The 57671-nt window shown below is 70.8% G+C and carries 50 protein-coding genes (2 of these 50 only partly in view); 16 read left to right on the forward strand and 34 right to left on the reverse strand.

The window, feature by feature from the left end:
- Together QM517_RS08750 and QM517_RS08755 are read right to left on the reverse strand one after the other, a co-directional pair.
- On the reverse strand, positions 1–1105 hold the 5' portion of the coding sequence (locus tag QM517_RS08750; RefSeq protein WP_308208899.1) for a FecCD family ABC transporter permease. It extends 11 nt beyond the left edge of the window; only the first 1105 of its 1116 coding nucleotides appear in the window; it begins with the start codon at positions 1103–1105; its stop codon lies off the left edge, out of view.
- Positions 1102–2196, reverse strand: a complete 1095-nt coding sequence (locus QM517_RS08755; RefSeq protein ID WP_283286685.1) for a heme/hemin ABC transporter substrate-binding protein — start codon at positions 2194–2196, stop codon at positions 1102–1104. The genes QM517_RS08750 and QM517_RS08755 overlap by 4 nt, the downstream gene beginning before the upstream one ends.
- 152 nt (positions 2197–2348) lie before the next feature.
- Here QM517_RS08755 and QM517_RS08760 point away from each other — a divergent pair, with 152 nt between their 5' ends.
- A complete protein-coding gene (locus QM517_RS08760; protein ID WP_283286687.1) occupies positions 2349–4166 on the forward strand; it encodes a hypothetical protein in 1818 nt (605 codons plus the stop codon).
- Positions 4167–4231: 65 nt separating this feature from the next.
- Positions 4232–5236 (forward strand): hypothetical protein, encoded by a 1005-nt coding sequence (locus tag QM517_RS08765; RefSeq protein WP_283286689.1) that lies wholly within the window; start codon positions 4232–4234, stop codon positions 5234–5236.
- On the opposite strand, the gene QM517_RS08770 is transcribed toward QM517_RS08765, so the two are convergent.
- The 5 genes from QM517_RS08770 to QM517_RS08790 all read right to left on the reverse strand — a co-directional run bounded on the left by QM517_RS08770 (position 5224) and on the right by QM517_RS08790 (position 9309).
- Entirely contained in the window at positions 5224–5877 is a 654-nt protein-coding gene (locus QM517_RS08770) for a biliverdin-producing heme oxygenase (RefSeq protein WP_283286692.1), read from the reverse strand. The genes QM517_RS08765 and QM517_RS08770 overlap by 13 nt on opposite strands.
- A 51-nt stretch (positions 5878–5928) precedes the next feature.
- Entirely contained in the window at positions 5929–6228 is a 300-nt protein-coding gene (locus tag QM517_RS08775; protein ID WP_283286694.1) for a DUF2470 domain-containing protein, read from the reverse strand.
- A 56-nt stretch (positions 6229–6284) separates the two neighbouring features.
- The gene (locus QM517_RS08780; protein WP_283286695.1) at positions 6285–7244 is read right to left on the reverse strand and encodes a DNA-methyltransferase; all 960 of its coding nucleotides are present in this window, start codon (positions 7242–7244) and stop codon (positions 6285–6287) included.
- Positions 7241–8290: a lipoate--protein ligase family protein gene (locus tag QM517_RS08785; RefSeq protein WP_077049717.1), complete on the reverse strand. Its 1050-nt coding sequence runs from the start codon at positions 8288–8290 to the stop codon at positions 7241–7243. The genes QM517_RS08780 and QM517_RS08785 overlap by 4 nt, the downstream gene beginning before the upstream one ends.
- A gap of 170 nt (positions 8291–8460) precedes the next feature.
- A complete protein-coding gene (locus tag QM517_RS08790) occupies positions 8461–9309 on the reverse strand; it encodes an alpha/beta fold hydrolase (protein WP_283286698.1) in 849 nt (282 codons plus the stop codon).
- Positions 9310–9397: 88 nt separating this feature from the next.
- Here QM517_RS08790 and QM517_RS08795 point away from each other — a divergent pair, with 88 nt between their 5' ends.
- On the forward strand, positions 9398–9859 hold the full coding sequence (locus QM517_RS08795) for a MarR family winged helix-turn-helix transcriptional regulator (protein ID WP_283286700.1): 462 nt from the start codon (positions 9398–9400) through the stop codon (positions 9857–9859).
- Positions 9856–11268: an MFS transporter gene (locus QM517_RS08800; RefSeq protein ID WP_283286703.1), complete on the forward strand. Its 1413-nt coding sequence runs from the start codon at positions 9856–9858 to the stop codon at positions 11266–11268. Before QM517_RS08795 ends, QM517_RS08800 begins: the two co-directional genes overlap by 4 nt.
- A gap of 14 nt (positions 11269–11282) precedes the next feature.
- Here the strand turns inward: QM517_RS08800 and QM517_RS18645 are convergent, their stop codons facing one another.
- Entirely contained in the window at positions 11283–12716 is a 1434-nt protein-coding gene (locus QM517_RS18645) for a helix-turn-helix transcriptional regulator (protein ID WP_283286705.1), read from the reverse strand.
- A 107-nt stretch (positions 12717–12823) separates the two neighbouring features.
- Between QM517_RS18645 and QM517_RS08810 the strand changes: the two genes are divergently transcribed.
- Entirely contained in the window at positions 12824–14437 is a 1614-nt protein-coding gene (locus QM517_RS08810) for an MFS transporter (protein WP_283286707.1), read from the forward strand.
- A 97-nt stretch (positions 14438–14534) separates the two neighbouring features.
- Here the strand turns inward: QM517_RS08810 and QM517_RS08815 are convergent, their stop codons facing one another.
- From QM517_RS08815 to QM517_RS08835, 5 genes are all read right to left on the reverse strand, one after another.
- The gene (locus tag QM517_RS08815) at positions 14535–15788 is read right to left on the reverse strand and encodes an alpha-hydroxy acid oxidase (protein WP_077049395.1); all 1254 of its coding nucleotides are present in this window, start codon (positions 15786–15788) and stop codon (positions 14535–14537) included.
- 32 nt (positions 15789–15820) lie between these two features.
- Positions 15821–17272, reverse strand: coding sequence for a rhamnulokinase (locus QM517_RS08820; RefSeq protein ID WP_283286709.1), 1452 nt, complete (start codon positions 17270–17272; stop codon positions 15821–15823).
- Positions 17269–19305, reverse strand: coding sequence for a bifunctional aldolase/short-chain dehydrogenase (locus QM517_RS08825; protein WP_283286712.1), 2037 nt, complete (start codon positions 19303–19305; stop codon positions 17269–17271). Before QM517_RS08825 ends, QM517_RS08820 begins: the two co-directional genes overlap by 4 nt.
- A gap of 121 nt (positions 19306–19426) precedes the next feature.
- Positions 19427–20593 (reverse strand): L-rhamnose isomerase, encoded by a 1167-nt coding sequence (gene rhaI / locus QM517_RS08830; RefSeq protein ID WP_283286715.1) that lies wholly within the window; start codon positions 20591–20593, stop codon positions 19427–19429.
- Positions 20590–21018: an L-rhamnose mutarotase gene (locus QM517_RS08835; RefSeq protein ID WP_283286717.1), complete on the reverse strand. Its 429-nt coding sequence runs from the start codon at positions 21016–21018 to the stop codon at positions 20590–20592. The genes rhaI and QM517_RS08835 overlap by 4 nt, the downstream gene beginning before the upstream one ends.
- Before the next feature lie 84 nt (positions 21019–21102).
- Between QM517_RS08835 and QM517_RS08840 the strand changes: the two genes are divergently transcribed.
- On the forward strand, positions 21103–22101 hold the full coding sequence (locus tag QM517_RS08840; protein WP_283286721.1) for a LacI family DNA-binding transcriptional regulator: 999 nt from the start codon (positions 21103–21105) through the stop codon (positions 22099–22101).
- Positions 22102–22286: 185 nt separating this feature from the next.
- Here QM517_RS08840 and rhaS read toward each other — a convergent pair whose 3' ends face one another.
- The 4 genes from rhaS to QM517_RS08860 are packed head-to-tail and all read right to left on the reverse strand — an operon-like array spanning position 22287 to position 27052.
- Positions 22287–23336 carry a rhamnose ABC transporter substrate-binding protein gene (gene rhaS, locus QM517_RS08845; RefSeq protein WP_283286723.1) on the reverse strand — a complete coding sequence of 350 codons (1050 nt, stop codon included), beginning with the start codon at positions 23334–23336 and terminating at the stop codon, positions 22287–22289.
- 38 nt (positions 23337–23374) lie between these two features.
- Entirely contained in the window at positions 23375–24439 is a 1065-nt protein-coding gene (locus QM517_RS08850) for an ABC transporter permease (RefSeq protein ID WP_283286724.1), read from the reverse strand.
- Positions 24436–25470, reverse strand: a complete 1035-nt coding sequence (locus tag QM517_RS08855) for an ABC transporter permease (protein ID WP_278102780.1) — start codon at positions 25468–25470, stop codon at positions 24436–24438. The genes QM517_RS08850 and QM517_RS08855 overlap by 4 nt, the downstream gene beginning before the upstream one ends.
- Positions 25471–25519: 49 nt before the next feature.
- Positions 25520–27052 carry a sugar ABC transporter ATP-binding protein gene (locus QM517_RS08860; protein WP_283286725.1) on the reverse strand — a complete coding sequence of 511 codons (1533 nt, stop codon included), beginning with the start codon at positions 27050–27052 and terminating at the stop codon, positions 25520–25522.
- A 140-nt stretch (positions 27053–27192) separates the two neighbouring features.
- On the opposite strand from QM517_RS08860, the gene QM517_RS08865 reads away from it, so the two are divergent.
- Positions 27193–28203, forward strand: coding sequence for a LacI family DNA-binding transcriptional regulator (locus QM517_RS08865; RefSeq protein ID WP_283286728.1), 1011 nt, complete (start codon positions 27193–27195; stop codon positions 28201–28203).
- A gap of 128 nt (positions 28204–28331) precedes the next feature.
- Here QM517_RS08865 and QM517_RS08870 read toward each other — a convergent pair whose 3' ends face one another.
- From QM517_RS08870 to QM517_RS08880, 3 genes are read right to left on the reverse strand one after another with little or no spacing between them, the layout of a single operon-like run.
- Positions 28332–29177: a transglutaminase family protein gene (locus QM517_RS08870; RefSeq protein ID WP_077049728.1), complete on the reverse strand. Its 846-nt coding sequence runs from the start codon at positions 29175–29177 to the stop codon at positions 28332–28334.
- A complete protein-coding gene (locus tag QM517_RS08875) occupies positions 29174–30106 on the reverse strand; it encodes an alpha-E domain-containing protein (RefSeq protein ID WP_077049729.1) in 933 nt (310 codons plus the stop codon). The genes QM517_RS08870 and QM517_RS08875 overlap by 4 nt, the downstream gene beginning before the upstream one ends.
- Positions 30100–31824 carry a circularly permuted type 2 ATP-grasp protein gene (locus QM517_RS08880; RefSeq protein WP_303655463.1) on the reverse strand — a complete coding sequence of 575 codons (1725 nt, stop codon included), beginning with the start codon at positions 31822–31824 and terminating at the stop codon, positions 30100–30102. Before QM517_RS08880 ends, QM517_RS08875 begins: the two co-directional genes overlap by 7 nt.
- Positions 31825–31928: 104 nt before the next feature.
- Between QM517_RS08880 and QM517_RS08885 the strand changes: the two genes are divergently transcribed.
- Positions 31929–33152, forward strand: coding sequence for a carbamoyl-phosphate synthase large subunit (locus QM517_RS08885; RefSeq protein WP_283286733.1), 1224 nt, complete (start codon positions 31929–31931; stop codon positions 33150–33152).
- Between the two features lie 73 nt (positions 33153–33225).
- On the opposite strand, the gene QM517_RS08890 is transcribed toward QM517_RS08885, so the two are convergent.
- The 3 genes from QM517_RS08890 to QM517_RS08900 all read right to left on the reverse strand — a co-directional run bounded on the left by QM517_RS08890 (position 33226) and on the right by QM517_RS08900 (position 36615).
- Complete coding sequence (locus QM517_RS08890) at positions 33226–34401, reverse strand: alcohol dehydrogenase catalytic domain-containing protein (RefSeq protein WP_283286735.1); 1176 nt, start codon at positions 34399–34401, stop codon at positions 33226–33228.
- Positions 34402–34515: 114 nt separating this feature from the next.
- Positions 34516–35673 carry an alpha/beta fold hydrolase gene (locus tag QM517_RS08895; RefSeq protein WP_283286736.1) on the reverse strand — a complete coding sequence of 386 codons (1158 nt, stop codon included), beginning with the start codon at positions 35671–35673 and terminating at the stop codon, positions 34516–34518.
- Between the two features lie 102 nt (positions 35674–35775).
- On the reverse strand, positions 35776–36615 hold the full coding sequence (locus tag QM517_RS08900; RefSeq protein ID WP_283286739.1) for a helix-turn-helix transcriptional regulator: 840 nt from the start codon (positions 36613–36615) through the stop codon (positions 35776–35778).
- Positions 36616–36765: 150 nt separating this feature from the next.
- Between QM517_RS08900 and QM517_RS08905 the strand changes: the two genes are divergently transcribed.
- Complete coding sequence (locus tag QM517_RS08905; RefSeq protein WP_283286742.1) at positions 36766–37698, forward strand: SDR family oxidoreductase; 933 nt, start codon at positions 36766–36768, stop codon at positions 37696–37698.
- 140 nt (positions 37699–37838) lie between these two features.
- Positions 37839–39401: a molybdopterin-dependent oxidoreductase gene (locus QM517_RS08910; RefSeq protein ID WP_283286745.1), complete on the forward strand. Its 1563-nt coding sequence runs from the start codon at positions 37839–37841 to the stop codon at positions 39399–39401.
- A gap of 63 nt (positions 39402–39464) precedes the next feature.
- Here the strand turns inward: QM517_RS08910 and rocD are convergent, their stop codons facing one another.
- From rocD to QM517_RS08930, 4 genes are all read right to left on the reverse strand, one after another.
- Positions 39465–40679 (reverse strand): ornithine--oxo-acid transaminase, encoded by a 1215-nt coding sequence (gene rocD, locus QM517_RS08915; RefSeq protein ID WP_283286747.1) that lies wholly within the window; start codon positions 40677–40679, stop codon positions 39465–39467.
- Positions 40676–41560, reverse strand: coding sequence for a dimethylargininase (gene ddaH, locus QM517_RS08920; RefSeq protein ID WP_283286749.1), 885 nt, complete (start codon positions 41558–41560; stop codon positions 40676–40678). Before ddaH ends, rocD begins: the two co-directional genes overlap by 4 nt.
- Before the next feature lie 284 nt (positions 41561–41844).
- Positions 41845–42579 carry a CPBP family intramembrane glutamic endopeptidase gene (locus QM517_RS18650; RefSeq protein ID WP_283286752.1) on the reverse strand — a complete coding sequence of 245 codons (735 nt, stop codon included), beginning with the start codon at positions 42577–42579 and terminating at the stop codon, positions 41845–41847.
- The gene (locus tag QM517_RS08930; protein ID WP_283286753.1) at positions 42576–43400 is read right to left on the reverse strand and encodes a Clp protease N-terminal domain-containing protein; all 825 of its coding nucleotides are present in this window, start codon (positions 43398–43400) and stop codon (positions 42576–42578) included. Before QM517_RS08930 ends, QM517_RS18650 begins: the two co-directional genes overlap by 4 nt.
- A gap of 263 nt (positions 43401–43663) precedes the next feature.
- Here QM517_RS08930 and QM517_RS08935 point away from each other — a divergent pair, with 263 nt between their 5' ends.
- From QM517_RS08935 to mtnB, 3 genes are read left to right on the forward strand one after another with little or no spacing between them, the layout of a single operon-like run.
- Entirely contained in the window at positions 43664–44833 is a 1170-nt protein-coding gene (locus QM517_RS08935) for a hypothetical protein (RefSeq protein WP_283286756.1), read from the forward strand.
- Positions 44830–45531, forward strand: coding sequence for an acireductone synthase (gene mtnC, locus QM517_RS08940; protein WP_283286757.1), 702 nt, complete (start codon positions 44830–44832; stop codon positions 45529–45531). Before QM517_RS08935 ends, mtnC begins: the two co-directional genes overlap by 4 nt.
- Complete coding sequence (gene mtnB, locus QM517_RS08945; RefSeq protein WP_283286760.1) at positions 45528–46160, forward strand: methylthioribulose 1-phosphate dehydratase; 633 nt, start codon at positions 45528–45530, stop codon at positions 46158–46160. The genes mtnC and mtnB overlap by 4 nt, the downstream gene beginning before the upstream one ends.
- Before the next feature lie 162 nt (positions 46161–46322).
- Here mtnB and mtnK read toward each other — a convergent pair whose 3' ends face one another.
- Genes mtnK through QM517_RS08965 form a run of 4 tightly spaced genes read right to left on the reverse strand, consistent with a single transcriptional unit; the run spans position 46323 to position 51209 of the window.
- Positions 46323–47519 carry an S-methyl-5-thioribose kinase gene (mtnK, locus tag QM517_RS08950; protein ID WP_283286763.1) on the reverse strand — a complete coding sequence of 399 codons (1197 nt, stop codon included), beginning with the start codon at positions 47517–47519 and terminating at the stop codon, positions 46323–46325.
- Positions 47516–48562: an ABC transporter permease gene (locus tag QM517_RS08955; protein ID WP_077049743.1), complete on the reverse strand. Its 1047-nt coding sequence runs from the start codon at positions 48560–48562 to the stop codon at positions 47516–47518. The genes mtnK and QM517_RS08955 overlap by 4 nt, the downstream gene beginning before the upstream one ends.
- Complete coding sequence (locus QM517_RS08960; protein ID WP_077049744.1) at positions 48559–50118, reverse strand: sugar ABC transporter ATP-binding protein; 1560 nt, start codon at positions 50116–50118, stop codon at positions 48559–48561. The genes QM517_RS08955 and QM517_RS08960 overlap by 4 nt, the downstream gene beginning before the upstream one ends.
- Positions 50115–51209 (reverse strand): substrate-binding domain-containing protein, encoded by a 1095-nt coding sequence (locus QM517_RS08965; RefSeq protein WP_283286768.1) that lies wholly within the window; start codon positions 51207–51209, stop codon positions 50115–50117. Before QM517_RS08965 ends, QM517_RS08960 begins: the two co-directional genes overlap by 4 nt.
- A gap of 206 nt (positions 51210–51415) precedes the next feature.
- Here QM517_RS08965 and QM517_RS08970 point away from each other — a divergent pair, with 206 nt between their 5' ends.
- Positions 51416–51997, forward strand: coding sequence for a 1,2-dihydroxy-3-keto-5-methylthiopentene dioxygenase (locus QM517_RS08970; RefSeq protein ID WP_283286770.1), 582 nt, complete (start codon positions 51416–51418; stop codon positions 51995–51997).
- 67 nt (positions 51998–52064) lie between these two features.
- On the opposite strand, the gene arfA is transcribed toward QM517_RS08970, so the two are convergent.
- The 3 genes from arfA to QM517_RS08985 all read right to left on the reverse strand — a co-directional run bounded on the left by arfA (position 52065) and on the right by QM517_RS08985 (position 55570).
- The gene (gene arfA / locus QM517_RS08975; protein ID WP_283286772.1) at positions 52065–53585 is read right to left on the reverse strand and encodes an arabinosylfuranosidase ArfA; all 1521 of its coding nucleotides are present in this window, start codon (positions 53583–53585) and stop codon (positions 52065–52067) included.
- 198 nt (positions 53586–53783) lie between these two features.
- Complete coding sequence (locus QM517_RS08980; RefSeq protein ID WP_077049749.1) at positions 53784–54629, reverse strand: carbohydrate ABC transporter permease; 846 nt, start codon at positions 54627–54629, stop codon at positions 53784–53786.
- On the reverse strand, positions 54629–55570 hold the full coding sequence (locus QM517_RS08985) for a carbohydrate ABC transporter permease (RefSeq protein WP_283286775.1): 942 nt from the start codon (positions 55568–55570) through the stop codon (positions 54629–54631). The genes QM517_RS08980 and QM517_RS08985 overlap by 1 nt, the downstream gene beginning before the upstream one ends.
- Before the next feature lie 240 nt (positions 55571–55810).
- Between QM517_RS08985 and QM517_RS08990 the strand changes: the two genes are divergently transcribed.
- Both QM517_RS08990 and QM517_RS08995 read left to right on the forward strand, forming a co-directional pair.
- Positions 55811–57064: an ABC transporter substrate-binding protein gene (locus QM517_RS08990; RefSeq protein ID WP_283286777.1), complete on the forward strand. Its 1254-nt coding sequence runs from the start codon at positions 55811–55813 to the stop codon at positions 57062–57064.
- A gap of 104 nt (positions 57065–57168) precedes the next feature.
- Positions 57169–57671 carry the start of a family 1 glycosylhydrolase gene (locus QM517_RS08995; protein WP_283286779.1) on the forward strand. It continues 736 nt past the right edge of the window, so the window shows 503 of its 1239 coding nt (coding positions 1–503); the start codon lies at positions 57169–57171; its stop codon lies off the right edge, out of view.

The raw sequence follows: 57671 nt of genomic DNA on the forward strand, positions 1-57671 counted from the left end.
CTCCCGACCGACGACGCGTGCGGCGCAGGAGCCAGAAGAAGAACGGTCCGCCGATGAGGGCGGTGAGCATGCCGATCGGCAGTTCCGAGCCCGACACCGCGGTGCGCGCGGCCAGGTCGGCGGCGAGCAGCAGCACCGCACCCCCGAGCGCACTGGCGGGGAGCAGCAGCCGGTGTCCCGGCCCGAGCACCATGCGCATGAGGTGGGGCACGACGAGTCCGACGAAACCGATGATCCCGCAGAAGGCCACGGCCGCGCACGTGAGCAGGGCGATCACGACGATCGCGACGACGCGGAGCCGCTCCACCCGCACTCCCAGGTGCTCCGCCTGCCGCTCCCCGAGCGCGAGGAGGTCGAGGCTGCCGGCGAAGAAGAGGCACACGGCGATGCCGACGACGGCCAACGGCGCCACGACGGCGAGGTCGTCCCAGCGCGTGCCGTTGAGCGACCCGAGCTGCCAGAAGACGATCTGCTCCCGCTGCTGCGTCGACCCGAGGTACGTGAACAGCGCGATCGCCGCCCCGCCGACCGCGTTGACCGCGATGCCCGTGAGCACGAGGGTGACGACCTCTGTGCGTCCGTCCGACCGCGCGGAGACGTAGACGATCACGGTGGCGGCGAGCCCGCCCGCGAAGGCGAGCGCGGGGAGGGTGAGGGGCCCGAGGAAGCCGAGCCCGAAGACGATGGATGCCGATGCCCCCACCGCCGCGCCCGAGGAGATGCCGATGACGCCCGGCTCGGCCAGCGGATTGCGGAAGACCCCCTGCATGACGACCCCGGCCGTGGCGAGCGTCGCCCCGACGAGGACTGCCATGAGGATCCGGGGCAGACGGATGAGCCACAGCGTCGCCTCGCCGTTGACGTGCTCCATAGCAGCGCCCGGCGCGACGGACAGGAAGCCCACGCCCAGGGCGCGCACCGCGTCGTTCCACGCCCGCGCGAACGCCCCCAGCACCTGATCGGGCGGGATCGACAGCTGCCCACTGCCGGCCGACACGACCGCGAGCACCACGAGCGCGACGGCGAGCGACGAGAACACGGCCGGGACGCGGATCGAGACCCGGGACCGCGGCGCCGCGACCGGCGCGGCCGCGACGGCCGTCACCCCGCGGCCTCGGGCGCGTACACGGCGACGGCGAGCGCGTCGAGCACGTCGGCCGCGGCGGGGCCGAAGCTCAGCACCGTGGTGTCGGACATGTCGACGATGCGGCGATGACGTCCGGCATCCGTCTGGGCGACCGCGGGGAGGTGCTCGACGAGCCCGTCCACCCCGCCGACGGACTCGAGGCCCTTCGTCATCATGATGAGCAGGTCGGGGTTCGCGTCGACGAGGGCCTCGTCGGTGATCGGCCGCATTCCCGTCCAGCCGATCTCTCCGGCCACGTCGACGCCCCCGAGCGCCTCGATCAGGCTGTCGGCGCCGGACTCCTCGCCGAACAGGTAGTACACCCCCGACTGGCCGCGGACGTAGAGGAACATCATGCGCACCTTGCGCGCGGGGTCGGTCGGGGCGACGTCGGCGATCTGCGCGATCTTGGCGTCCACCGCCGCGGTGGTGCGCGCGGCGAGCGCGGCGGCGCGCGAGGGGACACCGAGGGCCGCGCCGACCTGTTCGATGAGCGACCCGATGTTCTCGAGCGAGCGGTGCGAATCGACGACCACGACGGGGATGCCGGCATCCCGCATCTGCAGGATGGTGTCCCACGGTCCGAGGCTCGTGTCGGTCAGGATCACCGTGGGGGCGGCGTCGAGGATCGCCTCGGCGTTGAGGTCGTGGCCGTTCTCGGTGACCGCGGGCAGGTGGGCGGCCTCGGGGAAATCGGTGGAGACGTCGCGCGCCACGACCTGGTCGCCCAGGCCGAGCTCGAAGACGATGCGCGAGAGCGAGCCGTAGATGTCGAGCGTGAGGATGCGCGTGGTGTCGGTGATTGTCACGGCGGTGCCCTGCGAGTCGGTGAGCGTCACGGGCAGCATCTGGGCTCCGTCGGTGACGGGCATCACGGGCGCGGCGGCCGCGACGGCCGTGGAAGGACCCTCCCACGACAGCGGGTCGGCGAGGGGTGTCACCTCGGCCAACGGCGGCGTGGCCGCGGCGGTCTCCCCGTGTCCGGGGGCGGCGGTGCAGGCGCTCAGGCCGAGCGCCACGGTCAGCGCGAGCGCGAGCGCGGCGGGGCCGCGCGTCGTTCGACGGATCATGAGACGAACCTCCAAGTAAGGTGAGCCTACCCTTAACATTGCCTGGAATCCGACTTCATGGTTAGGTAACCCTAACCTGCCTTCCAGCACCTCACCGGGGTGCGCCGCGGCCTGCCCGCGGGACTCGTCGGAGGGCGGAGAAGGGAACAAACGTGGACTCCTCCACGCATAGACACCGGTTCGTCCGCGTCACCGCCGCCAGCCTCGCGGCGGCGGCGCTGGCCCTCGGCGGCGCACTCGTCGCCGCCCCCGCGCACGCCGCCGGGACGACCATCGACGACGCCGTCTTCCGCTGGGGCCTGAACGCCGAGGCGAACGCGGCCGCGTTCGCCCCCGGGACGGTCAACCTGCTGTCGGCCGGAATCGTCACCGCCGACTCCTCGGCCGACCGTGTCACGGCGTCGAGCTGGAAGCAGAGCGACGGCAACACGCGGATCCTGAAGCTTCAGGCCGACGGCAGCTACGCCGCCGCCACCTTCGCGGGTCTGCGCACCGACGCGAACGGCACCACCCTCACCACCGGCAACGGCCTGAACTCGGGGCACATTGCCGAGATCGCCGGCGGCACCGGGACCGTCGACGTGGATGCCGGCACCGCCGAGATCCAGTGGACCGGGTCGTTCACCTCGGCGTTCTACTCGGGCATGACCCGCTCGTGGATCACCGACCCGAAGCTGACCGTCGCGAGCGACGGCACCGGCACCGTCACCGCCACGCTCGGCGGCTACGGCACCTCGATGGACGACCCCGACAAGTTCGAGGCGCTGACCCCGGTGGCGAACGTGGTCATCGCGACCCTCACGGGCGTGGATGTCACACCGACCGGCTTCACCGTGACCCCCGACTACCTCGGTCGCACCGTCACCCTGCCGGCCGGATCGGTCGCCCAGGTGACCACGGGCAGCACCGCCGGCGCGTTCCCGCAGTCGTTCGTCGACTTCCAGATCGCGACCGGCCAGGGCTCGTACTGGTACTCCTCGGGCGGGTCTGCCGACGCCCGGAAGCCCGCGAGCGCGCTCTCGGTCGCCTACACCGCAGCGCCCGTGGCATCCACGCCCACCGTCACCGTGTCGAAGACCACCGGCATCGCCCAGGGCGAGACCGTCACCGTCACCGGAAGCGGGTTCCTGCCGTCGGGCACCGCCACCAACGGGGTGCGCCCGCCCCTGGCCGGACAGTTCAGCGGCACGTACGTCGTGTTCGGCAAGTTCGCCGACACGTGGCAGCCCTCTGCCGGGGCCGCGTCGTCGGCGCGTTCCGTCATCGCGCAGAAGTGGGCGGTCCCCGCCGCGAGCGTGGCCACGATCGGCGGCGCCGGCAGCGGAGCGATCGAGCTGACGGCCGACGGCACGTTCTCGGTCGACCTCGCCCTCACCACCACCGAGGCGCAGAACCTCGCCGCGGGACGCTTCGGCATCTACACGTACGCCGGGAGCGGCACCGTGTACGCCCCGTTCGAGACGTTCACGCCGATCTCGTTCGCCTCGTCCTCCGACGTGATCGTCGAGGTGCCGGCGTGGGTCGACGCCCCGACGGGCTCGTTCGGCTGGGCGTTCGACGGCTCCTCCCCGGCCAGCCTCGGCACGGCGGTGCAGGACGGCGCGAACTTCACGGCATCCGGGACGCTGACGAACATCGTCGTGACCGACACGCGCGCCGGAGGCACCGCCCCGTACACGTGGAGCATCTCGGGGCAGGTCGGCGACTTCGCCTCCCCCGCGGGCGACTCGTTCGCCAGCGACCTGCTCGGCTGGAAGCCCAAGGTGGTGACGGCCGGACAGAGCGTCGCCGCCGGCGCCGAGATCGCGCCGACCCGCCTCGGCGGCACGGGCCTCGGAGCGTCGCGCGTGCTCGCGTCGTCGACCGCGGCAGCCAGCGCCACCATCGGAGCCGACCTGACGCTCGTGATCCCCGGCACGACCCCCGCGGGCGACTACACCGCGAAACTCACCATCACCGCCCTGCAGTGACCCTCACGACGGGGACTCCGGCACGCGCCGGTGTCCCCGTCGTCCGTTCCCGAGAAAGCCCGCCCGTGCTCGCACGCCTCCCCCTTCCCGCCGCCCTCATCGGGACCCTGCTGCTCGGCCTCGCGTTCGCCGGGCCGGCGCCCGCGACCGCTGCCGACGGCGGCGTCGCCTGGACCGTCCAGACCGCCGACAACGACCACGGCACGGGCCGCGCGAACTTCACGTACGACGCCGTCGACCCCGGAACCGTGATCTCCGACGCCATGACCGTGGTCAACACCGGCACCGAGCCCCTCCCCCTCGCCGTGTACGCAGCCGACGCCTTCACGGCATCCACGGGCGAGATCGACGTCCTCGTCGACGGGCAGCCGTCGCGCGACGCGGGGACGTGGGTGTCGGTCGACGCGAGTTCGCTCTCCCTGTCCCCGGGCGAGTCCGCGGTGGTGCCTTTCACCATCGCGGTGCCCGCCGACGCGCGCCCCGGCGATCACGCCGCGGGCATCGTCACCTCGCTCACGAGCACCGACCCCGCGTCGACCCTGTCCGTCGACCGGCGTCTCGGGACCCGCATCAACCTCCGCGTCACCGGTGAGCTGACACCCGCCGCGGTGGTGTCGGCGGCCTCCGCGCGGTACGAGGCATCCTGGAACCCGTTCGAATCGGGCCGCCTCGTGATCGAGTACACCCTCGAGAACACCGGCAACACGCGGCTGACGGGCTCGGAGACGATCGCGACGGCGGGCCTGTTCGGAGCCCGCAGCGCTCCGACCCAGCTGACCGAAGTGCTCCCCGGATCGACCGTGGAGATCGCCCGCGGGATCCCGGTGTTCTCCCTCGGGTGGGTCGGCGGCTCGGTCGAGCTGACGCCCGAGGCGGTCGGTCTCGGTGCCGCTCCGCTCGCCCCGGTGACGGCCGGGTTCTCGGTCGCCGCCCCGCCGTGGAGCCTGTACGCGCTGCTCGCCGCGATCCTCGCCGCCGCGCTCACGACCGTGCTCATCGTGCGGCGACGGCGAAACGCGGCGGGGAGCGCCGCGGTGGCCGCGAGCGACGTGCCGGCTCAGGCCGACTGAGCCGCCTTCGCGCGCGACAGATCGACGAAGAGCTCGGTGTTGAACCGGTAGGCCACGAGCACTTCGTCGATGACGCGTTCCTTCTCGTCCGCGTCCCAGGGCGCGGCATCCAGCTGCTCGCGGTAGACGTTCTTGAAGGCCTCGGGGTCGGCGATGTCGCCGAACAGGTAGAACCCGACGCCGTTCGTGTCGAAGCCGAAGCGGCGCTGCATGAGCCGGCCGATGAACTGTCCGCCGGAGAGGTCGCCGAGGTACCGCGTGTAGTGATGCGCCACGAATCCGCCCGGCCACGTGGCGGCGACTCGGCGGATCCGCGCGACGTACGCCTGGGTCGTCGGCAGCGGCGAGATGCGCTCGCGCCAGTCGGCGCCGATGAGGAACTCCAGGTCGGCCTCGAGCGCGGGCAGGCGCGTGAGCTTGTCGCTGAGGAACACGGATGCCACCGGGTCGACCCGCATGCGCTCGGTGGCCGCTTCGAGCGCCTCGTAGATGAACCAGTGCTGGGCGACGAGGGCGACGTAGTCCTCTCGCGTGCCCGAGCCGTTCATGAGATCCGTCATGAAATCCGCGCCCTCGCTCGAGGAGTGGGCGGTGGGCGGGCGCTCGCGCAGGGCGGTGGAGAAGGAGAGGACGTCGCTCATGCGGCCATCATACGCAAAAGGTTAGGTTAGCCTCACCTTTATTCGAGACGATCAGTGCGGACGAGGAACGACACCGAGACGCCGACATGCCTCGTCGTACAGGGCGACGATCTCCCGGCGCACCTCCGCACGTTCGGTGATAGGCCCGCCGAGCCACCCGACCCGCAGCGCCACCGCGTCGGCACCGACGGCCCACTCCCCGCCGTCGCCGTCGAAGCCGGTCATGACGGCCATGTCCACCGCCGGATCGGGGCCGAACGCCCGGGCGATGAGGACGTTGTCGTCGCGGTGGTCGTCGTTCATGTGCGCGAGGACCGCACGGCGGACCTCCGGGGCGAATCCGTGGCTCATTAGGCAACCCTAACTTCACCGGCCCCTCCGCGCGGACGGCGCCGAGCCCGCGCCGCTCAGCCCCGGAACGCCGCCAGCCGCTGGTGCATCACGGCGACGGCGTCCGCGTTGTCGTCGATCAGGACGCTGTGTCGCCCCAGCGGAGCGGCGACGGCACCCAACGTGCCGCTGCCGGCGAACATGTCCAGCACCCGGTCGCCCGGACGACTGGATGCCTGCACCATCCGCCGCAGCACGCCCTCGGGCTTCTGCGTCGGGTACCCCGTCTTCTCGCGACCCGTCGTCGGCACGATCGTGTGCCACCAGACGTCCGTGGGGAGCTTGCCGCGCGCCGCCTTCTCGGGGGTCACGAGGCCGGGCGCCATGTACGGCTCGCGGTCCACGGCATCCGAGTCGAAGAAATAGGCGGCCGGGTTCTTCACGTACACGAGGATCGTCTCGTGCTTCGTCGGCCAGCGGCGCCGGGTCTTCGCGCCGTAGTCGTACGCCCAGATGAGCTCGTTGAGGAACCGATCGCGGCCGAACAGCGCGTCGCACATGACCTTGGCGTAGTGCACCTCTCGGTAGTCCAGGTGCAGGTACAGGGTGCCGTCCTCGGCGAGCAGCCGCCACGCCTCCTCGAGACGCGGCTCCAGGAACGCCCAGTAGTCGTCGAAGCGGTCGTCGTACGTGCGCAGGTCGCCGCGCAGCCGCGCGTACTCGCGACCGTGGAACCCGCGGTGGACCACCGGCACCGGCGCCGGCTCCTCGCCCGGGAAGACGAGCATCGCCGGATCGCGCGGCGGCTCGGATGCCAGGACCAGGGGTTCCTCGGCATCCGGGGTCTCGTCCACCGCGGGAGCCCGCAGAGCGGACTCGACCGCCTTGGAACGCGTGCGCCCGGTGTTGAACGGCGGGTCGAGGTACACGAGGGTGAAGGAGCCGTCCGCGAGGGCCGGGGTCACCGCGAGATTGTCGGCGTGGTGGATGTCGACGGTGCCGTGATCGAGCACGCCGTCCAGGGTCGTTTCGCTCACGGAACGCGCTGCAGCCACGCGTCGGTGTCGAACTTCGACGCCACGAGAGCTTCGGCCTCGGCGTACTCCTCGTCGGTGACATGCCCAGTGGTCGCGCCGTACAGGGTGGTGAAGGTGTCGATGAACCGCTGGATCACGGCATCCCGAGCCAGGCCCGTCTGACTGCGGAGCGGGTCGACGCGCTTCGCCGCCGAGACGGTGCCCTTGTCGCTGAGCTTCTCGCGGCCGATGCGCAGCACCTCGGTCAACACCTGGCCGTCCATGTCGTAGCTGAGGGTCGCGTGGTGGAGGACGCCACCGTTGGCCAGGCGCTTCTGCGCGGCGCCGCCGATCTTGCCGTGGGGACCGGCGATGTCGTTGAGCGGCTGGTAGACCGCGTCGATGCCGAGCGAGCGCAGCGCCTGCAGCACCCAGTCGTCGAGGAACGCGTAGGAGTCGGCGAAGGTCATCCCCGCCACCAGCGACGCGGGGACGTACAGCGAGTACGTCACGATCGAGTTGGCCGCCATGAGCATCGCTCCGCCGCCGGAGATCCGGCGCACGACGTCGAAGCCGTGCTTCGCGGCGCCCTCGGGGTCGACCTCGTTGCGCAGCGACTGGAACGAGCCGATGACGACGGCGTTCTCGTTCCACTCCCACAGGCGCAGCGTGGGCTTGCGCAGGCCCGCGCCCACGCGGGCGGTGAGCACCTCGTCGAGCGCCAGGTTCATGCGCGGCGACACGGGCGCGTCGTGCACGACCTCCCACTCGAAGTCGCCCCAGCCGGGCGCGGTGACGAGCGCGCGGCGGATCGCCGTGGCCACCGACTCGGGCGTGAAGCCGAGGAGCTGGGCGCCCTCCGGGAGCGCGGCCCGGATCGCCGCGGCGATCGTGGGGACGTCCGACTCGACGGGCAGGCCGTTGACGGCCGCGTCGATGTCATCCAGTGCGTCGTCGGGCTCGAGAAAGAAGTCGCCTGCGAGGTGGAAGCCGGCGATGCGACCGTCGCGCTCCTCGAGGTCGACCACGACCAGCTTTCCCCCGGGGACCTTGTACTCGCCGTGCATGCCTCCAGCCTACGGCGGGCCCGCACCGTCCGCGGCGGCGCGGGAACAGGGCCTGCGCCGGCAACAGGCGGATCCGGCGCGAATCGGCCTGTTCCCGCGGCATCCCCTGTTCTCGGAACATGGATGCCGCCCGCCCACCGCGGCACCGGGACCACGGATGCACGCCCGGTTCAGTCGCGCGACGGGAACCGCGCGTCGAGCCATGCGGCCAGATCCGCGCGCACCTCGGCCTGCTGGGCTTCGGCGAAGATCTCGTGCCGCGCGCCGGGGTAGACGAGGGTCGTGACGTCGGTGAAGCCCGACCGGTTCCGGTACGCGTCGGCCAGGAGGTGCACGCTGCGGGGGCCGCCGACGGTGTCGTCGCGTCCGACCAGCAGAAGGGTCGGGATGTCTCGCCCGAGGTCGCGCCGGGGCTTTCCGATCAGCTTCGCGGTCTCGATCGGGCCGAACAGGCGCAACAGCGGCGTCGAGGTCGTCAGGGGGTCGGCGAGGAAGTCCCGGCCCACCTGCTCGACGCTGGACAGCCATTCCATCCCGGTGCCCTTGAGGTGTTTCCACGGGGCGTTCAGGTCGCCGGAGTTCAGGGCACCGGGCCAGCGGAGCGCGGATCCGCTCAGGACGAGGGCGTCATAGGCATCCGGATGCCGGTCCACGAGCATCTGCGCGAGGAACGAACCCCACGAGTGCCCGAGGAGGATCAGCGGCAGATCGGGGTGGGTCTCGCGGATGATCTGGGTGAGGGTCCACACCGCGTCGCGGGCGGCGCCGAGCCCGCCGGGTCCGAGGCGGCCGAGCTTGCCGCGGTCGCCGTTCCACTGCCGGAGGCCGGTGCGGCCGTGACCGCGGTGGTCGTCGGCGTAGACGGTGTAGCCGTCGGCGACGAGGGCGTCGATCAGCGCGCCGTAGCGCCCCGCGTGTTCACCCACCCCGTGCAGCAGCTGGACGACGGCCCGCGGGGACTCCGCCTCGTGGACGTCGTACACGATGGGGATGCCGTAGGCGTCGACGAACTCGGGCATGCGCAGAGTCTAGGGGCGCGATCCCGGCCGGAAAACGATCGAACGAACCGTTAGCAAGACTAATGAGCTATGCTAACTATCGAGCATCATGAACGAACGCGTCGACGAATCCCCCCGATCCGGCCCGCGTGAGGAGCTCCACAGCCCGACCTCCGAGCTGCGGATGGCCACGTTCCGCCTCGCCCGCCGCCTGCGCGCCCAGCGCGCGGTCGACACCATGAGCGACGGGCAGTTCGCGGTGCTCGCGGCGCTCTCCATCCACGGCGAGCACACGCTCGGCCAGCTCGCGGATCGTGAGCGCGTGACCGCTCCCTCGATGAACCGCACGGTGTCGCTCCTCGAGGAGGCGGGCTACCTCACCCGCACCCCCGACGACGACGACCGCCGCAAGGTGACGATCGCCCTGACGGATGCCGGTCGCCTCGTCGTCGCCGAGACCGTGCGGCGCCGCGACGCCTGGCTGGAGGAGGCCCTCGCCGCCCTCGACGAGGAAGAACGGCGGACGCTGGCGGCCGCGGCCGAGATCATGCGAAAGGTGGCAGACACATGAGTGCGATGTTCCGCTCGTTCTCGGTGTACAACTACCGCGTCTGGTTCATCGGCGCCCTCGTGTCGAACATCGGCGCGTGGATGCAGTCCACCGCCCAGAACTGGGTCGTCCTCACCGAGCTCACCCCGGGCGACGCGGCCGCGATGGGCGTGACCATGGCGCTGCAGTTCGCGCCGCCTCTGCTGCTCGTCGGCGTCACCGGATGGGTCGCCGACCGCTTCGACCGCCGCAAGCTCATCATGTGCACGCAGAGCGCCATGCTGCTCCTGGCCATCGCGCTCGGCATCCTCCTGCTCACCGGCGTCATGACGCTGCCGCTGATGTTCGGTTTCGCCCTGGCACTCGGCCTCATCACCGCCTTCGACAACCCCGCGCGGCAGGCCTTCGTCTCCGACCTGGTCGCCCGGGAGAACGCCTCCAACGCCGTGGCCCTCAACGCCGCGTCGTTCAACACCGCACGGTTGATCGGCCCCGCCGTCGCGGGTCTCATGATCGTCGCGGTCGGAACGGGCTGGGTCTTCCTCGCCAACGCCGTGACCTTCCTCGGGATGATCACCGCCCTGCTCCTCATGCGCCCCCACGAGCTGGTCACCCACCACCGCGGCGGGGGACCCGCGCGACTCGCGGACGGATTCCGCTACGTCGCGAAGCGGCCCGACCTCGTGGTCACGTTCGCGATGGTGTTCCTCCTCGGCGCCTTCGGCATGAACTTCCCGATCTTCGCCTCCACCATGGCCCTCGAGTTCGGACGCGGAGCCGACGGCTTCGGCGTCCTCAGTTCGTTCGTCGCGATCGGCTCGCTCGCGGGCGCCCTCCTCGCGGCCCGCCGTGAGCGCGCCCGCTTGCGCGTCGTGATCGTGGGCGCAGGCGGTTTCGCGGTGGCATCCACGCTGTCCGTCCTCGCTCCGAGCTACGAGACGTACGCGGCGACGCTCGTCCTCACCGGGTTCTGCGTCGTGACCATGCTCACCACGGCGAACGGGTACGTGCAGACCACCACCGATCCGGCGCTCCGTGGACGCGTGCTCGCGCTGTACATGGCGATCCTGCTCGGCGGGACGCCCGTGGGCGCACCGATCGTGGGGTGGGTCGCCGAGGCGTTCGGCCCGCGTTACGCGATCGCCCTGGCCGCGATCGTCGCGTTCCTCGCGTGCGGCATCGGCGTCGCGTGGACGCTCGCGTCGGGCCGTGTGCACAAGCACGAGACGAAGCGCTTCCGGCTGACGCTCGACGAGACGCGCCCGATCACGACCGTCGCGCCCGAACCGGAGGACTTCAGCGACGAGATCGCCGGCACGACGCCGATCCCGCTGCCGGCAGAGCGCTCACCGCGCTCCTCCGCTCCGGGACGACCGGCGGGTCCGGGACGCCCGGTGGGGGCGGCACCGCACGCCCGCCCCTCGGCCTGAGCACCGCGCCGCGCTCAGACGTAGAAGCCGTGCGCCTCGAGAACGGCGACCGCGGCCTCGCGCCCCGAGACCTGCAGCTTCGCGTAGATCGACCGGAGCTGCGACTTCACGGTGTTCAGCGACACCTCGAGCTCCTCGGCGATCTGCGGCAGGCTGCGCGGACCGCGCAGCGCCAGCGCCAGCCGCTCCTCCCGGGGGCTCAGGTTGGGAAGCGGGGGCCGGTGGTCGTGCGTGGGCACGAGGGCGAGCGTCCCCGCCACGCGGGCGACCCTGTCCTCGGAGCCCGGGTGCTGCGTCGCCATGCGGTCCAGCAGCACGAGCAGATCGGCCTGGGGAAGAGTGAGGTACGGCGTGAGCGAACCGCCCAACGACTCGGAGAGGTGGAAACCCTCGGAGAATGCGGCGTCGGCCGCGGTGTCGTTGCCCAGGCGCGCTTGCGCGACGGCGCGGCGCAGCAGCAGCGGCGTGAGCGTCCGGACGCAGTGCTGCGTGCCCATGCGGATGCACGGATCCGTCGACTCGAGCACCTCCCGCTCACGGCCGAGCGCGATGAGGGCGGCGGCGCGCTGCATGTCGAAGCACAGCGCGTGCCCGGGCGGTGAGATACGCCCCTCCAGGACCGCCAGCGCGCGGCGCGGCTCACCGCGGGCCAGCAGCAGGTCGGCGTACACCCCCTGCGCGAACCCCCGCACCATGCTGTGCCCGGAGTGCGACTCGGTCCCGCCGGCCAGGGCGGCCACCAGCACCATCCCCTCGGCGTATTCGCGTCGGATGAGAGCGCTCATCGCCCGGGCGGTCCGGGCCGAGTACTGCCAGTACGGATCGTTCGGTGCGCCGTCGCGCAGCTCCTCCGCCGTCCGGTCCATGGCCTCGGCATCGAGGGCCGCCGAGGCGACGAGGATGCGCGCGAGCAGCTGATCGTAGTCGGGGTGCACGGTCTCCCACCCGGACCCGGATGCCAGCTCCTCGCACACGCGCAGGCTCTCGCTCGCCAGGATGTACTCGCCGTTGATGGCGGCGGCGAGACTGCGCACCGCGTGGGCACGGAACGTGCTCTCGGCGTCGTCGGAGTAGGCGAGGGCGGAGGCGGCGTACTCCCCGGCCCGGCGCGGCCACCCCGCCGCGGCGTAGACCTCGGCGACGGCGGAGAAGAGGCGCGACCGTGTCGTCGGGTCGACCCGGCCCGGCGCCCGCATCCGACCGTCCGCGAAATGCCGGTCGATGAGGCGGAGGCCGTCGTCGATGCGATCGAGCCGTGCGCGGGCGATCAGCAGCCCCTCGAGCGTTTGCGCGCTGGCATCCACCCAGACGCGCGGGGCGGGGCCGGCCTCGATATCGGCGAGGAAACGCAGGTCGGCGACGTCGGGCGCCGGAGCAGTGGGGAGGACCCCCCGGACCACCCGCTCCGCCACGGCTTTGACGTTCATCAGGGACGACGATGCGATCACGACCTGCTCCCCATTTTCCGATGCTAAATCACGCCGATGGATGGTTCGGCCGGATTGCAGCACGAATGACTCTTCCGGCGCGGGTTTTCGCTAGATAAGCTAGCGATATGGACGAACGCATGGCCGGCCGCCGTTGGGCGGGACTCGTTTTCATCAGCATCGCCGTCTCGCTGATCATCGTCGACTCGACGATCGTCAACGTCGCCGTCCCCTCGATCGTCGAGGACCTCGGGATCTCCTCGACCGAGGTCCAATGGGTGCAGGAGGCGTACACCCTCGTCTTCGCCTCCCTGCTGCTGGTGTTCGGCAGCCTGGCCGATCGATTCGGCCGACGACGGCTCATGCTGCTCGGCGTGGCGATCTTCGTCGTCGCCTCGATCGCCGCGGCCGTCGCGCCCACCGGCGGGCTGCTCATCCTGTCGCGGCTCGTCCAGGGCGTCGGCGGATCGATGATCCTCCCCACGACCCTGTCGCTCATCAACGCGACATTCCGCGGGCGTGAGCGCGGCATCGCCTTCGCCGTGTGGGGATCCACGATCGGAGGCATGGCGGCCGTCGGGCCGCTGCTCGGCGGCTGGTTGACCACCTCGTTCTCGTGGCGCTGGGCGTTCGGGATCAACATCCCCCTCGGCATCCTCATCGTCATCGGCGTGCTCTTCACGGTGGCGGAATCGCGCAGCGACCGGCGCGAGACCATCGACGGCGTCGGAGCCCTCCTGTCTGTGCTCACGATGGCGCCCCTGGTCTTCGGCCTGATCGAGGGCCGGACCTACGGCTGGTGGACGGTCGACCAGACGCTCCAGGTCGGCGACTGGCAGTGGCCGTGGTCGCTCTCCCCCGTGCCGATCGCCTTCGCGGTCGCGCTGGTCGCCCTGGCGGCCTTCATCGCGTGGGGAGTCCACCGCCGGCGGCGCGAGCGCTCGACACTCCTCGCCCTCGGCCTGTTCCGCATCGCGTCTTTCCGAAACGGCAACATCGCCGCCGCGGTCGTCTCCCTCGGGGAGTTCGGCATCATCCTCGCCCTTCCCCTCTGGCTGCAGTTCGTCGTCGGCTTCGACGCACTGCAGACCGGCCTCCTCCTGCTCTCGCTGGCCATCGGGTCGTTCGTGGCGAGCGGGATCGCCGGCGCCCTGAGCGGTCGCGTCGCACCGGTGTGGATCGTTCGCGCGGGTCTCCTCGCGGAGATCATCGGAGTCGCCGGCGTCGCCTTCACGATCGGACCGGATGCCACGTGGGGACCCCTCATCCCCTTCCTGTTCGTCTACGGCGTCGGGGTGGGCCTGGCCACCGCGCAGCTCACGGGCGTCGTGCTGGCGGAGGTCCCGCCCGCAGAGAGCGGCGCCGCGTCCGGCACGCAGTCCACCTCCCGCCAACTCGGCGCGGCGCTCGGCGTCGCCATCCTCGGGACCGTCCTGTTCTCGACCACCTCGAGCGTGCTGACCTCCGCCCTCGACGACCGGGGGCTGCCCGCCGATCAGCGGGATCAGGTCGTGTCGCAGGTGGTCGACAGCGCGGGCGCGGCGATCGTCGGGCTCGAGCAGTCGCCGCAGACGCAGGACCTCGCGGCGGATGCGCGGACGGCGTTCAGCGACGGAACGAAGGCCGCCGCCTTCACCGCAGCCGGATTCCTGACGCTCGGACTCGTGTCGACGCTCACGCTCGGCGCCGCCGCGAGCGGGCGCGGCAGCCGCCAGGAGGAAGAGGAGCAGGCGCGCCGCTGAGCGGGCGCGACAGAACCTCAGCGATCCGCGCCGGATCAGCGGCATCCACGCGGTTCGGGCTGAGGTTGCGCAGAGCATTGACGCTCCGCGCCCCGCGTCAGACGCGGGCATCCACCCCGTCGGCGACCGGCACCAGGCGCGTCAGCTGCGTGACGTGCCGGGGCTCGAGCTCGGCGAGGCTCGAGACGCCGAGCAGCGCCATCGTGCGCTCGATCTCGCTGCGGAGGATCGCGATCGTCCGGTCCACGCCCTGACGGCCCCCGGCCATGAGGCCGTAGAGGTAGGCGCGGCCGATGAGCGTGAACTTCGCGCCGAGGGCGATGGATGCCACGATGTCGGCGCCGTTCATGATGCCGGTGTCGACCATGACCGTGGCGTCCTTGCCGACCTCGCGCACGACGTGCGGCAGGAGCCGGAAGGGGATCGGCGCGCGGTCGAGCTGGCGTCCGCCGTGGTTCGAGAGGACGATGCCGTCGACGCCGAGGTCGACGAGGCGGGCCGCGTCGGTGACGTTCTGCACGCCCTTCACGACGAGCTTGCCCGGCCACATGCCGCGGATGATGTCGAGGTCGTCGTAGCTGATCGTCGGGTCCATCGCGGCGTTCAGCAACTCGCCGACGGTGCCGCCGGTCGTGCTGAGGGAGGCGAACTCGAGCTTGGGCGTGGTGAGGAAGTCGTACCACCACCACGGACGCGGAATGGCGTTGACGATCGTGCCGAGCGTGAGCTGCGGCGGGATCGAGAAGCCGTTGCGCTTGTCGCGGAGGCGGGCGCCGGCGATGGGGGTGTCGACCGTGAACTGCAGGGTGTCGAACCCGGCCGCAGCCGCCCGCTCGACGAGCCCGTACGAGATCTCGCGCTGCTTCATGACGTAGAGCTGGAACCAGTTGCGTCCGACGGGGTTGGCCGCCTTCACACCCTCGATCGAGGTCGTCCCGAGGGTCGAGAGGGTGAACGGGATGCCGGCGGCCGCCGCCGCGGAGGCGCCGGCGGTCTCGCCCTCGGTCTGCATCAGGCGCGTGAATCCGGTCGGGGCGATGCCGAACGGCAGGGCCGACGGGCCGCCGAGGATCTCGCAGGACGTGTCGACGTTCGCCGCCGGCCGCAGGATGTCGGGGTGGAACTCGACGTCCTCGAAGGCGCGGCGGGCGCGGTCGAGCGAGAGCTCGCCCTCGGCGGCACCGTCGGTGTAGTCGAACGCGGCTTTGGGCGTGCGACGCTTCGCGATCGTGCGCAGATCGGCGATCGTCAGCGCCGCGTCGAGGCGGCGCTTGCGGGCGTCGAGCTCGGGCTTCTTGAACTGCATGAGCTCGAGGAGCTCGCCGACCTTGGGCAGCTGGCGCTGAACCATGGAGTCTCGCTTTCGTGTGGTCTGACCACAGACTACGCCGGTTCCGCGACGACGGAGCCGCGGGGCGTGTATCGGACAGGGGGGAAGGCGCGGGCGACGCGCACGCGCAGGTCTTCGAGGCTCGCGGCGGCGCCGAAGCACCCGAGCGCGCGCGCCTGGACGAGGACGTTGCCGAGCGCCGTGGCCTCGACTGGCCCGGCCAGCACGGGCACGCCCGCACGGTCGGCGGTCGCCTGGCACAGCAGCGCGTTGCGCGCGCCACCGCCCACGAGGTGGATGACGTCGACCTCGCGGCCCGCCAACCCGCCCGCGGTGCGCACGGCCCGAGCGAACGCGGCCGCGATGCTCTCGACGATGATGCGCGCGAACATCGGCCGCCCGGCACGGCCCGGGCGATCGGCGCCGATCAGCGCCGCGATGCGTCCGGGCATGTCGCCCGGGGCCGCGAGCTCGGGGGCGTTCGCGTCGAACAGGCGCGCGGGCGGCGCCACCGCGCCGGCCGAGGCGAGGAGCAGCGGGAGGTCGATCGGAGCACCGTACTCCTTCTCCCACGCGCGCACCGTCTCGCTCAGCAGCCACAGTCCGGTGACGTTGTGGAGGAAGCGCACGCGCCCGTCCACGCCGCCCTCGTTGGTGAAGTTCGCCTCGCGGGCGGCATCCGTCACGATCGGCTCCGCGAGCTCGAGGCCCACGAGCCCCCACGTGCCGCACGAGATGTAGGCGGCGTTCGGCGTCGACAGCGGCACCGCGACGATCGCCGACGCCGTGTCGTGCGATCCGACCGCGACGACCGGGATCGCCCCGAGCTCGGCGGAGGTCTCCCCGATCGCCTGACCCGGGTCGACCAGCGGAGGCAGAACGGATGCCGGGATGCCGAGCGCCTCGGCGAGAGCCGAGTCCCACTCCCCCGTGCGCACGTCGAGGAGCCCCGTCGTCGAGGCGTTGGTGCGTTCGGCGACCGCGCGCCCGGTGAGGCGCTCGGCGATGAGATCGGGGATGAGGACGCTGACCTCCGCCTCGCCGACGCGCGGGTCGGAGGCGTACTGGTAGAGGGTGTTGAACGGCAGGAACTGCAGGCCGTTGCGCCGGTACAGCTCCTCGAACGGAATCGCCGCGTGAACGGCATCCACTCCCCGCGCGGTGCGCGCATCACGGTAGTGGAATGGCTCGGCGAGCAGCTCCCCGCCGCGCAGCAGGCCGTAGTCGACCGCCCACGAGTCGATGCCGACGCTCTCGATCGCCGGCTCCCGCTTCAGTGCCTCGACGAGCCCCGTGCGCACATGCCCCCACAGCGCCTCGATGTCCCAGTGCCAGCCGTCGGCGCGCTCGACCGGTCCGTTCGGGAAGCGTGCGACCTCCTCGAGCGTGAGCGTGTCGTCGCCGACCCGGCCGATCATCACCCGCCCGCTCGTCGCGCCGAGGTCGACGGCCGCGACGGCGCGGACGGTGCCCGGCACCCCCGCGACCGACACGGAACCGCTCATCGCAGGAACGCCGCGGCGACGCCCGAGTCCACGGGGATGTGGAGACCTGTCGTGCGGGACAGCTCGGGCCCGGTGAGCACGTACACCGCGTCGGCGACGTTCTCGGGCACGACCTCGCGCTTGAGGATCGTGCGGTTGGCGTAGAACTGGCCGAGGTCCTCTTCCTTCACACCGTACGTCGCGGCGCGGTTCGCGCCCCAGCCGGCGGCGAAGATGCCCGACCCGCGCACGACACCGTCGGGATTGATGCCGTTCACCCGCACGCCGTGCTCGCCGAGCTCGACCGCGAGGAGGCGCACCTGGTGCGCCTGATCGGCCTTGGTGGCCGAGTAGGCGATGTTGTTCGGGCCGGCGAAGACCGAGTTCTTCGACGAGATGTAGATGACGTCGCCGCCCATCTTCTGCTCGATGAGCGCCTTCGCCGCGGCCTTCGACACGAGGAACGACCCCTTCGCCATCACATCGTGCTGCAGGTCCCAGTCCTTCTCGGTGGTCTGCAGCAGCGGCTTGGACAGCGAGAGCCCCGCGTTGTTGACGACGAGGTCGATGCCGCCGAACGCCAGCAGCGTCGCGTCGATCGCGGCCTGGACGCCCTCGGCATCCGCCACGTTCGCCGCGACACCGATCGCGACGTCGGTGCCGCCGAGCTCGGCGGCCGCGGCCTGGGCCTTCTCGAGGTCGAGGTCGGCGACGACGACGCACGCGCCCTCCGCCGCGAGGCGAGTGGCGATGGCCTTGCCGATCCCGGATGCCGCGCCCGTGACGAACGCGATGCGTCCCTGGTGGGTCTTCGGCTTCGGCATGCGCTGGAGCTTGGCCTCTTCGAGCGCCCAGTACTCGATGCGGAACTTCTCGGCATCCGAGATCGGCGCGTACGTCGACAGCGCCTCGGCGCCGCGCATGACGTTGATCGCGTTGACGTAGAACTCGCCCGCGACGCGCGCGGTCTGCTTGTTGGCGCCGTACGAGAACATGCCGACGCCCGGCACCAGGACGATGAGCGGGTCGGCGCCGCGGATGGCCGGGGAGTCGGCATCCGCGTGCGCGTCGTAGTACGCCTGGTAGTCGGCGCGGTACTCCGCGTGCAGTTCCTTCAGGCGGGCGATCGCGTCCTCGACCGAGGCGTCGGCGGGCAGGTCGAGGATCAGCGGCTTGACCTTGGTGCGCAGGAAGTGATCGGGGCAGCTCGTGCCGAGCACGGCGAGGGCGGGGGCCTTCTCGGATGCCAGGAAGTCCAGCACCACATCGGCATCGGTGAAATGGCCGACCATCGGCTTGTCGGTGGACGCGAGCCCGCGGATCGTCGCCGCGAGGGCCGCGGCCTTCGCCCGGCGCTCGGCCTCGGGCAGCGCCGCGAAGCCCGCACGGACGCCACCGAAAGGCTCGGCCGCACCGTTCGCGTCGATGTACGCCTGGGCGGTGTCGATGATCCAGAGGCTGTTGCGCTCGGCCTCCTCGGACGTGTCACCCCACGCGGTGATGCCGTGTCCGCCGAGGATCGTGCCGATCGCCTGCGGGTTCGCGGCCTTGATCGCGGCGATGTCGAGACCGAGCTGGAAGCCGGGGCGACGCCACGGCACCCACACCACCTTGTCGCCGAAGATCTTCCGCGTCAGTTCCTCCCCGTCAGCGGCGGTCGCGATCGCGATGCCCGCGTCGGGGTGCAGGTGGTCGACGTGGGCGGCATCCACAAGTCCGTGCATGGCGGTGTCGATCGACGGAGCCGCGCCGCCCTTGCCATGGAGGCAGTAGTCGAACGCGGCGACCATCTCGTCCTCGCGGTCGATGCCGGGATAGACGTCGACGAGGGCGCGCATGCGGTCGAGCCGCAGCACTGCCAGGCCCTTCTCGGTGAGCGTGCCGAGGTCGCCGCCGGAGCCCTTCACCCACAGCAGCTCGACCGGCTCGCCGGTCACGGGATCGATGTCGGCGCCCTTGGCGGACGTGTTGCCGCCGGCGTAGTTCGTGACCTTCGGGTCGGAGCCGAGGCGATTGCTGCGCGCGACGAGGTCGGCGGCGGTGGAGCTGGTCATGCGAGGAGGTTCCTTTCACCATTCGGTGTCCAGGACACGCGGATGCCGGCGGAGCGCATCCGCGTGTCTTGGACACTCAAGCCATGTGGGGGCCGCCCGGCGCGGGCGGCGCGGGTCGGGGTCAGGCGCCCCAGCCGGCCTGGGTGCCGCCGACGCGCTCTGCGGCGATGCGGGGCAGGTAGCCGGATGCCGCGAACGCGGCCATCGGGTCGGCGGGGAGGCCGCGCGACGCGCGCCACTCGGCGAGGGCGGGACGGACGTCGGTGTAGAAGGCATCCATCAGCACCGCGTTCGCGGCGAGGACGTCGTTCGCCTGCTGCGCGGCGGTCAGCGCGTCGCGGTCGACGAGCAGGGCACGGGCGGTCATCTCCTGGACGTTCAGTACCGAGCGGATCTGGCCGGGGATCTTGTCCTCGATGTTGTGGCACTGGTCGAGCATGAACGCCACGTCGGGGTTGTTGAGACCCCCGCCGCGGACGACCTCGGTGAGGATGCGGAACAGCTGGAACGGATCGGCCGCGCCGACGATGAGGTCGTCGTCGGCGTAGAACCGCGAGTTGAAGTCGAACGAGCCGAGCTTCCCGAGGCGCAACAGCTGCATGACGATGAACTCGATGTTCGTCCCGGGCGCGTGGTGACCGGTGTCGAGGCACACGAGCGCCTTCTCTCCGAGGGCGGCGACCTGGGCGTAGGACGTCCCCCAGTCGGGAACGTCGGTGTGGTAGAACGACGGCTCGAAGAACTTGTACTCCAGCACCAGCCGCTGGTCGTCGCCGAGGCGCGCGTAGATCTGCTGCAGCGAGTCCTGCAGGCGGTCCTGGCGGCCGCGCATGTCGTTCTGACCGGGGTAGTTCGACCCCTCGGCGAGCCAGATCTTCAGGTCGCGCGAGCCCGTGGCATCCATCACGTCGATGCAGGCGAGGTGGTGGTCGATGGCCTTGCGGCGGATGCGCTCGTCGTGGTGGGTGAGGGCGCCGAACTTGTAGTCCTCGTCCTGGAAGGTGTTGGAGTTGACCGTCCCGAGCTTCACACCGAGGTCTTCGGCGTGACGGCGGAGGGCCGTGTAGTCGTCGACGAGATCCCACGGGATGTGCAGGGCCACCGTGGGGGCGAGTGCGGTCAGGCGATTGACCTCGGCGGCATCCGCGATCTTCTCGAACGGATCGCGGGGAGTGCCCGCGGTCGGGAAGACGCGGAAGCGGGTGCCGGAGTTGCCGAACGCCCAGGAGGGCAGCTCGATCGCCTGGCTCTCGAGGGTCGCGAGGATTTCGTTGGACAACGTCGTCATGGGCGGGTGCTTTCGGTCGGGGCGGACGCCGACGAGCCGGCCTCCGCGGGGTGATCTGCGGAGCGGGATGCCGAGGGCTCAGCGTCCGCGAGCTGGTCGGCGAGGTGGAACACCTCGGTGAGGGCGGTCGCGGCCTGGTCGGGGCGACCCTCGAGGCCGAGGAAGAAGGGCGCCATTTCCGCCTCCCACGCGGCCGCGATGGGAGAGGTCTCGAGGTAGGCCTGGGCGGCGGCATCGTCGTCGGTCTCGTAGTAACCGACGAGACGCCCGCCTTTGCCGAGGAACAGGGAGTAGTTGCGGCGACCGGCTGCGGCGATCTCGGCGAGCATGTCCGCCCGGACCGGCGTGTGCCGGGCGACGTACTCGTCGATCAGCTCGGGCCGGACACGAAGCTCGAAGCAGACGCGCGTGGTCTGTCCGGACATGGGATCTGCTCTTCCTCGAGACAATGAATCGTTTCATCGCACGATAGCACATGCCGTCCCGCCGTGCGATATCGTCGTCGGATCATGGCGGTCAAGATCAAGGACGTCGCGGCGCACGCCGGAGTCTCCGTGGGGACCGTCTCGAACGTGTTGAACGGCCGCGAGACCGTCTCGCCCGGCGCCGTCGAGCGCGTGCGTGCGGCGATCGAGGCACTCGGGTACATCCGAAATGACGCCGCCCGCCAACTGCGCGCCGGCCGCAGCCGGTCCATCGCACTGATCGTGCTCGACGTCGGCAACCCCTTCTTCGCGGCCGTCGCGCGCGGAGCCGAAGCCCGCGCCGCCGACGACGGCTACGTCGTGCTGCTCGGATCGAGCGGAGCCGACGGCGACCACGAGCGCCTCTACCTCGACCAGTTCCGCGAGCAGCGGGTGGCCGGTGTGCTGCTCACGCCCGCCGATGCCACCGGCGACGTCGTGGAGCGCCTGGCGGCCGCCGGCATCCCGGTCGTGCTGGTGGACGAGCAGACCGCCGGCGACGACGTCTGCGCGGTCTCCGTCGACGACGTCGAAGGCGGGCACCTTGCCGCGGCCCACCTCCTTGCCTCGGGGAGACGACGGCTCGCCTTCGTCGGCGGCCCGCTCACGACCCGCCAGGTCGCCGACCGCCTCACCGGGGCGCGCCGCGCGGTCACCGAGGTCGACGGAGCGGAGCTGGAGATCATCGAGACGGATGCCATGACGGTCCTCGCCGGCCGCGCCGCCGGCGAGCGCCTCCGTGAACGAGCCGACCGACCCGACGCCGTCTTCGCCGCGAACGACCTCCTCGCGGTCGGCGTGTTGCAGGCGCTCACGATGCTCGGCGACATCCGCGTACCCGACGACATCGCTCTCGTCGGCTACGACGACATCGACTTCGCCGCCGCGACCGTCGTGCCCCTCACGTCGGTGCGTCAGCCGGCCGAGCTCCTCGGCTCCACCGCGGTCGACCTGCTGCTGCGGCAGTTGGACGGCGACCTCGACCCGGGCGCGCGTCAGGTGCGGTTCCGGCCCGAGCTGGTCGTGCGCGCGTCCAGCGGGTAACCCGCGCCCCGCGCCCCCGTAGCCGCGGCGCGGGCGACGCGCGGGCAGCCAGCCGCCCCCTTGAGTGTCCGAGACACGCGGACAGAGCCGCGTGGCATCCGCGTGTCTTGGACGGTGAACGCCGGGCGCGCGGCAGCCGGAAGCCCCGGCCACCACGAGAGTGACCGGGGCTTGCGGAGCGGAACTCAGAAGTTGAAGTCCGCGATGTTCGAGGCGTCGAACACGAACGGGTCGCCGAGGAGGACCGTCGCGTCGTCACCCACGGTGAACTCTCCGAGCTTGCCGGCCTCGAACGTGTCGCCCTTGGCGCCGGTGATGTCACCCTGGATCAGCGCCTTGGTCGCGAACGCGGCGAGGTAGCCGAGGTCGGCCGGGTTCCACAGCGCGAACGAGGTGATGGTGCCGTCCTGGACGTACTCGCGCAGCTGGTTCGGCGTGCCGAGACCCGTCAGAGCGACCTTGCCCTTGAAGGCCGAGGTCGAGAGGTAGCGGCCGGCGGCGGCGATGCCGACCGTGGTGGGCGAGATGATGCCCTTCAGGTCGGGGTAGGTCTGCAGCAGGGCAGCGGTGCGGTCGAACGAGGTCTGGTCGTCGTCGTCGCCGTAGACGACGTCGACGAGCTGGATGTTCGGGTGGTTGGCCGCGAGGTCCTTCTTCATCAGCTCGATCCAGGCGTTCTGGTTCGTCGCGTTGGCGGCTGCCGAGAGGATCGCCACCTGACCGGCGTCGCCGATCTGCTTGGCGATCTGGTCGACCTGCACCTTGGCGATGCCCTCGGACGTCGCCTGGTTGATGAAGAGGTCACGGCACTTGGCGTCGGTGTCGGAGTCGAAGGTGACGACCTTCACGCCCGCGCTCCGGGCCTCGTCCAGGGCGTCGCAGATGGCAGAGGGGTCGTTCGCCGAGATGACGAGGCCACCCACGCCCTGCTGCGCGGCGGTCTGGATGTACTGCACCTGCGACGTCGGAGTCGCCTCGCTCGGGCCGACCTGCTCGTACGTGCCGCCGAACTCCTTGATGGCCTCTTCGCCGCCCTTGTTGGAGGTGTCGAAGTAGGGGTTGCCGAGGTTCTTGGGCAGGAACGTGATCGACAGGTTGCCGCCACCGCCGCCGCTGCCGCCCGAGGCGTCACCTCCTCCGCTGCCGCCGGAGCAGCCGGTGGCGACGAGCGTGACCGCCAGGGCGAGGGCGGCGGCAGCGGTGCCGACGCGGGTCTTACGGGTGAATGCGAACATCGTTGTTTCCTTCCGTGGTGCGGGTGGTTGGTGCGGGGTCAGACCGTCGACGCCGGAGCGAGCGGCCGAGAACCCTTCCTCTTGCCGATGGCGGCCGCACGACGGGTGTGCAGCCAGGCGAGGAGGCTGGCGGACACCACCGAGAGCACGAGGAGCAGCCCGGTGATGACGTTGATGATGTCGCTGGTGACCCCAGCGAGTCGGAGCGCGGATCCGAGGGTGCCGATGAGCAGCACGCCCGCGATGACGCCGTGGAGGGCGCCGCGGCCGCCGAAGATCGACACGCCGCCGAGGAGCACGGCCGCGATGACCTGCAGCTCCATACCCATGGCGTTCTCGCCGCGGGCGTTGCTGTACAGCAGGGTGAAGTACACCCCGGCGAATCCCGAGACGGTCCCGCTCAGGAGGAAGAGCGCGAATTTCGTGCGTGCGACGTCGATGCCCGAGAAGGCCGCGGTCTCCTTGTTGAGCCCGATCGCGTACAGCGAGCGACCGAACGGGGTCAGGTGCAGCAGGACCGCGAAGACGATCGCGAGGATGGCGAACGGGATCATGATGAGCGGCAGCGGCGTTCCCGGGATGTTCGCCTTCGCCAGGTCGGTCCACGTCTCGGGGAACTCCGTGACCGCCTCGGTGCCGAGCAGGCCCACCGCGATTCCGCGGAAGAGGGCGAGCGTACCGATCGTCACGGCGAGGGACGGGAGCCCGACGACCGTCACGAGGAAGCCGTTCAGGGCCCCCGCGACCAGACCGACCGCGATCGCGAGGAGCGCGGCGATCTCGAACGGCCACCCGTCGCGGGTGAGGACTCCGACCACGACGCTGGACAGACCGACCACGCTCGCCACGGAGAGGTCGATCTCCTCGGTGATGATGATGAGCGTCATCGGCAACGCGATGAGCAGGATCGGCGCGACGTCGCGCAGCAGGTAGGTGACGGTCAGCGGGCTGCTGAAGTTTCGCACGGTCGCGAGCGAGACCAGAACGACCAGCAGCAGGATGCCGATGATGGCGGCCTCGCGCGAGAGCAACGCGCGACGCCAGAACGGACGGGCGTGCGCACGGTACGTGCGTGCGCGGGTGTCGACGGTGGTGGAGGTCATCGACCCGTCTCCCTCTCTGCGGTGAGCTTGCGGGACTGTCGGACGGCGAGCACGCGGTCGAGCACGATCGCGCCGAGGATGAGTGCGCCGACGACGGCCCGCTGCCAGAAGTCGTCGATGCCGAGGATCGGCAGGGCGCGGTTGATGGTGAGCAGCAGGTAGGCGCCGATGGCCGCGCCCCACACCGAGCCGACGCCGCCCGAGATCGCGACGCCGCCGATGACGGCCGCACCGATCGCCTGCAGCTCCCAGCCGAAGCCGGCGTTGGAGGCGACGGTTCCATAGCGCGCGGCGTAGAGGACGCCAGCGAGGCCCGCGAGGGCGCCGCTGGTGACGAAGGCGCCGATGATGCGGCGGTTGACCTTCAGTCCGTAGAGATGCGCGGCGGCGGGGTCGGACCCGATGGCGTACAACTCGCGCCCGCTGCGCAGGTTCCGCAGGTACCAGGCGGCGGCGATGAGCACGACCACGGCGAGGATCGTCAGCAGTGGGATGCCGAGCACCTGGCCCGTGCCGAGGCCGCGGAAGTCGGCGGGCAGGTCGCTCGCGTTGACGCGGTTGCTTCCCGCCCACGCGACGTTGATCCCGCGGTAGATGTACATCGTGCCGAGCGTGATCACGAGCGCCGGCACCTTGGCGTAGGCGACGAGAGCGCCGTTGATGAAGCCCAGGATGCCGCCGAGAAGGATGCCGGCGACGAACACCCCGATCAGCGGCAGACCCGGGACGTCGATGAACAGCCGGCCCGTCAGGTAGGCGGTGAGCCCGACGACGGACCCGACCGAGAGGTCGACGTTGCGCGTGATGATCACGATCGCCTGACCCACGGCCACGAGCAGGAGCAGCGACGGGGTGAGCAGCAGGTCGCGGAAGCCGTCGGGCGAGAAGACAAATGTGGAGTTGTTCAGCGTCGCGATGACGATGATCAGGATGAGCGCGAGGACGATGCCGCTCTCGCGCGCCGTGGCGACGTGCGAGACGAGCTTCGCTGCGGGGCTGGTGCCCGGGCGGACGGGAGTGGCGGTGCTCATCGGAGGCCCTCCGCTTCGAGAGTCAGGGTGGCGACGGGGCGGGGCACGATCACAGGGATGCCTCCGCATCGGCGGTCGCGGCGAACATGATGGTTTCGGGGGTGGCCTCCGCGCGGGCGAATTCCCCGGTGAGGCGCCCCTCGCGCATGACCAGCACGCGGTCGGCCATGCCCAGGACCTCGGGCAGCTCGCTCGAGATCATGAGGATCGCCAGGCCCTGCTGGGCGAGCTCGGAGAGCAGGCGGTGCACCTCGCTCTTCGTGCCGACGTCGATTCCGCGGGTGGGCTCGTCGACGATCAGAACCTTGGGCTCGGTCGCCAGCCACTTGCCGATCACGACCTTTTGCTGGTTACCGCCGCTGAGGGTGCCGGTCGTGGCATCCAGGGCCGCCGTCTTCACCTCGAGACGGCTCGCCCATTCGCGGGCGGCCCGGTTCTCGTCGGCCGTGCGGAGCAGGCCCCAGCGCGACAGCTTCGTGCGGATTGCGAGGGTGATGTTGCGCGAGACGCCCTCGTCGAGGACGAGTCCCTGCTTGCGACGGTCCTCGGGCACGAGCGCGAGGCCCCGGGCGGTCGCCTGCCGGACGCTGCCCTTGGGCAGCACCGCCCCGTTCACGCGCACCGTACCCGATTCGTACGCGTCGACGCCGAAGATCGCGCGGGCGACTTCGCTGCGTCCAGCGCCCACGAGGCCGGCCAGACCCACGATCTCGCCCGCACGCAGAGAGAACGACACGTCTCGGAACACTCCCGCGCGGGTCAGCCCTTCGACCTCGAGCACGACCTCGCCCGGGGTGGAGGGGAGCTTGGGGAAGAGCTCGGTGACGTCTCGGCCGACCATCTGTCGCACGAGGTCGTCCACGCTGGTGTCGGCGAGCGGCGTGGTGTGGACGTAGGCGCCGTCGCGCATCACGGTCACCGTGTCGCACAGGGCGAACACCTCGTCGAAGCGGTGCGAGATGAACAGCAGCGCGCGTCCCTCGTCGCGCAGGCTCCGCGCGACGGCGAAGAGACGCTCGACCTCGACGCCGCTGAGCGCGGCGGTCGGCTCGTCCATGATCAGCACCCGCGCGTCGAGCGAGATGGCCTTGGCGATCTCGATGATCTGCTGGTCGGCGATGGAGAGACCCTCGGTCACGCGGTCGGGGTCGAGCGCGACGCCCAAGCGCTGGAATATCTGCGTCGCCTCCGCGCGCATCGCGGCGCGGTCGATGCGCCCGAGACGCCCCGTGGGCTGACGGCCCATGAAGATGTTCTCGGTGACCGAGAGGTCGGGGAAGAGCGTCGGCTCCTGGTAGATCACGGCGATGCCCGCGGCCTTCGACTGGGCCGTGCTGACGAAGTCGACGCTCTCGCCGTCGAGCAGGAAGTCGCCGTCGTCGCGGCGGTACAGCCCCGCGATGATCTTCACGAGCGTCGACTTGCCGGCGCCGTTCTCGCCGATCAGCGCGTGGATCGAGCCCCGGTCGAGCACCAGGCTCCCCGATCGCAGAGCGACGACGGGGCCGAAGGACTTCATCACGCGGCGCAGCTCCAGGGCGTGGGCCTGCGGACCTGGAGTCGCGTTCGTCGCGTCAACCATGCGGCCTCCTCATCGAGGGTAGATTCGAATTCCCAGAATCTGAATCGTTTCAGATGGGATGCCAGTCACTGTAGGGTGACCTCGACGACGTGGTCAAGTCAGGATCGCGTCGAGACCCGATCGTGACGAGAGGAGCCCGCGTGACGGTGAGCATCCGCGATGTCGCGACCCTCGCGGGCGTGTCCGTCGGCACCGTCTCCAACGTGCTCAATCGGCCCGACACGGTCTCCTCCGCCTCGGCGCAACGGGTCCAGAACGCGATCGAGGAACTCGGATACGTCCGCAATGACGCCGCCCGTCAACTGCGCGCCGGCGTCAGCACGACCGTCGGCTTCGTGGCACTCGACGGCCGCAATCCCTTCTTCGCCGACGTCGTCGGCGGCGCTGAGAACGAGGCGACCACGCGCGGCCTCGCCCTGCTCCACGGCAACAGCGACGAGGATGCCGCCCGCGAGACGCTGTACATCGACCTCTTCGAGCAGCAGATGGTGCGGGGCCTGCTCATCGCCCCGTTCGGTGACGTCACGACCCGGCTCACGCGGCTGCGCGCCCGCGGCATCCCCTCCGTGCTGATCGATCGATTCTCGGGGGACGGGCTGTTCTCGTCCGTCTCGGTCGACAGCGTGGCCGGCGGCCGCCTCGCGGCCGAGCACCTGCTCGAGCGCGGGCGCCGCCGCATCGCGTTCGTCGGGGGGCCCTTCGACATCCGGCAGGTCACCGACCGCCTGGCGGGCGCGCGCAGCGCCGTGGAGAACAGCGGTCTCGACGCCGTACTCGAAGTCGTCCCCACCCACGCTCTCACGGTGGAGGAGGGCGTCGAAGCTGGCCGCCGCCTCCTGACGCGCGACCGCACCGACCGCCCCGACGCCGTGTTCGCCGCCAATGACCTGCTGGCGCTGGGGCTGCTGCAGGGTCTCGTCGTCGACGGCCGCATGCTCGTCCCGGACGAGATCGCCGTCGTCGGTTTCGACGACATTCCGTTCGCCGCGGCGGCGGCCGTGCCCCTCACCTCGGTGCGTCAACCGAGCGCACTCATCGGGGGCACCGCCATGCGGATCCTGCTCGACGAGGCCGACGACCCCGACCGCGCGACGCGCCAGACGGTGTTCGCACCCGAACTGGTGGCCCGGGGCTCGACCGGCTGGCGGTAGCGAACCGCCACCCTGGCGGCGTGACTCGCCGAGGATGTCTCGCCGTTCGCCGCTCGACGGGAACATTCGCCCGAAGCCACCAGGAGGAGCGACACGCGCTCACCCGAAGTCGACACCCCGCGTGAGCGTCACGTCTCGCGCGTGATCGTCACCTTCACCTTGAGCTGGCTCTTGCCCGGACCCGCGTACACACCGCGCAGCGGCGGCACGTCGTTGTAGTCGCGTCCCCGGCCGACGAGCACGTGACGGTCGCCGATCTCGATGTTGTTCGTCGGATCGAAGCCCTGCCAGTCCCCCGCGAACCACTCCACCCACGCGTGCGACTCGCCCGTGACGGCCTCACCCACCTCGGCGGAGGGCTTGGGGTGGAGGTAACCCGACACGTAGCGGGCGGGGATGCCGACCTCGCGCAGCGCGCCGAGGGTGATGTGCGCGATGTCCTGGCACACGCCCTTGCGGGCCTCCCACGCGTCTACCGCGGTGGAGTGCACGCCCGTGACGCCCTGCATGTACTCGATGGCATTGCCGACGGCCTCGGCGATGGCGTGCGCCGCCGGTCCGGGCCGGTCGTGGTCCGCCGCGATCTCGCGCGCGAGCGCGACCACCTCGGGGTGGGGCGTCGTGCGTCGCGTCTGCGTCAACTGCTCGACCGTGGTGATCGACCGGGACGCCTCCGCACGCAGCTCGTCCCACGTGATGTCGGCGTGCTCGATCGGACGCGGGCGCACCTCCACGAGCGAGCGCGCCGTGATGGTGAGCGCCGCGTGGGGCGAAAGCACGTCGAAGGCGGCGACCCGGGTGCCGAAGTAGTCGACGTACTGGTTGACCGAGGTGGAGGGCTCGATGTCGAGCGACGAACTCAGCACGAACTGGCTGTCGGTCGACCCGGGCAGCATCCGGGCCTCGTTGTACGAGGCGACGACGTCGCCCGGATACGCGAACCCGGTCTGGTGCTCGATGCGCAGGCGCTTCACGAGATCTCTCCGATCCACGCGGGCTCGGCCTGCGTCGGGAAGAACCGCGACCGGATGGCCTCGGATGCCTCACGGGTCACCGTCTGCACGCGCTGCATGTGCTCGGGCAGCTCGGCGAGGATGTCGCTGATGGGGCGGTACTCCAGGTCGTTGCGGATCTGCCCGAGGGCCCGCAGCACCGTGTTGGAGTGGCCGACGCGGTCGGCACGGGGATCGATGGCGCTCATGCAGTCCTCGGCGCGCTGGATGGAGTAGATGATCGACCGCGGGAACAGGCGGTCCAGCAGCAGGAACTCGGCCGCATTGCGGGCGCTCGGCATCCCGCGATACGTCCGGAGGTACGCCTCGTACGCGCCGCACGAGCGGAGAATCGTCGTCCACGACGGACCGGACACCTCGGTGAGCGACCGGGTCGCGAGCAGACGCGCCGTCATGTCGGTGCGCTCGATGCTGCGACCCAGGGTGAAGAACTGCCAGGCCTCGTCGCGGTTCGTCGAGGAGTCGACGATGCCGATCGCCAGCGCGGCGCGCTCGCGCACCCACTGGAAGAACTCGTGCACCTTCTCGGTCTGCAGACGCCGCGGCATCCGCGAGTTCGTCGTGTTGAGGGTCTCCCACAGTTCGGTCGAGACGATCTCGCGCGCACGGCGGGCGTTCTCGCGTGCCGCGGTGAGCGAGTAGGCGATGCTCGACGGGTTCATGCGGTCGACCGCGAGGCGGGCGAGGACGTCGTCGCGGCGCACGGTGTCGACGTTCTCGGGGAACGCCGAGCCCATGACGCTCAGCAGCGACCGGCACGCCGTGTCCTCGTCGATCCACGGGTCTTCCAGGAGGAGCTGCAGGTGGACGTCGAGGATGCGCGCGGTGCCGTCGGACCGCTCGATGTAACGGCCGATCCAGAACAGCGACTCGGCGATGCGACTCAGCACGAGGGCACCTCCCCATCGCTCTGCTGCTGTTGCTGCTCCGCCTGCGGGCCGTGCTGCACGCTCGCGTCGGCCTGCTGCTGCTGCTCCTGCTGGTCGCGGTCGGCGCGGTGGTCGCGCGGGGCCGTGGCGGGGACGGGCTGATCGTCGTAGATGATCGGGATCGCCTCGGTCACCGCCGCCTGGTCGGCCACGAGACCCGAAACGCCGTTCCCCTGGCCGTACTCCACGTGCGACGGGGCGGAGCCGCCGACGACCCACGTGTCCTTCGAGCCGCCGCCCTGGCTGGAATTCACTACGAGCTGCCCCTCCGGCAGAGCCACGCGGGTGAGGCCGCCGGGCAGCACCCAGATGTCGTCGCCGTCGTTCACGGCGAACGGCCGCAGGTCGGCGTGGCGGGGGCGCATACCGTCCTCGACCAGGGTGGGGATCGTCGAGAGCATCACGACCGGCTGCGCGATCCACCCGCGCGGGTCGGCGAGCAGCCGCTTGCGGAGCTTCTCGAGTTCGGCGGGCGAGGCATCCGGACCGACGACGAGACCCTTGCCGCCGGAGCCGTCGACGGGCTTCACGACGAGTTCGGGCAGACGGTCGAGCACCTCTTCGAGCGCGCCCGGGTCCTCGAGCCGCCACGTGTCGACGTTCTTCAGGATCGGCTCCTCGGCGAGGTAGTACCGGATGAGGTCGGGCACGTACGTGTAGAGCAGCTTGTCGTCGGCGACGCCGTTGCCCACGGCGTTGGCGATCGTGACGTTCCCGAGCCGCGCGGCAAGCATGAGGCCGGGTGCGCCGAGCATGGAGTCGGCGCGGAACTGCATCGGGTCGAGGAAGTCGTCGTCGACGCGACGGTAGATGACGTCGACGCGCTGCGGACCACGGGTCGTGCGCATGAACACCTTGCCGCCGACGCACAGCAGGTCGCGGCCCTCGACCAGCTCGACACCCATCAGACGCGCGAGCAGCGTGTGCTCGTAGTACGCCGAGTTGTAGACGCCCGGAGTGAGCACCACGATGTTCGGGTCGTCGATCCCGGGCGGGGCGGACGCGCGGAGAGCGGCGAGCAGCTTGTTGGGGTAGTCGCCGACCGGGCGCACCCGCATCGAGACGAACAGTTCGGGCAGGGTCTGCGCCATGACCCGTCGGTTGGAGATGACGTACGACACTCCGGAGGGCACGCGCACGTTGTCCTCGAGGACCCGCATCTCGCCGTGCTCGTCGCGGATCAGGTCGATGCCCGACACCTGGATGCGCACGCCGTTGGCACTGCGGATGCCGGCGGCCTGGCGATAGAAGTACTGCGACGACGCGATGAGTCCCGCCGGGAGCACGCCGTCGCGCACGCAGTGCTGGTTGCCGTAGGCGTCGTCGAGGAACGCCTCGAGCGCCCGCACCCGCTGCTTCACGCCCGCTTCGATGCGCGACCATTCGTCGTAGGCGATGACCCGGGGGACGGCATCCAGGGGGAACGGACGCTCCTCCCCGGCGAAGTCGAACGTCACGCCCTGGGCGAGGTAGGAACTCGCGAGCGAGTCGGTGCGCCCGCGAAGCTCCTCCTGCGTCATCTGCGCCAACGCCTGGTACAGCTCCCGATACGCCTCGCGCGAGGGCGCCGCGTCACCGGGGGTGGCCGGGACACCGAACATCTCGTCGAACGCCGGGATGCCGGATACGGTCTTGCGCGGCGCCAACGTGGAGCCGTAACCGTCGAACAGGTCACCCATGCCCTGAGCCTACCCACGCCCGTGTTGCGGAGGTGTTTCCCCCGCGCGCAGAGCGGCGTGGCTAGGCTGGCCCGACATCCGCCGCCTCGACCGAAGGTGCCTCCATGCGCGCGCTCGTCACCAGTTCCCGCAACACCTTCGCTCTCGATCTGGTGCGAAAGCTCGGCAGCGTCGGGCACACCGTTTTCGCGAGCGACACGTACGACGGCGCCGTCGGCAACCACTCGCGCTTCCTCGCCGGGCACCTCGTCACACCGTCTCCCCGGTTCGAGACGGATGCCTTCATCGAGACGGTCGGCGCGTACGTGCGCGCGCACGACATCGACGTGATCATCCCCACGTTCGAGGAGGTCTTCTACCTCGCCGCCCGCGTCGCCGACCTCCCCGAGGGCGTCGAGCTGTACGCCGGCAGCTTCCCCGACCTCGCGCGCCTCCACGACAAGGCGAGCTTCCAGCGGTTGGCTCAGGATGCCGGAGTGCCGATCCCCGAGACGGTCGTGGTCACCTCCCCCGAGGAGTTGCGCACCGCGATCGAAGCGTTCCCCCGGTACTTCGCCCGCGCGGCGTTCTCGCGCGGCGGCGTGGGGCTGCTCACCAACACGGGCCCCCTCGCGGGCAAGGTGCCGATCGAGGACTGCGTTCCGACCCCGGACCAGCCCTGGCTCGTGCAGCCCTTCGTGGACGGCCCGATGGTCTGCACCTACAGCGTCGTCGTGGACGGGCGCGTCACCGCGCACACCACGTACAAGGCGGGCGAGCAGTGGGCGCACAGCACCGCGATCGCCTTCGTCGCCGTCGACAGCACCGACACCCTCCGCTTCACGCAGCAGATCATCGACACGCTCGACCCGACGTTCACGGGGCAGATCTCGTTCGATTTCGTCGACCACGGCACCGACGGGACGCCCGACTACAAGATCATCGAGTGCAACCCGCGGCCCACCAACGGCGTGATCCTCCTCGAGGCCGAGGACGTCTCGCGCGCGATCGAGGGGACGGTCGAGCACACGATTGTCGCCGTCCCGGGGACTCAGCGCCAGATCACCCTCGCCGTCCTCGCCGACGCGTTCACCGAACCGCTGCAGCATCTGCCGAAGACGCTCCACGACCTCGTGCACGTGCGCGACGTGGGAGCGGGGTGGTGGGACGACGCCGCGATGCTGTGGAGCCCCGCGACCATCGTCCACGGCGCCAAGATCTCCCACGGCGAGCGCAAGGAGGTGCTGGCCGCCCTCGGTGACGACATCGTCTGGAACGGCGAGCCGATCCAGGGCATGTCCCCCGCCGACGCCGCGGCTCTGGAGGCCGTGCACGCCGGCCGCGTCTAGGTGCGTGAGGGGTCAAGATTTGTCGCCTGGCGGAGCCAGAAGCGACAGATCTTGACCCCTCACGCGATGAGAATCAGGGCCGCAGCACGACCTTGATGCAGCCGTCCTCCTTCTTCTGGAACGTCTTGTAGAGGGCGGGCGCGTCCGCCAGCGGCGCGTGGTGCGTGACCAGGTCCATGACGCCGAGCGGGTCGGCGGGGTCCTCGACCAGCGGCAGGAGGTCGTCGATCCAGCGCTTGACGTTGCACTGCCCCATCCGCAGGTTCAGCTGCCGGTCGAACATCGTCTTCATCGGCAGGATGTCGGCTTCGCCGGCGTACACGCCGCTGAGCGACACGGTCCCTCCGCGGCGGACGACGTCGATCGAGGCGTGCATCGCGGCGAGGCGGTCGAGGCCGGCCGTGTCCATGAGCTTCTGCGCGAGGGCATCCGGGAGGAGGCCGATGGCATCCTGCGCGAACTTGATCCCGCCGTTGCCGTGCGCCTCCATGCCGACCGCGTCGACCACGCCGTCGGCCCCGCGACCCTCGGTGAGGTCGCGCAGCTCGTCGATGACCGTGTCGGTGAGGTCGAAGGTCTCGACGCCATGGCGCTCGGCCATCGCGCGCCGCTCGGCCACGGGCTCCACGGCCAGCACGCGGTACCCCAGGTGCACGCCGATGCGCGACACGAACTGTCCGACCGGGCCCAGGCCCATGACCGCGAGCGTGCCGCCGTCCGGAACGTTCGCGTACTGCACGCCCTGCCACGCCGTCGGCACGATGTCGCTGAGGAAGAGGTAGCGGTCGTCGGGCAGGTCGGTGCCGACCTTGATGTGGTTGTAGTCCGCGAGCGGCACCCGCAGGTACTCCGCCTGGCCGCCCGGGACCTGGCCGTACAGCTTCGTGTAGCCGAACAGCGCCGCACCACTGCCGTACTCGCGCACCTGCGTGGTCTCGCACTGCGACTGGAGCCCCCGGCGGCACATGAAGCAGTGCCCGCACGAGATGTTGAACGGCACGACGACACGGTCGCCCACGGCGAGGTTCGTGACGCCCGAACCGACCTCGACGACCACGCCCATCGGCTCGTGGCCGAGGACGTCACCGGGGTCGATGAACGGGCCGAAGATCTCGTAGAGGTGGAGGTCGGAGCCGCAGATCGCCGTGGAGGTGATCTTCACGATCGCGTCGGTCGGTTCGAGGATCCGCGGGTCGGGGACCTCCTCAACGCTCACGTCGCGCTTGCCCTGCCAGGTCAGTGCCTTCATGGTGGTGCCTCTCGTCGGGGGGAACGAGCGGCCAGTGTCATCCGCACGCCTGGATTCCCCGACCCCATTGACGAGCCCACCCCCGAGAGGCAGGGGCGGAACGGATGCCAGGGCTCAGCGCCGCGGACGCACCGCGGTGTCGGCGTGCGCCAGGGTCTGCAACAGGTGCGGGAAGCGCGCCGAGACGCCCGTGCGGCGCAGGCGGTCCAGCGCCGGTTCCTCGGCGGGAAGGCGGTGGTGCTCGCCGCGGACGAGCCGTCGCGTGGCGTTGAGCAGGGCCATCGGGTGGGTGTCCAGAGCGCTGTGGCCGTTGTGGAGCCGGACGAGGGTGGCATCCGGGGCCGTCCGGGCGACCCGCTCGGCGATCTCGGGCGGCGTCCGCAGGTCGCGGTCGCCGGAGAGGAGGACCATCGGCCACGGGAATTCCGCGACGGCGGCGGTCAGGTCGTACGGCTCGCCCTCGAACGCCGGATACCGTTCGGCGAGCGGGGCGTAGGTCAGCGCCGGGTCGAGCGGAAGCCCGTCGGGCGCGGCGCCGTAGTGCAGCTCGCGGAACGCGATCGTGCCCACGACGTCGAACTCGTAGATGCCCGGGATCCGGGCGATCGAGGCGTCGCGGGAGGCGTACGCGGCGAGCGCGTGCCACGCGAGACCGGGACGGTGCCGGACGAGCGGACGCAGGAGGTCGGGGCCCGCGAGCTCGTAGGCCGCCCGGACGACGTCGAGCACCACGCGTTCGTCGATCCCGTCGGACACGAGGCGGCGCACGCCGCGGGACAGGTCGTCGTCGGCATCCCAGAAGAGGGTCCGCAGGCGTTCGCGCTCCAGCGCCAGATCCTCGGTGGATTGCAGGGCCGAGTCGAGAAGCATCCCCGCCACGCGGTCCGGATGCCGGGCCCCGAAGCTCGAGGAGAGGTAGCTGCCGTAGGACGACCCGATCAGGTACGCCCGGTCGACCCCCTCGGCGTCGAGCACGGCGGCCAGGTCGTCGAGGACCGCGGTGAGGCGCATCGCATCGGAAGGGAGCACGCGTCCGGCGAGGTCGTGCCGCGAACGGCCGACGCCGCGGTGCTCGACCATCAGGACGTCGAGGCCGCCCTCGGCGGCTCGGCGGCGCAGCCCCCGGTACGGCAGGAGGGATGCCAGCCCCGGGCCGCCCGGGATGATCAGGGCCGGGGTGGCGGTGCGAGGACCGGTGCGCACGTAGCTCAGCTCGAACGGGGGCGCCCCCTCGGCGGCCGGGCGCCGCAGCTCCCTGACGTTCTCACCCATCCCTGCACCGTACCCCCGCACTCCACGCGCGAGTCGCCAAGATCTGTCGCCTCACAGCGGGTCCAGGCGACATTATTTGGCGACTCACGCGGGTCACCGCCCTCAGGCGGGGACGGACGGGCCCAGCACCGCCAGCAGGCGCAGCTTCTCGGCGCTCTCGCTGCCGGGGACCGCCGTGTAGACGAGGAGCGAGTGCGAGGTCTCGGGATCGATGAGGGACTGGCAGTGCAGCTCGAGCAACCCCACCGCGGGATGGACGAACCGTTTCGTCGCGCTCGGCCGCAGCCCCACCTCGTGCGCCGCCCACAGGGTCCGGAACTCCGGGCTCCGCGCCAGCAGGTCGTCGGCGAGCGCCGCCGCGCGCGAGCCGGGTCCGCGGCGGCCCGCGAGTTCGCGCAGGCCCGCGGCGAAGAGCCGACTGAGGAACCCATGCTCCTCGGGCGCGTAGAGCGCCCGCGCGCCGGGGTCGCTGAACCACCGATAGCCGAGGCTCCGCTCCGGCCCCGACCGCAGCGACGCATCGCCGGTGAGCGCGGCACCCAGCGGCGACTGCCGCAGCGTCTCCCCCAGTTCGGTCACGATCTCGGCGGGGGTGTCGTCGAGGCGGTCGAGGATGCGGAGGAGTCCCGGGCTGACGTGCTCGCCCGCGGCGGAGCGTTCGTCGGGCACGTGACCGGCGAGCCGGAACAGGTGGTCGCGCTCGGCGCGGGTGAGGTGGAAGCCCTGCGCGATGGCCGCGAGCATCTGCGGCGACGGCTGCGGTCCGCGCTCCCGCTCCAGCCGCGCGTAGTAGTCGGTCGACATGTGGGCGAGCGCGGCGGCCTCCTCGCGCCGGAGCCCGGGCGTCCGGCGGCGCGCGCCCCGTGGCATCCCGACGTCCTCGGGTTGGAGCGCCTCGCGACGGGTGCGGAGGAAGTCCGCGAGGGCCGTTCGGTCGATCATGGTCCCTGTCTACCCGCCGGACGGTGGCGGATCCAGGACGCGGCGATCCCCCTCTCGCGAGACGCGGTCCGCTCAGCCGGGGATCGACGGGTCCTGGTTCGGATCCGTCTCCCGGCGCACGCTGGGACCCACCCCGACCGAGGAGACACCATGACCGACACCGACATCCCCCTCCCCTCCCTCGCCGGCCGACGCGCCGTGCTGACCGGCGGCAGCGACGGCATGGGCCTCGTGATCGCCGAGCGTCTGGCCGCGGCGGGCGCCGAGGTCGTCCTCCCCGTCCGCAACCGGGCGAAGGGCGACCGCGCCGCCCGGACGATCCGTGAGCGGGTCCCCGGTGCCCGCCTCGAGCTGCACGATCTCGACCTGTCGTCGCTGACGAGCGTCGCGGACTTCGCCGGGGTCCTCCGCGCCGACGGACGACCGGTGCACCTGCTCGTCAACAACGCCGGGGTCATGACACCGCCCGAGCGGCAGACCACCGCCGACGGGTTCGAGCTGCAGTTCGCCACGAATCACCTCGGTCATGTGGCGCTCGTCGGTGGCATCCTTCCCCTGCTCACCGCGGGGAGCGCGCGGGTCGTGACGCAGCTCAGCATCGCCGCGCGCAGCGGACGCATCGCCTGGGACGACCTCCCGGCCGAGCGCGGGTACGACGGCCAGCGCGTGTACTCGGCGTCGAAGATCGCGCTGGGGTTGTTCGCGCGCGAACTCGACCGGCGCAGCGCCGAGGGCGGCTGGGGCCTCCGCAGCGTCGTCTCCCACCCCGGTGTCGCGCCGTCGAACCTCCTCGCCGCGCGTCCGGAGATCGGCCGCACCACCGACGTCCCCGCGGTGCGCGCCATCCGCTGGATGTCGCGTCACGGCATCCTGCTCGGCACCGTTCGCTCCGCCGCGCAGCCGGCGCTCCTCGCGGCGACGACGACCGACCCGCGCAGCGACGTGCTCTATGGCCCGCGCGGCCCGATGAACCTCGGCGGCGCCCCGACGACCCACGCGCTCTACCGCCCGCTCCGCGACCTCGACGAGGCCCGCCGCGTGTGGGACGAGTCGCAGCGCCTGGTCGGTGTGACGCTGGGCTGAGCCTCCGGCGCGTGAGGGGTCAAGAATCGTCGCCTGCGCGCGGGTCGAGGCAACAGTTCTCGACCCCTCGCGCGTTCCGGTTGGCTGTGAGTTCGGGATGCCACGGCCCCCGGGCCTCGCGACCTCCTTATGCTCCGAACGTGGCCTCTGCTCCCCGCACTCTCGACCTGCTCGCGGCCGGCGCCGGCGTGGCGGCCGCCGTCCTCGGCGCCGGACTCGGCGAGCTGACCGCGGCCGTCGTCGCCCCGTCGGCGAGCCCGTTCGCCGTCATCGGCGGCGGGATGATCGACATCGCACCGCCGTGGGGGAAAGACCTCGCGATCAGCCTGTTCGGCACCAACGACAAGGCCGCCCTGCTGGTCGGCATCGCGATCCTCCTCCTGGCGGTCGCCGGCGCCGCCGGGGTGCTCGAGCGTCGTCGTCCGCCGTGGGGGCGCATGATCCTGGCCGGGCTCGGCGTGGTCGGCGCGGTCGTGTCGATGACGCGGGCCGACGCCGACGTGCTGTCGCCCCTCCCCTCGTTCGTCGCGGGCGCGGTCGCCGTGATCGTGGGGGCGCTGCTGATCGCGCGCCTCCGCCGCCCGGCGGACGCCGCCGGAGACGCTGCCGGAACCGCCGCCGCCCCCGAGACCCCCGGGCCGACGCGGCGCAACGTCCTCGTCCTCTCCGGCCTCGCGGTCGTCGCGGGGGCTCTCGCCGCGGTGGGGTCCGCCGCCGTCCGCGGAGGCGCACAGGCCGCGACCGTGGTGCGCTCCGCCCTCCGCCTGCCGACCCCCGCGACCACCACGCCGGTCCCGGCGACGGCGGAGCTGGGCATCGACGGTCTCACCCCCGTCATCACGCCGTCGGCGGACTTCTACCGCATCGACACCGCGCTGGTGGTACCGCAGGTCGACCTGTCGTCGTGGTCGCTCCGCATCCACGGCCTGGTCGAGGAAGAGGTCGTGGTGACGTGGGACGACCTCGTCGCCCTCCCCCAGCGCGAGACCGTCGCGACCCTCGTGTGCGTGTCGAACGAGGTCGGCGGCGACCTGATCGGAACCGCGCGCTGGCTGGGCGTCCCGATCCGCGACCTGCTCGCCCGGGCGAAACCGACGGCGGATGCCGACATGGTGCTGTCGCACTCGATCGACGGGTTCACCGCCTCGACGCCGCTGGAGGCGCTGACCGACGAACGCGACGCGCTCCTCGCGATCGGCATGAACGGCGAGCCGCTCCCGATCGAGCACGGCTTCCCCGTCCGGATGGTCGTCCCCGGCCTCTACGGCTACGTCTCGGCCACCAAGTGGGTCACCGAACTCGAGGTGACGCAGTACGCCGTGGCCGAGGGGTACTGGACCTCGCGCGGCTGGTCGGCCCGCGGCCCGGTGAAACCGGCATCCCGGATCGACGTTCCGCGCGCCGGCGCGCGTGTCGCCGCGGGCTCGACGGTCATCGCCGGAGTCGCGTGGCACAACCACGTCGGCGTCGCGGGCGTCGAGGTGCAGATCGACGACGGGGCGTGGATCCCCGCGAAGCTGGCGACGGCGATCTCGGCCGACACGTGGGTGCAGTGGAGCGTGCCGTGGGATGCCACGTCGGGAACGCACACGATCCGCTGCCGCGCGACGTCCGCCACCGGCGAGACCCAGACGGAGCAGCGCGCCGCCCCCGCCCCCGACGGCGCGACCGGCTGGGACGAGCTGACGCTCACCGTGGCGTGAGTCGCCAAGATTTGTCGCCGCCGGTCTGGCCGAGGCGACAAATCCTGGCGACTCGCGCCGGGGTCAGGACAGGACGTGCCGAAGCTGCTCGATCGCCCAGTCGATCTCGGTCGCCCGGATCGTCAGGGGCGGCGCGATGCGGATTGTCTGTCCGTGGGTGTCCTTCACCAGCACGCCGCGGGCGAGGAGCTTCTCGGCGATCTCGCGACCGCGGCCCGCGGCCGGGTCGATGTCGACGCCCGCCCACAGCCCGGCGACGCGCACCGCAGTCACGCCGTGGCCGACGAGCGATTCGAGCCCCTGGGCGAGGTGCTCGCCGAGCGCCTTCGCGCGGGTCTGGAACTCCCCGGATGCCAGCATCTCGACGACGCGGAGGCCGACGGCGGCCGCCAGCGGGTTGCCGCCGAACGTCGAGCCGTGCTCACCGGGGCGGATGACGCCGAGGACGTCCTCGTTCGCGACGACCGCCGACAGCGGCAGGATGCCACCGCCCAGCGCCTTGCCGAGGAGGTAGACGTCGGGCACGACGCCCTCGCGGTCGCACGCGAACGTCTCGCCTACGCGGCCGAGGCCCGACTGGATCTCGTCGGCGATGAACAGAACGTTGTTCTCGGTGCAGATCTCGCGCACCCGGCGGAGGAAGCCGTCCGGCGGGATCACGACACCGGCCTCGCCCTGGATCGGCTCCAGCAGCACCGCGGCGGTGTTCTCGTCGATCGCCGCGGCGATGGCATCCGCGTCGCCGTAGGGGACGTGCACGAAACCGGGCGCGTACGGACCGAAGTCGTCGTGCGCGGTCGGGTCGTCGCTGAAACCGACGATGGTCGTCGTGCGGCCGTGGAAATTGCCGTTCGCGACGACGATGGTCGCGGCATCCGGGGCGACGCCCTTTGTCCGGTAACCCCAGGCGCGGGCGACCTTGATGCCGGTCTCCACCGCCTCGGCGCCCGTGTTCATCGGCAGGACGAGGTCTTTGCCGCACAGCTGCGCGAGGGCGGTGGCGAACGGACCGAGCCGGTCGTTGTGGAACGCACGACTCGTGAGCGTGAGGCGTTCGAGCTGCTCGCGGGCGGCGGCGAGGATCGCCGGGTGCCCGTGACCGAAGTTCAGCGCCGAGTACGCCGACAGCAGGTCGAGGTAACGCTTGCCCTCGACGTCGGTGACCCACACGCCCTCGGCGCGCGCGGCGACGACCGGCAGCGGGTGGTAGTTGTGCGCGACGTGCGCGCTCTCGGCGGCGATGAGCTGCGCGCCGAGGTCGTCGACGGTGGTGCTCATCGGGTGCCCCCGCGCAGCTCGAGCGTGCAGCACTTGATCCCGCCACCGCCGAGCAGCAGCTCGGACAGGTCGACGAGGACGGGCGTGTACCCGCGCTCGCGCAGCTGCGCCTCGAAGCCCTTCGCGCGGGGAGAGATGATGACGTTCTTGCCGTCGCTGGCGGAGTTCAGGCCGAACACGGCGCCGTCGGCATCCGAGACCCGGATGGCATCGGGGTAGCGCTCGCGGAGGATCGCCTGGCTGCGCTCGTCGAACGCGTTCGGCAGGTACGCGATGTTCGCCTTCTCGACGCCGCCGGGGCCCTCGACGGGGTCGAGAACTGCGATCGCGGTGTCGAGGTGGTAGAACCGCGGGTCGGTGAGCGTCAGCGACACGACCTCGCGGGAGAAGACCTCGCCGACCTCGCGGTGGCTGTCGCCGGTGGAGCGGAAGCCGGTGCCGGCGAGGATCGTGTTCCCGACGAGCAGGAAGTCGCCCTCGCCCTCGTTCACCTCGACCGGCTCGGCGACCTCGAAGCCGGACGCTGCGAACCAGTCGATGAACGCGGGGGCCTCGTCGGCGCGCTCGCGGAAGCGGAACTTCGGGCCGTACGCGACGCCGTCGATGACGAAGCCGCCGTTGGCCGTGTAGACCATGTCGGGCAGACCCTCGACGGGATCGATGAGCTCGATCTCGTGGCCGAGCGCGGTGTAGGTGTCGTACAGCGACTGCCACTGCTGCAGGGCGAGGTTCGTGTCGGTGGGGCGCGAAGGCTCCATCCACGGGTTGATGCTGTAGCTCACCGTGAAGTGCTCGGGCCGGCACATGAGGTATCGACGGTGCTGCTGGACACGGCCGTTCGTCTCGGACTCGACGGCGGCAGCGGCGGGGGTAGCGGACATCTCTGCTCCTTGGGAGGAAAGGTGCGGCGGAACGCTGTCCTGGGGCCCGGTGGCCCTTCGACCCGGCGGCGCCTGTCGCGCCGTGCGGGGAAAGGTCGGTCCGGGCACGCCGTGGCCATTGTCTCACGCCGGCGCGCGGGGGCGCGAGCGGCGCGGGCGGAGCGGCGTTTTGGCTTGGCCGCCGCGGTGCGAGCTCAGCGATCCGCGCCAGGTCAGCGGCATCCGGCCCCAGCCGACCGAGGTTGCGCGGATCGCTCAGCGTACGGGGATGGATGCCGAGAGCCTCAGGCTGCGCGGAACTCCGCCAGCGCCTGGCGCAACCGACGAAGGCGGCGAGCGCGCACGATCTCGGGCAGGACGACCACCACCACCAGGTCGCACACGGCGTGCGCGACGATGGCCGAGATCAGACCGCCCTCGGCGATGACGAGGACCATCATCGTGAGCCCGAAGAGTGCCAGCATCGGGAGGCTGCGGAACGTCCGATCAGCGTGCGCGACGGCGAAGAGCACCAGCGGCACACCCCAGGCGACGAGCGGGGAGTGCGTGAGGAGCATCAACAACGCGGGGCCCGACCACCGGTAGACGAGCTCGCTCGAGACCGCGATGAGCGGCGCGCCCCAGAGCCCGAAGATCAGTCGTTCGGCGCGACCCGTCGCGGGCCAGACGTGGTCGACGCGCATCCACGGAGACCGCGCGCTCCACGGCCGGAACCTCGCGAGACCCCACCCGACACCGACGACGAGCCCGAGCGGAATCAGGATGCCGAGACCCAGCGCGGGGAGGGGGACGACCGCCCGGGTGGTGGCGATGAGCTCGGCGAACGCATCCGTCGTCTGCGGGCGGGCGATCGCCACCGGGAGCAGGGCGATGCCCAGGGCGCACGGGGGCCAGTTGATCTGCTGCCAGAGTCGCTGTCGGCGCACGTCCCCCAGGTTGGGCCGCAGCCATCTCGTGACGAGAGCGAGAGCGGGCAGCATCAGCAGAGCGATCACGACCTCGCCGGTGGGTGCCGTCACGGGCGCACCTCCGCGGCATCCGGACGCGGACCCTCCGGCACGACCAAGCGCTTCAGCAGCTCGCCGATCTGCCGCGACCGCTCGTCGAGCTTGGATTCCGCGTCGGCGACGAGGGTCTCCCGGTGGGTGGCGGAGTACACCGTCACCCGCAGGGAAACCATCCATTCGATCGTCGTGTCCACTGCATCCTCCAGTCGGAAGCACAGCGCGAACTCGCCGTCTCCCTCGAACGTCCGCGCGACCTCGACGACGCCGTCCGGCGCGACGGCGATCGCGAGCGTCGGATCCCCCGCGGCGCGGCGGAGGAAGACGGCATGCGCCTGGGACGGAGGCATGCGCAGCACCTCGGTCCCTGTCAGCACAAGATCCTCCTCGAGCCCCCGCTCGTCGAGGGCGCCGGCCGCGCGGGCCGCGTCGAGGTGCGCACGGGTTCTCGCCACGAGATGGCGACGCTCGACGCCCAGAGCTTGAAGGACGAGCATCGCCACGCCATCGAGTTCGTCGAGTATGCCGAGGAGCAGATGGCCGGTGCTGGCTGCGGGGTGGCCGAACGTGTCCGCGTAGGCGCTCGCGCTCCTGACCGAGCGAATCGCGAAGGCACTCATCGAACCCCGCGGACCGCGTTCGCCGGAGTGAGCGACGAGGTGGGCGAAGGCCATGAGATCGATGCCCTCGGCGGCGAGCACCCCGGAGGCGATCGATCCGCGGGATGCGGCGAGCGCGAGCAGGAGCCGGCCCGTATCCACGAAGGAGTCGGGGGCCTCCTCCCCCGCCTCCCACACGACGACCTGCGTCCGCGCGTTGAACGAAGTCCACCTCACGCCGTCCGATCGCCCTGCCCCCATGCGAGGGCATGATCCGGCTCCCGCGCGAACTCGGCAGAGCCAACGCCTGATCCAGGGGTGGATGCCGCGTGAACAGCCGCCACGCCATGACCTCCGCGATACGCGCCGGGTCAGTGGCATCCACACGGATCCGACTGAGGATGCGCGGATCGCTGAGGTTGCGCGGATCGCTGAGCAGCCCCGCGTCGCACGCTGTCACGACGCCGCCGACGTCCGAGGCCCGTGGGAGAATCGTCGCGATGTCTGCCACCCTCGAGAATTCCGTCGTCCTCGACGAGTCGGCGGGTGTCGTCCGCATCCTCGATCGCCGCGTGTTCCCCGCACGGGTGGAATGGATGGATGCCACGACCCCCGACGAGGTCGCTTCGGCGATCCGCGACATGGTCACCCAGAGCTCGGGACCGCTGTACGCCGCGACCGCCGGCATGGGCCTCGCCGCTCTGCAGGCTCGGGGGCTGCCCCTCGGCGAGGCGCGGACGGCGCTCGGTCGCGCGGGCCGCGCACTGGCCACCGCCCGGCCCACCAACGCGCACCCGCGCGATGCCGTGGCACGGATCCTCGCGGCCGGACGGGATGCCGACGACACCGACACCCTGGTGTCGGTGACGCTCGAGACGGCGGCCGCGGTCGACCGTGACTACCGCGAGGCCAGCCTGCGCCTGGGCCGCGCGACGCTGTCGCTGCTGCCCGAGTCGCCGCGGATCCTCACGCACTGCTGGGCCGACGCGTACCTGTTCGGCCTCGTCGCCGCCGCCCGCGAGGCCGGCCGCGAGATCGAGTGGATCGCGACCGAGACCCGGCCGTACCTGCAGGGCGCGAGGCTGACCGCGCACTCGCTGCGCGAGCTCGACCAGAAGGTCACGCTCATCACCGACGGCATGGCCGCCGCGGCGCTCGCCTCGCCCCGGGGCGTGGGGTCCGGACCGATCGACGCCGTCGTCACCGCCGCCGACCGCGTCGCACTCGACGGTTCGGTGGTGAATAAGGTGGGCACGCTCGCACACGCGGCCGCGGCGGCGGCATTCGGCATCCCGTACTACGCCATGGTCGAGGCGCCCGATCCCGGTGCTCCGACGGGCGACGACGTCGTGATCGAGGACCGTGACCCGCGCGAGGTGCTCGAAGTCCTGGGGCGGCGCACCGCCAGCCCGCTCGTGACCGACGCCTGGTACCCCGCGTTCGACGTCACCCCGCCGCGCCTGGTGACCCGCATCGCGACCAGCCGCGGCACGTTCGCACCGGCCGACGTCGGCGCCCACTTCACGACCGATCCGGATTCCGAAGCCCCCGCCCCGGCGCTCCGGCGCCGCCGCTCGCCCGCCGAGCCCGCCCCGGTCGCCGCGACCGTGCAACCCGACACCGTCGCCTTCCGCCCCATGACCGCTTCCCCCGACGAGGACCCTTCATGACCGCCATCTCCGCCGACGTCGTCGTGCTCGACATCGAGGGCACCACCAGTGCCGCCGGCTTCATCCTGGGCGACCTGTACGACTACGCCCGCCCCCGCCTCGACGAGGTGCTCGGGCGCGACGACGACACCGTGCGCGCCGCCCGCGCCGACGCGATCGCCGAGACCGGGCTGGATGCCGACGCCACCGACGCCGAGGTCGCCGATGCGCTCCGCGGGCTCATGGCATCCGACGTGAAGTCGACGCCGTTGAAGACGCTGCAGGGGATCATCTGGGCCGAGGGCTTCGCCGCGGGCGAGATCCACTCGCAGTTCTTCGAGGACGTGCCGCCGCGCCTCCGCGCGTGGCACGAGGCCGGCATCCGGCTCGCGGTGTACTCCTCAGGGTCGGTCGCGTCGCAGGTGCCGTGGTTCCGGCACGCCCCGCAGGGCGACCTGACGCCGCTCGTCGAGGACTTCTTCGACACCGTCAGCGCGGGGCCGAAGAAGGAGTCCGGATCGTACGACCGCATCGCCGCGGCGCTGGGCGTGGAACCATCGCGTGCGCTGTTCCTCACCGACCACCCCGACGAGGTCGCCGCGGCTCTGGCTGCCGGCTGGCAGGTCGTCGCGCTTGACCGCGCCGGCGAGCCGTGGCACGGAGCCGATTTCGCCTCGCCGTCCGTGGCATCCTTCGACGAGATCGAGCTGTCGCGGTGAGCCTTCCCCTGACCGCACGCGTGCAGGAGGCCGGTGCCGCCCTCGCCGCGGAAGCCTCGCGCTTCTCGGGGTACGGCTGGATGCGCGGCACGTCCGGCAACCTCTCGATCGTGATCGACCGCGATCCGCTCGTGCTCGCGGTCACGGCATCCGGTCTGGACAAGTCGGAGCTCACCGATCGCGACGTCGTGCTCATCGGTGCCGACGGTGGGGCGCTCGACCCCGACGACCCGCGGCCGCCGTCCGCCGAGGCCGGGCTCCACGCGCACATCGCCGCGCGCACCGGAGCGGGCGCGGTGTTCCACGTGCACGCGTTCGACGCGGTCGTCGCGGGGCACCGGTGGCCGGGCGGCGTCGAGATCCGCGACATGGAGATGCTCAAGGGCATCGGCCACCGCGCGCACGACGAAACCGTCACGATCCCCGTGATCACGAACGACCAGGACATGGCGGTCGAGGCCGCGCGCTTCGACGAGGTCTACGTTCCGGCCACCGCCGAGGTGCCCGAGGTCCCCGCGCTGATCGTCGCGAGCCACGGCATGTACGCCTGGGGCGTCGACGTCGCCGCCGCGCGCCGCCACCTCGAGATCGCCGAGTGGCTGCTGCGCTTCACCGTCGCCACGCGCTGAGCGCCACCGGCGGCCGCGCGCCGGCCGGGTCCCGCGCCGAACGCACACGTTCCGGTCGAGCGCACACGTTGCGGGCGGCCAGTGCGTGTGCGTTCGACCCGAACGTGTGTCCGCGGCGGGGATGCCACGCCCCCGGCGCCCGGCGCGGCGGGCAGCCCCGCGTCAGCCGAGCAGCGCCACCGTCCGCGCGGTGAGCGCCCGCGGGTCGGCGTCGTCGAGGCGCGCGGTTCCCAGCGTCCGCGCGGCGCGCAGGACGAAACGCGCCGCGACGGCGCGCTCCGGCTCGGGAAGCGTCTGGATGTCGGCGACCTTGGAGAACCCGACGATGCGGCGCACGGCCTTCGCGGCGCCGTAGATCGCGGCATCCGACCGCACGACCGCGAGCGTGTGCTCGAGCACCTCGTCGCCGTACACACGGGGGTCGACGCGGTCGGGCCAGCGGCGGCGGAATTCGGCCTCGAACGCGTCGACCAATTCGACGGGCAGCGTCAGCAGCGTCTCGGCATCGGCGGAACGCCCGAGCACGTGCGCGCGGGCGGCCGCGATCACGAGGTTCGCCCATACGGCACCCAGGTCGAAGCCCGTGGGGCCGTACGTGCCGAACTCCGAGTCGAACGCCCGCACCGACTCCCCCTCGGCGCGCACGAACACCGACCCGGTGTGCAGGTCGCCGTGCAGCAGGCTCTGCGTGTTCTCCTGGAACCGCAGCTTGGCCAGGCCGATCTCGCGCACGAACGTCCGGTCGGCGCGCAGTTCCCGCACGTCGTCGTCGTTCGCGGGCAGCCAGCCGTTGTGCTCGTGGTCGACGTACGGCTCGGTGAACACCAGGTCTTCGGTGATCTCGCTCAGCTCCGGGTTCGTCGCGGCGGCGATCGCACGGCGGCGCTCCGGCCCCGGCGTCCCGAACACGCTCGTCGCGAAGCCCACGGCCCCGACGTACTCGCCGAGCTGCGCCGCGGCGTACGTGTGCAGCCGACCGGCGTTGAGCTCGCCGCGCCACACCGCGTGGTCGCTGAGGTCCTCGATCGACAGGGCGAGGTTCTCGGCGTCGAAGCCGTGGAACGCCGGCACGTGCGCCGGGTCGATCCGCTCGTGCACGCCGAGCACGACGGCCTCGCGCGCCGCCCGCTCGCGCGTCAGCGGCCACGACGGGTCGACGCGCACGTGCGGCAGCGACTGCTTCACCACGACGCCGCTCCCGGCGGCATCCTTCACGATGAAGACGAGGTTCAGGTTGCCGTCGCCGACCTCCTCGACGGACACGATGGATGCCGGATCCACCGGCCCCGCCAGGTGCGGGCGCGCGACGAGGTAGGCGGGGACCGTGGCGACGGTCAGCTGATCGGTGAGGAGGGTCATGATGCGGTGGTGCTCCCGGCGACGATGGTGGTCTTGCGACGGCGGAACGTGAAGCTGAACAGCAGGGCCACGAGCAGCACGAGGCCCTTCCCGAAGTCCTGGATGTAGTACGGCAGGCCCATCATCGAGAACCCGGTGACCATCACGGCCACGAGCACCGCGCCCAGCGCCGTGCCCCACGCGTTCGGACGCCCGATGCCCAGCACCGACACGCCCACGAGCGCGACGGCCACGGCATCCAGCAGCAGGCTGTTTCCGGCCGAGACGTCGCCCTGCCCGATGCGGGCGGCGAGGACGAGACCGGCGATGGATGCCAGGATGCCGCAGCCGATGTACGCGGCGGCGCGATAGGCGCGGACGCGGACGCCGGCGAGGCGCGCGGCCTCGGGGTTCGACCCCACCGCGGCGAGCGCGCGGCCCCAGCGGGTGCGGTCGAGGACGAACCACAGCACGACCGTGAGTCCGAGGAAGAGCACGACCGGCACCGAGAGGGGGCCGATGAACCCGCGGTCGAACCACAGGAAGTCGGGCGTGAACCGGCCGGGGGCGGTGGTGCCGTCGTCGAGGGTCATCTGCGACGAGATGGACTTGCCGTCGACGATGATGAGCTTGAGTCCCACGACCGTGAACATCGTCGCGAGCGTCGCCAGCAGGTCGGGGATGCGCGCGAACACGATGAGCGCGGCGTTGACCGCGCCGATGAGCGCACCCGAGAGCAGCACGACGCCGACCGCGATGCCGCCGACCTGATTGCCGATGACCATCGTCCAGGCGGCGATCGACACCGCGAATCCGGCGTTCGCGCCGACCGACAGGTCGAGGCCGCCGACGGTCATCGCGAGCGTCACGCCGAGACCGGCGATGCCGATCGGGGCGATGTACTTCAGCATCCCCACGATGTTCTCGGGCGTCGCGAACGCGGGCTGGGTCACGGCGAAGAACGCGATGAGCAGCACGGTGACGGCGACGAAGCCCCACTTGGCGATGGCATCCACGATCCGGGATCCGGCGCTCGGTCGCGCGGGAGCGAGAGCGGTGGTCATGCGGTTTCCTTCCGGTGGCCGGGGTCGTCGAGCAGGGCGGCGACGATGCGCGCGCGGTCGAGGACTCCGGCGGGGGTGTCCAGGACGATGCGCCCCGAGACGAGGACGACGATGCGGTCGGCGACGTCGAGGATCTCGTCGACGTCGCTGGAGAGCACCAGCACGGCGGCCCCCTCGGCCGCGCGGTCGCGGGCGGCGTCGCCGATACGACGGCGTGCCCCGATGTCGACGCCGCGGAACGGCTCGTCGAGCACGGCGAGGCGCGGGCCCGTGCGCAGCCACCGCCCCACGACGACCTTCTGCTGGTTGCCGCCCGACAGATCGTCGACGCGGGTGTCGGCGGACGGCGCGACGACGCCGTACGCGTCGATCACGTCGTCGGCGGCGGCGCGCTCGCGTGCGGGCGAGACGACGCCCCAGCGCGAGATCTGCCGCAGCACCGGGAGTCCGACGGTGCGGCCGATCGACCAGCCAGGCTGGATGCCCTGCCGCTGACGGTCCTCGGGCACGAGCACGACGCCGGCGTCCTTGGCCGCCGCGGGCGACGCGGGGCGGTAGGGCGCGCCGTCGAGTCGCAAGCGGGCGGTGCCAGCGGGGCGCACCCCGGCGATGATCTCGGCGAGTTCGGTCTTGCCGGCTCCGAGCAGACCCAGGATGCCGGTCACCTGGCCCGCGGCGACCGAAAGGGCCAGCGGTGCCGCCCCGGGCAGGAGGACCGCGTCGTCGACGGCGAGCACCTCGGCGTGCGCGGGGAGCGGGTCGGTGATGTGCTGCTGCAGTTCGGTCGGGACGCCGAGCATCGCCTCCAGGGCCGCCTGCCAGTCGAACGGACGGAGGGCCTCGAGCTCGAGGCGTCCGTCGCGGAGGACGACGATGCGATCGGCGAGTCGCTCGATCTCCCCGAAACGATGGCTGACGAACAGGATCGACAGGCCCTCGTCGCGCAGCACCCGCAGCACGGCGAACAGGCGATCCGCCTCCGCGGCCGTCAGCGCCGAGGTCGGCTCGTCGAGGATCAGCAGACGCGGGGTGGACCGCAGGGCGCGGGCGAGCACGAGCAGCTGGGCGTCGGATGTGCCCAGGCGCGCGGCATCCGCCCGCAGGACCTCGTCGGACCACGACAGCCCGAGGCGCTCGAGCGCCGCGCGGGCGACGCGCTCCGCCTCCGCCCGGCGCACGAGACGGTGCCCGCCGGTCGCGAGATCGGTGAGGGCGAGGTTGTCGGCGACGCTCAAGCCGGGCACGATGCCGTCGGCGATCCGCTGGTGAACGGTCTCGATGCCGGCGCGACGGGCGCGGGCGGGCGAGGTCAGACGGACGTCGGTGCCCGCGACCGCGATCTCGCCCGTGTACCCGGCATTGGCCCCCGAGATCGCCCCGATCAGCGTGGACTTGCCGGCGCCGTTGGTGCCGAGGAGCGCGGTGATGCTGCCGGGGAACAGATCCAGCGACACGTCGCGGAGCACCTGGTTGGTGCCGAACCGCACGCCGACGCCGCCCAGGCGGACGACGGGGGCGTCGTTCACCTGAGCGGCGTGAGAGAGCGGAAACGTCATCCGGAGACGGCGGGCAGCCAGTCGGCGACCACCGTGTCGTTCAGCAGCAGCGATGGCTCGGCCTCGCGCAGCTGGGCGACGTTGGTGATGCCCTTCTCGATGAGGAAGTCGCGCGTGATGGTGACGGCGGGGAACTGGACGGTGTCCTCGGTGAGCTGGCCGGCCAGCTTCAGCGCGAGAGCGCGCACGACACCGGCGCCCACGGCCGACGGGTCGGTCGCGCTCGTGGCGACCCAGGGGCTGCCGTCGGCGGTGATGACCTCGATGTCGGCGTTGGAGATGTCGATGCCGTAGACCTTGACCTTGTCCTGCAGGTTGTTCTGCAGCACCGCCTGGACGACACCCTTGGTGATCTCGTCGTACGGGGCGAAGATCGCCTGCACGCCCGGGTTCGCCTTGAGGGCCGCGTCGACGAGAGGGATGTTGTCGGTCGCGGTCGACTCGGTGACCTTGCCGGTGAAGAAGAGCTGGTCGAGACCGTTCTTCGCGACGACCTCGTCCCACACCTTCTTGCGGCGATCGAGCGGCGCGAAGCCCTCGGCGCTGACGAGGCCCACCTTCGCGCCCTCGCCGTTGTCCTTCACGAGCTGGTCGAGGACGCCCTGCGCCATCGAGGCATCCGACTGCGAGGTCACGACGACCCCGTCGGTGTCCTCGAGCGCCAGGTCGTACACGATGACCGGGATGCCGGCATCCACTGCCTCGCGCACGCGCGGCTCGATCGTGTCGGTCTGACCGTGGTCGACGATGATCGCGTCGGGCTTGGCGGCGATCGCCTGCTCGAGGTCGGAGGCCTGCTTGGCATTGTCGTTGCGGGCGTCGTAGACGGTGAGGTCGATGTTGACCGCGGCGGCCTGCGCCTTGGCTCCGGCGGTCCACGCCGTGAAGAAGTCGCCGGCGCCGGACTGCTGCACGAGGGCGACCTCGAGCGGCTCGCCGTCGAACGGGGCCGGGAGGTTCTCGGCCTTCTGCACGGGGGCGGACGAGGCGGCCGGAGCAGCGGTGTTCTGCTGCGCGCAGCCGGTGAGGGCGAGGGCGGCGATACCGGCGGTGGCGACGAGGGCCGCCCAACGGTGGGAGCGAACGGACACGGGGTCCCCTTCGAAAGGAGTCGGGTGCGAATGGCCCTCTCGGGTGCTGTGGGGCGAGGGCCGTCGAGCAGTCAAGCAGGGCTCCACGTTCCGGACCGTTCGAGGTTGCGGTTTGTTACGGGTCGCATCAGCGCGAACACCCCGGGATCGTGCCGCGGGCGAGACAATCGACACGTCCCGACCGAACCCGTCCGAGAGGAGGAGCCATGACGCTCCTGACCGTCTGGAAAGAGACCGACCCGACCAGCCCCGTCCTCGAGACGACCGACGAGGACGAGATCCGCGCGGCCCTCGCCGAGCTCGGCGCCCGCTTCTCCCGGTGGGACGTGCACGAGATCGCCTCCGACGCCGCCCTCGACGACGTGCTCGCGCTCTACGCCGACCAGGTCGAGAAGGTCAAGCAGGACGAGGGCTACACGCTCGTCGACATCGTGGGCCTCTCGCCCGCGCAGGAGAACTACGACGAGGTCAAGGTCGCCTCGCGCGAGCGCTTCCTGTCGGAGCACCGTCACGACGACGACGAGGACCGCTTCTTCGCCAAGGGCGCCGGCGTCTTCTACCTGCACGTGAACGAGAAGGTGCACGCCCTCTACTGCGAGGCGGGCGACCTCGTCTCGGTTCCGGCGAACACCACCCACTGGTTCGACATGGGCACGACCCCCGAGTTCGTCAGCATCCGCTTCTTCCACGACGACGACGGCTGGGTCGGCCACTTCACCGGCAACCCGATCGCCGAGACGTTCGCGACGTTCGACGAGCTGCACGCGCGCCGGGCGCAGTTGGCCTGACGCTTCTTCTTCGCAGAGACGCCCCTGCCTCGCGTGAGTCCGCGAGGCAGGGGCGTTTTCGTCAGCGTCAGCCGACGCGGCGGAGGGCCAGCGCGGCCCACGCGATCGGAGGCAGGCTCACGCGCAGGATGCCGTCCTCGATCCGCGCGCCCTCGAGCGCGCGCGGCTGCACACGATCGGGGTGCTCGAGGGTGTTGCTGGCGTACGGGTCGTCGTCGTGCAGCAGGTGCGTCTCGACCAGCTCGACGTTCCCGAAGCCCGTGACGTCGATCGCGACCTCGACGGCCTCGTGCCGTCCGCGGTGGACCAGGAAGACCGCGGCCTCCCCCGTCTCGGAATCGTGGGTCGCGACGGCATCCACCGCGGGAACCGTCCCGTGCTTCGCCGTGTCGATCGTGGCGGCCTCGATCCCCACGCGCAGGGCCTGACCGCGGGCGAGACGGGACGTGATCGAGAACGGGTAGAACGTCGTCTGTCGCCAGGCGGGTCCGCCGGGCTCCGTCATGATCGGCGCGATCACGTTCACCAGCTGGGCCAGAGACGCGGATGCCACGCGGTCGGCGTGCGTGAGCAGCGAGATCATGAGGCTGCCGAAGACGACGGCATCCACCGCCGAATACACGTCCTCGAGGAGCCGCGGAGCGACGGGCCAGTTGTCGATGCCGCTGAGCTGATCGACGTCGTGGAAACGCGTCTGGTACCAGATGTTCCACTCGTCGAACGAGATGTCGATCCTCTTGTCGCTGCCGCGCACCGCGCCGACGTGGTCGGCGGTCGCGACGACGGCCTCGATGAACCGGTCTGTGTCGACCGACGACGCCAGGAACGAGTCGATGTCGCCGTCGTGCTCCTGGTAGTAGGCGTGGCACGAGATCATGTCGACCTCGTCGTACGTGTGCGTGAGCACGACGCGCTCCCACTCGCCGAACGTCGGCATCTGCGCGCCGGAGGATCCGCACACCACGAGCTCGATGGACGGGTCGAGCTGGCGCATGCCCTTGGCCGTCTGCGCGGCGATCTTGCCGTAGTCGTCGGCGGAGCGGTGGCCGAGCTGCCACGGCCCGTCCATCTCGTTGCCGAGGCACCACACGCGCACGTCGAACGGCGCCTCGCGTCCGTTGTCGATGCGCTGCTGCGACAGGGCGGTGCCGCCGGGCAGGTTGCTGTACTCGAGGAGGTCGATCGCCTCGAGCGTGCCGCGCGTGCCGAGGTTCACCGCGAGCATCAGCTCGCTGCCGGCCTTCTCGAGCCAGTCGGAGAACTCGTGCAGCCCGACCTCGTTCGTCTCGGTGGAGTGCCACGCGAGGTCGAGGCGGCGCGGGCGCTGCTCGCGCGGGCCGACGCTGTCCTCCCACCGGAAACCTGAGACGAAGTTGCCGCCGGGATACCGGATCATGCTCACCCCCAGCTCGCGCACGAGCTCGAGGACGTCGCGGCGGAACCCCTGCTCGTCGGCCTCGGGGTGGCCGGGTTCGTAGATGCCGTCGTAGACATGGCGTCCGAGGTGCTCGACGAAGCCGCCGAAGAGGCGGCGCCGCACGGCCCCGATGGGGAAGTGGGGGTCGACGGTCAGGCGTGCGGTGGTCATCGTGCTCCTCGGGATGCGTGTGCGGCGAATCGGTCGGCGACGGGGTTGCGCCGGCGCGCCAGGGTGGTCGGGGTCTCCACGAGGTCGTGGAGGCCCATGGTCAGAAGGTGGGCGGAGCGGCGCTCGGGACGAACCGGGCGAGCGCGTACCGAATGCGATCGGTGCGGTCGGCTTTGCAGCCTGCGGGCGTAAGGCTGATCATTTGAGTCCGGTGCTGGCGACGCTCTGAATGAACCGCCGCTGGAGCACGAGGAAGAGGACGGCGAGGGGCGCCAGGGCGATGAGCGAGCCGGCCATCATGACGCCGTAGGGAATGATCCCGTCCGGGCCGGTGAGCAGAGTCAGACCCGACGTGATCGTGCCCATCTGCTGGTCGGTCGTGAGGACGAGCGGCCACAGCAGGTCGTTCCAGTTGTTGACGAACGTGTAGATGCCGAGCGTCACGAGAGCGGGAACGGCATTGGGCAGCACGACACTCCTGAAGATCCGGAGTTCGGAGGCGCCGTCGATTCGCGCCGCATTGTCCAGGTCACGAGGAAGCGACAGGAAGAACTGTCGGAGGAAGAAGATCCCGAATGCGTCGGCGGCGCGCGGAGCGATCAACCCCGTGTACGAGTTGATCCATCCAAAATCCGCGATGAGCTGATAGACGGGGATGAGGGTTGCCTGGAAGGGCACCATGAGACTCGCCACGATCGCGATGAGAAGCACCCTGCTTCCCCGGAAGTCGACCCTGGCCAGCACGTAGGCTGCGAGCGAATCGAACACCAGGGCGAAGACCGTCACGCCTCCGGCAAAGATGAAGCTGTTCAGCACGAGCCGGGCGAACGGCAGATCCGTGAAGATCCGTGCGAAGTTGTCGAGCGTCCACGACCCCGGGACGAGCGTCGGCGGGAAGGCGTTGACCTCCGCGACCGGCTTGAACGCGGTGAAGACGATGATCGCGATCGGCAGCAGCACGAGGAAGGCGACGATCACCATGCCGCCGAACGAGGCCAGACGAATTAGACGGTCCGACGCGGCGCGAGTTCTCCTTTCGATCATCAGCCCGCGTCCTTCTCACCGCGCGACGTGATCGCGAACTGGACGAGGCTCAGCAGAAGCGTCGCGACGAGCAATACATACGACAGCGCGGAGGCGAACCCGAGCTCGAGGTCCTTGAATCCGGACTTGTAGATCTGCATCACGACGGTCTGGGTGCTCTGGTACGGGCCGCCGCCGGTGAGGATGTAGATCTGGTCGAAAGCCTGCAGGGCGGCGATGGTGGCGATCACGAGGACGAACCCGATCGTGTTGCCGAGGAGCGGAACCGTGACATTGCGGAATCGTGCGATCGGGCTGGCGCCATCCATCCGCGCGGCTTCATAGAGGCTTTGCGGGATCTCCTGGACCCCCGCGAGGAAGACGATCATGTAGAACGGGAAGTTCTTCCACACGGCGATGAGCACCACCGCCGGCATCGCGAGCGTCGGATCTTGGAGGACATCGCCGATGCGGATGCCGAACGACTGCAGCCAGAAGTTGAGGAGGCCCACCTGCGGATCGAGCAGGTATTGCCAGGCGAAGGCCGCGACGGCCAGCGAGACGATGAACGGCAGGAACAGGGCGGTGCGGAAGACGCCTCGCCACGGAAGGTGCGGGCTGTTCAGAGCGAGAGCGAGCGCGAGGGCGAAGACGACCACGATCGGCGTGAACATGATCGTGTACGTCGCCGTGTTGCCCATCGCGCGGATGATGTCGGGATCGGTGAAGACCCGCGCATAGTTGTCGAAGCCGACGAACTCCTCGAGCCCGAAACCGCTGGCATCCGTGAACGAGAGACGCAGGGCTGCGACCATCGGCCAGAAGACGAACGTGACGAGCACGGCCATCGCCGGCAGCAGAAAGGCGACGATCGTGAGGCGACGTCGCGCACCGCCGCGTAGCGGCCCGCGGCCACCGATCTGAGGCGGCGGCCGGAACCGTCGCGTGCTGGTCAGCGTCATTGCCATTCCTGTCCCTGCGCGACCCTCGGGCCGCTTCTCCAACGTTGTAAATGACAATAGGGTCACCATCGGAAGGGCGTCAAGCGGTCACCTGACGCACCCCGCGAGAGGCTGTTGACAATCGCGGAGGGAAGATCCACTATGTGATCACAGCGCACTTACAACGTTGTATAAACCCGGAATGACGGCGTTTCTGCCGTTCCATCGACAGTGGAGTCGACTCGTGGAGGTCCAGCACCAATGAAGAAAGCAATTACCGCCGTCGTCGTCGGCGCTCTCGCGCTCGCGACATCCGGATGCGCCGCGACGGCGTCCGCCCCCGACGGTCCCGTCAAGATCGATTTCTGGCACGGCTACACCGAAGCCGATGGCAAGGTCCTCGACGACCTCGTCGCCCAGTTCAACGCGTCCCAGGACGACGTCGAGATCACTCCGTCCGTGAAGCCGTGGGCCACTCTGCTGGACACCGCGCTCCCCGCCCTGAGTTCCAAGACCGGCCCCGAACTGGTGGCGCTGCCCGCCGAGAACGTTCCGGTCTGGGCGTCCAAGGGTGCACTGCACGACCTCGAGGACTGGTACGGCTCCGCAGACAGCGGCGCCGCAACCCTGAACGAGGGCGCGGTCGCGACCGGGATCGTCGAAGGCAAGCACTACGCCACACCGCTCAGCTTCACCCCGTTGACCATGTTCTACAACACGGCGATGTTCGAGAAGGCCGGCGTGCAGGTGCCGACGACCTGGGACGAGTGGGTCACCGCGGCGACCGCGCTCACGGTCGACGAGAACGGTGACGGCACCCCCGAGCAGTACGGGCTGGCGCTGCAGGATCATGGCACCGTCGGCAACGGCGTCTGGCCGTCCCTGTTCCAGAGCGGTGGCGGCGAGGTCGTCACCGCCGACGGCGATGCCGTCATCGATTCACCGGAGAACGTGAAGACGCTCACGTACTGGAAGGACGCCTTGGCCAAGGGCGGATTCTCGCCGACGGGCCTCGCCGGCGCGGATGCCGACGGGCTGTTCAGCTCCGGCAAGGTGGCGATGACCCTGGCCGGTCCGTGGATGGCGACGGTCGCCGAATCCTCCGGGGTCCCGTACGGGATCGCGCCGCTCCCCGCCGGCCCCGCCGGCATCAAGGCCTCGGCATTGGCCGTCGATCTCAGCATCACCTCGCAAGCGACCGACGCCGAGAAGGCAGCCATCCAGACCTTCTTCACGTGGTTCTACCAGAAGCAGAACATGGTCACGTGGTCGCTGGCCTCGGGGTGGCCCCCGCTCACGACCGACGTCAGCGCAGCCGACGTCGCCGAGAACACGGTCGTCGCCGCTCTCACCGAGCAGTCGCAGTATGGTGTGGCACTGCTTCCCGGAGTGATCCCCTCGACCGATGTCCTGACGGCGATGGACACCGCCACCCAGAAGGCCCTCACCGGGGGCGACGTGGAAGAGGTGCTCACCACCGCCCAGAAGGAGATCGAGTCGGCTCTGGCCGGCTGAACGATCCCGGTCGGGAAGTCGGATCTGCGCACCGCCCTCGCGGTCCGCAGGTCCGACTTCGCCAGCCCCCTCCCACCCCGAACGACGTGACCGAAGGACGATTGATGCGCTGGTTCGAAGACGGACGCCTGCGATTCGCCATGGGTGTCGAAGACACCTTCATCCCCCAGACCCGACCCGGGGAGAGGTCGCTCGACGAGTACGACCTGATGCAGCACTACCGCTTCTGGCGAGAAGACCTGGAGCACTGCGCGACGGCCGGGAGCGAGATGGTTCGATGGGGCATCCCGTGGTATCGCATCCAGCCGGCACCGGGGACCTGGGACTGGGAGTGGCTGGACCGCGTCATCGACGCTTTCGACGAACTCGGGCTCACGCTGCTCACAGATCTCATCCACTACGGGACACCGCTGTGGCTGGACGACCAGTTCGTGAACCCGGACTACCCCTCGCGCGTGGCCGAATACGCAGCGGCCGTCGCAGACCGATATCGCGGCCGCATCCGCCACTACACCCCGCTCAACGAACCCCTCTTGAACGTCATGTACTGCGGGGAGTTCGGGCAGTGGCCGCCGTACCGGACGGGCCATGACGGTTTCGTCGACGT

The sequence above is a fragment of the Microbacterium sp. IEGM 1404 genome (assembly GCF_030056775.1).
Classification (GTDB): Bacteria; Actinomycetota; Actinomycetes; order Actinomycetales; family Microbacteriaceae; genus Microbacterium.

Coding starts and splice junctions, on each gene's coding strand:
- QM517_RS08755 (WP_283286685.1), bottom strand. CDS start 2,196: ATGATCCGTCGAACGACGCGCGGCCCCGCCGCGCTCGCGCTCGCGCTG.
- QM517_RS08770 (WP_283286692.1), bottom strand. CDS start 5,877: ATGAGCGACGTCCTCTCCTTCTCCACCGCCCTGCGCGAGCGCCCGCCC.
- QM517_RS08775 (WP_283286694.1), bottom strand. CDS start 6,228: ATGAGCCACGGATTCGCCCCGGAGGTCCGCCGTGCGGTCCTCGCGCAC.
- QM517_RS08785 (WP_077049717.1), bottom strand. CDS start 8,290: ATGCACGGCGAGTACAAGGTCCCCGGGGGAAAGCTGGTCGTGGTCGAC.
- QM517_RS08790 (WP_283286698.1), bottom strand. CDS start 9,309: ATGCCCGAGTTCGTCGACGCCTACGGCATCCCCATCGTGTACGACGTC.
- QM517_RS08795 (WP_283286700.1), top strand. CDS start 9,398: ATGAACGAACGCGTCGACGAATCCCCCCGATCCGGCCCGCGTGAGGAG.
- QM517_RS08800 (WP_283286703.1), top strand. CDS start 9,856: ATGAGTGCGATGTTCCGCTCGTTCTCGGTGTACAACTACCGCGTCTGG.
- QM517_RS08810 (WP_283286707.1), top strand. CDS start 12,824: ATGGACGAACGCATGGCCGGCCGCCGTTGGGCGGGACTCGTTTTCATC.
- QM517_RS08815 (WP_077049395.1), bottom strand. CDS start 15,788: ATGGTTCAGCGCCAGCTGCCCAAGGTCGGCGAGCTCCTCGAGCTCATG.
- QM517_RS08820 (WP_283286709.1), bottom strand. CDS start 17,272: ATGAGCGGTTCCGTGTCGGTCGCGGGGGTGCCGGGCACCGTCCGCGCC.
- QM517_RS08825 (WP_283286712.1), bottom strand. CDS start 19,305: ATGACCAGCTCCACCGCCGCCGACCTCGTCGCGCGCAGCAATCGCCTC.
- rhaI (WP_283286715.1), bottom strand. CDS start 20,593: ATGACGACGTTGTCCAACGAAATCCTCGCGACCCTCGAGAGCCAGGCG.
- QM517_RS08835 (WP_283286717.1), bottom strand. CDS start 21,018: ATGTCCGGACAGACCACGCGCGTCTGCTTCGAGCTTCGTGTCCGGCCC.
- QM517_RS08840 (WP_283286721.1), top strand. CDS start 21,103: ATGGCGGTCAAGATCAAGGACGTCGCGGCGCACGCCGGAGTCTCCGTG.
- rhaS (WP_283286723.1), bottom strand. CDS start 23,336: ATGTTCGCATTCACCCGTAAGACCCGCGTCGGCACCGCTGCCGCCGCC.
- QM517_RS08850 (WP_283286724.1), bottom strand. CDS start 24,439: ATGACCTCCACCACCGTCGACACCCGCGCACGCACGTACCGTGCGCAC.
- QM517_RS08855 (WP_278102780.1), bottom strand. CDS start 25,470: ATGAGCACCGCCACTCCCGTCCGCCCGGGCACCAGCCCCGCAGCGAAG.
- QM517_RS08860 (WP_283286725.1), bottom strand. CDS start 27,052: ATGGTTGACGCGACGAACGCGACTCCAGGTCCGCAGGCCCACGCCCTG.
- QM517_RS08880 (WP_303655463.1), bottom strand. CDS start 31,824: ATGGGTGACCTGTTCGACGGTTACGGCTCCACGTTGGCGCCGCGCAAG.
- QM517_RS08885 (WP_283286733.1), top strand. CDS start 31,929: ATGCGCGCGCTCGTCACCAGTTCCCGCAACACCTTCGCTCTCGATCTG.
- QM517_RS08890 (WP_283286735.1), bottom strand. CDS start 34,401: ATGAAGGCACTGACCTGGCAGGGCAAGCGCGACGTGAGCGTTGAGGAG.
- QM517_RS08895 (WP_283286736.1), bottom strand. CDS start 35,673: ATGGGTGAGAACGTCAGGGAGCTGCGGCGCCCGGCCGCCGAGGGGGCG.
- QM517_RS08900 (WP_283286739.1), bottom strand. CDS start 36,615: ATGATCGACCGAACGGCCCTCGCGGACTTCCTCCGCACCCGTCGCGAG.
- QM517_RS08905 (WP_283286742.1), top strand. CDS start 36,766: ATGACCGACACCGACATCCCCCTCCCCTCCCTCGCCGGCCGACGCGCC.
- rocD (WP_283286747.1), bottom strand. CDS start 40,679: ATGAGCACCACCGTCGACGACCTCGGCGCGCAGCTCATCGCCGCCGAG.
- ddaH (WP_283286749.1), bottom strand. CDS start 41,560: ATGTCCGCTACCCCCGCCGCTGCCGCCGTCGAGTCCGAGACGAACGGC.
- QM517_RS08935 (WP_283286756.1), top strand. CDS start 43,664: ATGTCTGCCACCCTCGAGAATTCCGTCGTCCTCGACGAGTCGGCGGGT.
- mtnC (WP_283286757.1), top strand. CDS start 44,830: ATGACCGCCATCTCCGCCGACGTCGTCGTGCTCGACATCGAGGGCACC.
- mtnK (WP_283286763.1), bottom strand. CDS start 47,519: ATGACCCTCCTCACCGATCAGCTGACCGTCGCCACGGTCCCCGCCTAC.
- QM517_RS08955 (WP_077049743.1), bottom strand. CDS start 48,562: ATGACCACCGCTCTCGCTCCCGCGCGACCGAGCGCCGGATCCCGGATC.
- QM517_RS08960 (WP_077049744.1), bottom strand. CDS start 50,118: ATGACGTTTCCGCTCTCTCACGCCGCTCAGGTGAACGACGCCCCCGTC.
- QM517_RS08970 (WP_283286770.1), top strand. CDS start 51,416: ATGACGCTCCTGACCGTCTGGAAAGAGACCGACCCGACCAGCCCCGTC.
- arfA (WP_283286772.1), bottom strand. CDS start 53,585: ATGACCACCGCACGCCTGACCGTCGACCCCCACTTCCCCATCGGGGCC.
- QM517_RS08980 (WP_077049749.1), bottom strand. CDS start 54,629: ATGATCGAAAGGAGAACTCGCGCCGCGTCGGACCGTCTAATTCGTCTG.
- QM517_RS08985 (WP_283286775.1), bottom strand. CDS start 55,570: ATGACGCTGACCAGCACGCGACGGTTCCGGCCGCCGCCTCAGATCGGT.
- QM517_RS08990 (WP_283286777.1), top strand. CDS start 55,811: ATGAAGAAAGCAATTACCGCCGTCGTCGTCGGCGCTCTCGCGCTCGCG.